The sequence below is a fragment of the Pseudomonas sp. Irchel s3h17 genome (assembly GCF_900187505.1).
In the GTDB taxonomy this organism is placed as follows: domain Bacteria; phylum Pseudomonadota; class Gammaproteobacteria; order Pseudomonadales; family Pseudomonadaceae; genus Aquipseudomonas.
Window position 1 is genome coordinate 273,062 of the sequence record NZ_FYDL01000005.1, and the last position, 56,229, is coordinate 329,290.

The 56,229-nt window shown below is 60.8% G+C and carries 48 protein-coding genes, 4 tRNA genes and 2 pseudogenes (2 of these 54 only partly in view); 28 read left to right on the plus strand and 26 right to left on the minus strand.

The window, feature by feature from the left end; genetic code table 11:
• Positions 1–1,035 carry the 3' portion of an AI-2E family transporter gene (locus CKW25_RS09275; RefSeq protein ID WP_095078875.1) on the plus strand. Its footprint begins 27 nt before the window's first position, so 1,035 of the gene's 1,062 nt are visible here — the last part of the coding sequence; the start codon falls outside the window, past its left edge; the stop codon is at positions 1,033–1,035.
• Here CKW25_RS09275 and CKW25_RS09280 read toward each other — a convergent pair.
• The 3 genes from CKW25_RS09280 to CKW25_RS09290 all read right to left on the minus strand — a co-directional run bounded on the left by CKW25_RS09280 (position 1,032) and on the right by CKW25_RS09290 (position 2,111).
• Positions 1,032–1,214: a hypothetical protein gene (locus tag CKW25_RS09280; RefSeq protein WP_095078876.1), complete on the minus strand. Its 183-nt coding sequence runs from the start codon at positions 1,212–1,214 to the stop codon at positions 1,032–1,034. The genes CKW25_RS09275 and CKW25_RS09280 overlap by 4 nt on opposite strands.
• Positions 1,215–1,321: 107 nt before the next feature.
• Positions 1,322–1,516, minus strand: coding sequence for a hypothetical protein (locus CKW25_RS09285; protein ID WP_095078877.1), 195 nt, complete (start codon positions 1,514–1,516; stop codon positions 1,322–1,324).
• 238 nt (positions 1,517–1,754) lie between these two features.
• A complete protein-coding gene (locus CKW25_RS09290; RefSeq protein WP_095078878.1) occupies positions 1,755–2,111 on the minus strand; it encodes a hypothetical protein in 357 nt (118 codons plus the stop codon).
• A 245-nt stretch (positions 2,112–2,356) separates the two neighbouring features.
• Here CKW25_RS09290 and CKW25_RS09295 point away from each other — a divergent pair, with 245 nt between their 5' ends.
• Complete coding sequence (locus CKW25_RS09295; RefSeq protein ID WP_095078879.1) at positions 2,357–3,175, plus strand: shikimate 5-dehydrogenase; 819 nt, start codon at positions 2,357–2,359, stop codon at positions 3,173–3,175.
• A gap of 64 nt (positions 3,176–3,239) precedes the next feature.
• Here the strand turns inward: CKW25_RS09295 and CKW25_RS09300 are convergent, their stop codons facing one another.
• Entirely contained in the window at positions 3,240–3,884 is a 645-nt protein-coding gene (locus tag CKW25_RS09300) for a YceH family protein (protein ID WP_095078880.1), read from the minus strand.
• Between the two features lie 138 nt (positions 3,885–4,022).
• Between CKW25_RS09300 and CKW25_RS09305 the strand changes: the two genes are divergently transcribed.
• Positions 4,023–4,532, plus strand: coding sequence for a DUF1993 family protein (locus CKW25_RS09305; protein ID WP_095078881.1), 510 nt, complete (start codon positions 4,023–4,025; stop codon positions 4,530–4,532).
• 65 nt (positions 4,533–4,597) lie between these two features.
• Here the strand turns inward: CKW25_RS09305 and sstT are convergent, their stop codons facing one another.
• A complete protein-coding gene (gene sstT / locus CKW25_RS09310; protein ID WP_095078882.1) occupies positions 4,598–5,830 on the minus strand; it encodes a serine/threonine transporter SstT in 1,233 nt (410 codons plus the stop codon).
• A 321-nt stretch (positions 5,831–6,151) separates the two neighbouring features.
• Between sstT and CKW25_RS09315 the strand changes: the two genes are divergently transcribed.
• Positions 6,152–7,318: an MFS transporter gene (locus tag CKW25_RS09315; RefSeq protein WP_095078883.1), complete on the plus strand. Its 1,167-nt coding sequence runs from the start codon at positions 6,152–6,154 to the stop codon at positions 7,316–7,318.
• On the opposite strand, the gene nhaR is transcribed toward CKW25_RS09315, so the two are convergent.
• On the minus strand, positions 7,305–8,204 hold the full coding sequence (gene nhaR / locus CKW25_RS09320) for a transcriptional activator NhaR (protein WP_095078884.1): 900 nt from the start codon (positions 8,202–8,204) through the stop codon (positions 7,305–7,307). The two genes, CKW25_RS09315 and nhaR, sit on opposite strands and share 14 nt — an antisense overlap.
• A gap of 135 nt (positions 8,205–8,339) precedes the next feature.
• Between nhaR and CKW25_RS09325 the strand changes: the two genes are divergently transcribed.
• The 3 genes from CKW25_RS09325 to CKW25_RS09335 all read left to right on the plus strand — a co-directional run bounded on the left by CKW25_RS09325 (position 8,340) and on the right by CKW25_RS09335 (position 10,509).
• A complete protein-coding gene (locus CKW25_RS09325; RefSeq protein WP_095078953.1) occupies positions 8,340–8,588 on the plus strand; it encodes a hypothetical protein in 249 nt (82 codons plus the stop codon).
• 29 nt (positions 8,589–8,617) lie between these two features.
• Positions 8,618–9,367, plus strand: coding sequence for a TerC family protein (locus tag CKW25_RS09330; RefSeq protein WP_095078885.1), 750 nt, complete (start codon positions 8,618–8,620; stop codon positions 9,365–9,367).
• Positions 9,368–9,831: 464 nt separating this feature from the next.
• Positions 9,832–10,509 (plus strand): peptidase C39 family protein, encoded by a 678-nt coding sequence (locus CKW25_RS09335; RefSeq protein WP_371854896.1) that lies wholly within the window; start codon positions 9,832–9,834, stop codon positions 10,507–10,509.
• A gap of 67 nt (positions 10,510–10,576) precedes the next feature.
• Here CKW25_RS09335 and pbpG read toward each other — a convergent pair whose 3' ends face one another.
• Together pbpG and folD are read right to left on the minus strand one after the other, a co-directional pair.
• Positions 10,577–11,515, minus strand: coding sequence for a D-alanyl-D-alanine endopeptidase (gene pbpG / locus CKW25_RS09340; protein ID WP_095078886.1), 939 nt, complete (start codon positions 11,513–11,515; stop codon positions 10,577–10,579).
• A 235-nt stretch (positions 11,516–11,750) separates the two neighbouring features.
• On the minus strand, positions 11,751–12,605 hold the full coding sequence (gene folD, locus CKW25_RS09345; protein ID WP_095078887.1) for a bifunctional methylenetetrahydrofolate dehydrogenase/methenyltetrahydrofolate cyclohydrolase FolD: 855 nt from the start codon (positions 12,603–12,605) through the stop codon (positions 11,751–11,753).
• 283 nt (positions 12,606–12,888) lie between these two features.
• Here folD and CKW25_RS09350 point away from each other — a divergent pair.
• The 4 genes and pseudogenes from CKW25_RS09350 to CKW25_RS26985 form a co-directional block, all read left to right on the plus strand.
• Positions 12,889–12,965 (plus strand) — tRNA-Arg (locus CKW25_RS09350).
• Between the two features lie 41 nt (positions 12,966–13,006).
• Positions 13,007–13,082 (plus strand) — tRNA-His (locus CKW25_RS09355).
• A gap of 56 nt (positions 13,083–13,138) precedes the next feature.
• A tRNA-Leu gene (locus CKW25_RS09360) sits at positions 13,139–13,223 on the plus strand.
• Between the two features lie 208 nt (positions 13,224–13,431).
• Positions 13,432–13,801: pseudogene (locus tag CKW25_RS26985) on the plus strand (DNA adenine methylase); the annotation flags it as partial.
• A gap of 114 nt (positions 13,802–13,915) precedes the next feature.
• Here the strand turns inward: CKW25_RS26985 and CKW25_RS09365 are convergent.
• From CKW25_RS09365 to CKW25_RS09375, 3 genes are read right to left on the minus strand one after another with little or no spacing between them, the layout of a single operon-like run.
• Positions 13,916–15,952, minus strand: coding sequence for an LTA synthase family protein (locus CKW25_RS09365; RefSeq protein WP_095078888.1), 2,037 nt, complete (start codon positions 15,950–15,952; stop codon positions 13,916–13,918).
• 32 nt (positions 15,953–15,984) lie between these two features.
• Positions 15,985–16,596 (minus strand): hypothetical protein, encoded by a 612-nt coding sequence (locus tag CKW25_RS09370; protein ID WP_095078889.1) that lies wholly within the window; start codon positions 16,594–16,596, stop codon positions 15,985–15,987.
• Entirely contained in the window at positions 16,593–17,885 is a 1,293-nt protein-coding gene (locus tag CKW25_RS09375; RefSeq protein WP_095078890.1) for an exo-alpha-sialidase, read from the minus strand. The genes CKW25_RS09370 and CKW25_RS09375 overlap by 4 nt, the downstream gene beginning before the upstream one ends.
• Before the next feature lie 952 nt (positions 17,886–18,837).
• Between CKW25_RS09375 and tig the strand changes: the two genes are divergently transcribed.
• The 8 genes from tig to CKW25_RS09415 all read left to right on the plus strand — a co-directional run bounded on the left by tig (position 18,838) and on the right by CKW25_RS09415 (position 28,463).
• Entirely contained in the window at positions 18,838–20,148 is a 1,311-nt protein-coding gene (gene tig / locus CKW25_RS09380; protein ID WP_095078891.1) for a trigger factor, read from the plus strand.
• Positions 20,149–20,240: 92 nt separating this feature from the next.
• On the plus strand, positions 20,241–20,876 hold the full coding sequence (gene clpP, locus CKW25_RS09385; protein WP_095078892.1) for an ATP-dependent Clp endopeptidase proteolytic subunit ClpP: 636 nt from the start codon (positions 20,241–20,243) through the stop codon (positions 20,874–20,876).
• A 111-nt stretch (positions 20,877–20,987) separates the two neighbouring features.
• Positions 20,988–22,271, plus strand: coding sequence for an ATP-dependent Clp protease ATP-binding subunit ClpX (gene clpX / locus CKW25_RS09390; RefSeq protein ID WP_095078893.1), 1,284 nt, complete (start codon positions 20,988–20,990; stop codon positions 22,269–22,271).
• 160 nt (positions 22,272–22,431) lie between these two features.
• Entirely contained in the window at positions 22,432–24,828 is a 2,397-nt protein-coding gene (gene lon, locus CKW25_RS09395; protein WP_095078894.1) for an endopeptidase La, read from the plus strand.
• Between the two features lie 148 nt (positions 24,829–24,976).
• Positions 24,977–25,249: an HU family DNA-binding protein gene (locus tag CKW25_RS09400; RefSeq protein WP_002552737.1), complete on the plus strand. Its 273-nt coding sequence runs from the start codon at positions 24,977–24,979 to the stop codon at positions 25,247–25,249.
• 53 nt (positions 25,250–25,302) lie between these two features.
• Positions 25,303–25,381 (plus strand) — tRNA-Asp (locus CKW25_RS09405).
• A 103-nt stretch (positions 25,382–25,484) separates the two neighbouring features.
• Positions 25,485–27,344 carry a SurA N-terminal domain-containing protein gene (locus tag CKW25_RS09410; protein ID WP_095078895.1) on the plus strand — a complete coding sequence of 620 codons (1,860 nt, stop codon included), beginning with the start codon at positions 25,485–25,487 and terminating at the stop codon, positions 27,342–27,344.
• Between the two features lie 240 nt (positions 27,345–27,584).
• The gene (locus CKW25_RS09415; protein WP_095078896.1) at positions 27,585–28,463 is read left to right on the plus strand and encodes a DUF2242 domain-containing protein; all 879 of its coding nucleotides are present in this window, start codon (positions 27,585–27,587) and stop codon (positions 28,461–28,463) included.
• Positions 28,464–28,837: 374 nt separating this feature from the next.
• On the opposite strand, the gene CKW25_RS09420 is transcribed toward CKW25_RS09415, so the two are convergent.
• Together CKW25_RS09420 and CKW25_RS09425 are read right to left on the minus strand one after the other, a co-directional pair.
• Positions 28,838–29,878 carry an AraC family transcriptional regulator gene (locus tag CKW25_RS09420; RefSeq protein ID WP_095078897.1) on the minus strand — a complete coding sequence of 347 codons (1,041 nt, stop codon included), beginning with the start codon at positions 29,876–29,878 and terminating at the stop codon, positions 28,838–28,840.
• Between the two features lie 3 nt (positions 29,879–29,881).
• Positions 29,882–31,012, minus strand: coding sequence for a nitrilase-related carbon-nitrogen hydrolase (locus CKW25_RS09425; RefSeq protein WP_095078898.1), 1,131 nt, complete (start codon positions 31,010–31,012; stop codon positions 29,882–29,884).
• Between the two features lie 203 nt (positions 31,013–31,215).
• On the opposite strand from CKW25_RS09425, the gene CKW25_RS09430 reads away from it, so the two are divergent.
• Together CKW25_RS09430 and CKW25_RS09435 are read left to right on the plus strand one after the other, a co-directional pair.
• The gene (locus tag CKW25_RS09430; RefSeq protein WP_095078899.1) at positions 31,216–33,255 is read left to right on the plus strand and encodes an NADPH-dependent 2,4-dienoyl-CoA reductase; all 2,040 of its coding nucleotides are present in this window, start codon (positions 31,216–31,218) and stop codon (positions 33,253–33,255) included.
• Between the two features lie 95 nt (positions 33,256–33,350).
• Positions 33,351–34,268, plus strand: a complete 918-nt coding sequence (locus tag CKW25_RS09435; protein ID WP_095078900.1) for a 1-aminocyclopropane-1-carboxylate deaminase/D-cysteine desulfhydrase — start codon at positions 33,351–33,353, stop codon at positions 34,266–34,268.
• A gap of 66 nt (positions 34,269–34,334) precedes the next feature.
• Here CKW25_RS09435 and CKW25_RS09440 read toward each other — a convergent pair whose 3' ends face one another.
• The 3 genes from CKW25_RS09440 to CKW25_RS09450 form a co-directional block, all read right to left on the minus strand.
• Positions 34,335–34,883 carry a cytochrome b gene (locus tag CKW25_RS09440; RefSeq protein ID WP_095078901.1) on the minus strand — a complete coding sequence of 183 codons (549 nt, stop codon included), beginning with the start codon at positions 34,881–34,883 and terminating at the stop codon, positions 34,335–34,337.
• A 199-nt stretch (positions 34,884–35,082) separates the two neighbouring features.
• Positions 35,083–35,910: a phosphonoacetaldehyde hydrolase gene (phnX, locus tag CKW25_RS09445; RefSeq protein ID WP_095078902.1), complete on the minus strand. Its 828-nt coding sequence runs from the start codon at positions 35,908–35,910 to the stop codon at positions 35,083–35,085.
• A 134-nt stretch (positions 35,911–36,044) separates the two neighbouring features.
• On the minus strand, positions 36,045–37,154 hold the full coding sequence (locus CKW25_RS09450; RefSeq protein WP_095078903.1) for a 2-aminoethylphosphonate--pyruvate transaminase: 1,110 nt from the start codon (positions 37,152–37,154) through the stop codon (positions 36,045–36,047).
• A gap of 109 nt (positions 37,155–37,263) precedes the next feature.
• On the opposite strand from CKW25_RS09450, the gene CKW25_RS09455 reads away from it, so the two are divergent.
• Together CKW25_RS09455 and CKW25_RS26990 are read left to right on the plus strand one after the other, a co-directional pair.
• Positions 37,264–38,127 (plus strand): LysR substrate-binding domain-containing protein, encoded by an 864-nt coding sequence (locus CKW25_RS09455; protein ID WP_095078904.1) that lies wholly within the window; start codon positions 37,264–37,266, stop codon positions 38,125–38,127.
• A gap of 104 nt (positions 38,128–38,231) precedes the next feature.
• A pseudogene (locus tag CKW25_RS26990) lies at positions 38,232–38,326 on the plus strand (hypothetical protein); the annotation flags it as partial.
• On the opposite strand, the gene CKW25_RS09460 reads toward CKW25_RS26990, so the two are convergent.
• Positions 38,326–40,251 (minus strand): type VI secretion system Vgr family protein, encoded by a 1,926-nt coding sequence (locus CKW25_RS09460; RefSeq protein ID WP_172736468.1) that lies wholly within the window; start codon positions 40,249–40,251, stop codon positions 38,326–38,328. The pseudogene CKW25_RS26990 and the gene CKW25_RS09460 sit on opposite strands and share 1 nt — an antisense overlap.
• A gap of 219 nt (positions 40,252–40,470) precedes the next feature.
• Here CKW25_RS09460 and CKW25_RS09465 point away from each other — a divergent pair, with 219 nt between their 5' ends.
• On the plus strand, positions 40,471–41,175 hold the full coding sequence (locus tag CKW25_RS09465) for a YebC/PmpR family DNA-binding transcriptional regulator (RefSeq protein WP_095078906.1): 705 nt from the start codon (positions 40,471–40,473) through the stop codon (positions 41,173–41,175).
• Positions 41,176–41,232: 57 nt separating this feature from the next.
• On the opposite strand, the gene CKW25_RS09470 is transcribed toward CKW25_RS09465, so the two are convergent.
• The 3 genes from CKW25_RS09470 to CKW25_RS09480 form a co-directional block, all read right to left on the minus strand.
• On the minus strand, positions 41,233–42,558 hold the full coding sequence (locus CKW25_RS09470; protein ID WP_095078907.1) for a leucine-rich repeat-containing protein kinase family protein: 1,326 nt from the start codon (positions 42,556–42,558) through the stop codon (positions 41,233–41,235).
• Positions 42,559–42,923: 365 nt separating this feature from the next.
• On the minus strand, positions 42,924–43,676 hold the full coding sequence (locus CKW25_RS09475) for an anti-sigma factor (RefSeq protein WP_095078908.1): 753 nt from the start codon (positions 43,674–43,676) through the stop codon (positions 42,924–42,926).
• Positions 43,673–44,179, minus strand: a complete 507-nt coding sequence (locus tag CKW25_RS09480; RefSeq protein WP_095078909.1) for an RNA polymerase sigma factor — start codon at positions 44,177–44,179, stop codon at positions 43,673–43,675. Before CKW25_RS09480 ends, CKW25_RS09475 begins: the two co-directional genes overlap by 4 nt.
• 159 nt (positions 44,180–44,338) lie before the next feature.
• Here CKW25_RS09480 and CKW25_RS09485 point away from each other — a divergent pair, with 159 nt between their 5' ends.
• The gene (locus tag CKW25_RS09485) at positions 44,339–45,424 is read left to right on the plus strand and encodes a catalase family peroxidase (protein WP_095078910.1); all 1,086 of its coding nucleotides are present in this window, start codon (positions 44,339–44,341) and stop codon (positions 45,422–45,424) included.
• Positions 45,421–45,963 carry a cytochrome b gene (locus tag CKW25_RS09490; protein ID WP_095078911.1) on the plus strand — a complete coding sequence of 181 codons (543 nt, stop codon included), beginning with the start codon at positions 45,421–45,423 and terminating at the stop codon, positions 45,961–45,963. The genes CKW25_RS09485 and CKW25_RS09490 overlap by 4 nt, the downstream gene beginning before the upstream one ends.
• Before the next feature lie 163 nt (positions 45,964–46,126).
• Here the strand turns inward: CKW25_RS09490 and CKW25_RS09495 are convergent, their stop codons facing one another.
• Both CKW25_RS09495 and CKW25_RS09500 read right to left on the minus strand, forming a co-directional pair.
• Positions 46,127–47,278 carry a M14-type cytosolic carboxypeptidase gene (locus tag CKW25_RS09495; RefSeq protein WP_095078912.1) on the minus strand — a complete coding sequence of 384 codons (1,152 nt, stop codon included), beginning with the start codon at positions 47,276–47,278 and terminating at the stop codon, positions 46,127–46,129.
• A gap of 523 nt (positions 47,279–47,801) precedes the next feature.
• Positions 47,802–48,143, minus strand: coding sequence for a DUF6124 family protein (locus tag CKW25_RS09500; RefSeq protein ID WP_095078913.1), 342 nt, complete (start codon positions 48,141–48,143; stop codon positions 47,802–47,804).
• Between the two features lie 130 nt (positions 48,144–48,273).
• On the opposite strand from CKW25_RS09500, the gene CKW25_RS09505 reads away from it, so the two are divergent.
• A complete protein-coding gene (locus tag CKW25_RS09505; protein WP_095078914.1) occupies positions 48,274–48,939 on the plus strand; it encodes a S24 family peptidase in 666 nt (221 codons plus the stop codon).
• A gap of 46 nt (positions 48,940–48,985) precedes the next feature.
• On the opposite strand, the gene CKW25_RS09510 is transcribed toward CKW25_RS09505, so the two are convergent.
• The 4 genes from CKW25_RS09510 to CKW25_RS09525 all read right to left on the minus strand — a co-directional run bounded on the left by CKW25_RS09510 (position 48,986) and on the right by CKW25_RS09525 (position 54,630).
• Positions 48,986–50,935, minus strand: coding sequence for an acetyl/propionyl/methylcrotonyl-CoA carboxylase subunit alpha (locus CKW25_RS09510; protein WP_095078915.1), 1,950 nt, complete (start codon positions 50,933–50,935; stop codon positions 48,986–48,988).
• Positions 50,935–51,750: a gamma-carboxygeranoyl-CoA hydratase gene (locus CKW25_RS09515; protein ID WP_095078916.1), complete on the minus strand. Its 816-nt coding sequence runs from the start codon at positions 51,748–51,750 to the stop codon at positions 50,935–50,937. The genes CKW25_RS09510 and CKW25_RS09515 overlap by 1 nt, the downstream gene beginning before the upstream one ends.
• Before the next feature lie 13 nt (positions 51,751–51,763).
• Positions 51,764–53,368 (minus strand): carboxyl transferase domain-containing protein, encoded by a 1,605-nt coding sequence (locus CKW25_RS09520; RefSeq protein ID WP_095078917.1) that lies wholly within the window; start codon positions 53,366–53,368, stop codon positions 51,764–51,766.
• A gap of 98 nt (positions 53,369–53,466) precedes the next feature.
• Complete coding sequence (locus tag CKW25_RS09525) at positions 53,467–54,630, minus strand: isovaleryl-CoA dehydrogenase (RefSeq protein WP_095078918.1); 1,164 nt, start codon at positions 54,628–54,630, stop codon at positions 53,467–53,469.
• A gap of 242 nt (positions 54,631–54,872) precedes the next feature.
• Here CKW25_RS09525 and CKW25_RS09530 point away from each other — a divergent pair, with 242 nt between their 5' ends.
• Positions 54,873–56,229: the 5' portion of an AMP-binding protein gene (locus CKW25_RS09530; RefSeq protein WP_095078919.1), read on the plus strand. Its footprint extends 341 nt past the window's final position; 1,357 of the gene's 1,698 nt are visible here — the first part of the coding sequence; its start codon is at positions 54,873–54,875; the stop codon falls past the right edge of the window.

The window sequence follows — 56,229 nt, forward strand, 5'->3', positions numbered from 1 at the left end:
TCGTTGCTGGTGCTATTGGTGCTGGTGACCCTCGCGTTCATCTGGATTCTGCTGCCGTTCTACGGCGCGGTGTTCTGGGCGGTGATACTGGGCATCGTCTTTACGCCCCTGCAGCGCCGGTTGCAACTGAAGTTTGGCTGGCAACGCAACCTGACCGCCCTGTGTACCCTGAGCATCTGCCTGGTGATTGCCATTTTACCGGTGATTATCATCAGCGCGTTGCTGGTCCAGGAGGGTGCAGTGTTCTACAAGAGCGTCGAGAGTGGCGAGCTGGACATTGCCGGTTACCTGGCGCAGTTCAAGCACGGCCTGCCATTGTATGTTCAGCAGTGGCTGGACAGCGTGGGCATGGGTGAGTTGAGCGGCCTACGTGAGAAAATCGTCAAGAGTGCGATGCAGGGCAGCCAGTTTTTCGCCAGTCAGGCATTCAGTTTCGGTCAGGGCACCTTCGAATTTGTGGTGAGTTTTTTCATCATGCTTTACCTGCTGTTCTTCTTTTTGCGCGATGGCGCCGAACTGGCGCGCAAGATCCGGGCGGCGGTGCCGTTGGCTGAGCATCAAAAGCGCCGTCTGCAGCTCAAGTTCAACCGCGTGGTACGGGCCACGGTCAAGGGCAACCTGCTGGTGGCTGTCACGCAGGGGGCGTTGGGCGGTTTGATTTTCTGGTTTCTGGACATTCCCAGTGCGTTGCTCTGGGCGGTGTTGATGGCGTTTTTGTCGCTGTTGCCCGCAGTGGGGGCCGGGCTTGTCTGGGTGCCGGTGGCGGCCTGGTTCCTGCTCAGCGGCGCGGTCTGGCAGGGCGTGGTGCTGGGCCTGTATGGGGTGTTCGTGATCGGGTTGGTGGACAACGTCCTGCGCCCCATACTGGTGGGTAAGGACACGAAGATGCCGGACTATCTGATCCTGATCTCGACCCTGGGTGGTCTGGCAGCTTTCGGCCTCAATGGTTTTGTCATCGGGCCGTTGATTGCCGCGCTGTTCATCTCGAGCTGGGCGTTGTACGTGGAAACCAAGCCCCGGGTGCAGTTGCCTTAGGCATTCAGTGCGTAATTGCCGATGCGTTGCGACAGGGCCTGGGCGGCGGGCAACGACGTGAGCGGGCCGCTGATCGGCTCGCCGTCGCGCACCAGGTACCAGCAGGCGAGCAACCCCAGTTTCCTGAGCGAGGGGGGAACGGCGCTTCCCACAACCGACATGATCTGAACCCTGGACATAATAAGCACCTCCATCAATCGATGGCGCTACCTTACGGATCCGCGGGTCCGACGGAAAATCAACACGCTCGATAATGGACATCGACGCCCTTGACGTGGGCATCTCGTCAGTCGACGACCTGATCGAGCATGTGCATCACTTCATGGTCGTTGAGCAGGCCTTTGCGTACCAGGTTTTCGGCCAGCAGCGAAAGAAACTTGGCACTGCGGTGACCCTCAAGGTGCTTGAGTTCGGTCAGCGCGCTATAGACCTTGCTGGAGGTGCAGAGGCCAACAATGCGGTGCGGGTTTTGCGTGGGCATGGGCGTCGTCCTTGTTTTTATGAACCGTTTGTGCCGGACAGATCAGAGCTTGCGGTGCGCTCATGACATAAATATGACAATTGTGTGCGCGCCAGGGCTTGGGTCGGATCAATCATGTCAAATTTACACGCAGTCACTGTCCCGGCAGCGACCTTGGCGAGATTTATTCAGACATGGGGCACGCCAGCGCGGGGCCCCGGTGCGAGTCAGGGGCCCGTTTTCGGTAAAGCGCGGGCGCTTACCAGTGTCGGCCGTAGTACCCGCGGTGTGGGCCGTAGTAACCACGAGGCGGACCGTAATACACGGGCGCCGGGCGGTAGTAGACGGGTTGTTGCAGGTAGATAGGTTGAGGCTGGTAGTAGACCGGCGGCGGGCTGTAATAGACAGGTGGCGGGCCGTAATAGACCGGTTGCTGGATGTACACCGGGCGCTGCGAGTTGGCGATGACCGAGCCTGCTACCACGGCGCCAACCACGGCACCGACGGCGATCGGGGCACCCCAGCCGTAGCCACCACCCCCACCATGAGCCTGCGCCTGTCCAGCGACAGCGAATACACCGATCAACAAGGCAACTGCGGGTAGTTTACGGATCATGATCAATCCTCGGTATTTCGCCCCGGCGCTTGTGTCTGCGAGAGACCCAAGAAGTGTCGCGGGGATAACTCTAAGACAGCATTTTTTGCCGAATCTGCGAGGCGTCCGAGTAAATTTTGTGTAAGGTCTGCACCACCGTATTTACCCCGCAACGCCAGCAGGAATGGGCACCTTGTCATGATTGATCAAACCTGTCGGGCTGGCTATTCCCGTCTATCAGAACGTGTAACCGCAAGGAGAACCCCATGCAGATGAACCCGAACAAAGACACCCAATTGTGCATGTCCTTGTCTGGGCGCCCCGGGAATTTCGGCCTGCGATTCCATAACCACCTGTATGAGCAGTTGGGCCTGAATTTTTACTACAAGGCCTTCAGCAGCCAGGATTTACCGGGCGCCGTGGGCGGAATTCGTGCCCTCGGTATTCGCGGTTGCGGCGTCTCGATGCCGTTCAAGGAGGCCTGCATTGCCCTGGTCGACGAGCTGGATGCCTCGGCGGCGGCCATTGCCTCGATCAACACCATCGTCAACACCCACGGCCACTTAAAGGCCTACAACACCGACTACATGGCCATTGAGCAATTGCTCAAGACCCATGCCGTGCCTAAGGAAACAACGTTCGCCCTGCGTGGCAGTGGGGGGATGGCCAAGGCGGTGGCCAGCGCCTTGCGGGATGGCGGCTACCGCAACGGCCTGATCGCCGCCCGCAACGAAAGCGCCGGGCGCGCCCTGGCGGACGCCCTGGGTTATCGCTGGCAGGCAGAACCGGGCAATGAGCGCCCGCAGATGCTGGTCAATGTCACGCCAATCGGCATGGCCGGGGGCCGCGAGGCCGATCAGTTGGCGTTCGAGGCCGCTGCCATCGATGCTGCGCAGATTGTCTTTGATGTGGTGGCGATTCCCTCGGAAACGCCGCTGATCGTGCGCGCTCGCGAGGCTGGAAAACACGTGATCACCGGACTGGAGGTGATCGCCCTCCAGGCCCTTGAGCAGTTTGTGCTGTACACCGGCGTGCGTCCCAGTGACGAGCAGTTTCGCAAGGCGGTCGCGTTCGCTCGCAGTTGATCGACCGAGAGGGGCGGGGAGTGGGAGAGGTGTCAGGTTAGCCCCCCGCCATCCCATCGGCGCGTTACTCGAGGCGTGCGAGGCGTTCTTCAAGCGCGGCGATTCTGGCCTCCAGCTCTTCAATGCGCTCCACCGACACACCGCTGCCGCCACGCTCCACCGGGTTCTGGCGCGCGGCGAGGATGGCCTCGATGTCCTCAGGGTCGCCCAGGGTGTGCATATAGCGGTCTTCACGCTGGCCTGACTGACGTGGCAGCAGCATGGCAAGGCCGCGGGCAATCAGGCGCTCCAGTTGATGGACCACCTGCTCGGCGTCTTCAAAGTCGTGCATGCGGCCGCTGCGGGTCAGCAGTTCATTGACCGTCTGCGGGCCACGCAGGAACAGCAGGCTGCTCAGGATGACCTGGGCGGGCACCAGTTCCAGCGCCTTGTCGAGCCGATGCTCCCAGCGGTCGGCACGGCTGCCCATGACCAGCCGGGTGAAACCACGCCCTTCCAGTGCGCGCAAGCTTTGCCCGACCTGGCCCTGGCTCAGGTTCATCACCGGTTCACGGCTGGTTTTCTGATTGCAGGCGATGACCAACGCATTGAGGGTCAGCGGATAGGTTTCCGGGCTGGTGGCCTGTTTCTCGATCAAGGAGCCGAGAATGCGCAACTCGGTACTGCTCAGGCGCAGTGCTTCGGTGGACGTCTCTTGTTCAGTGCTCATCGCGCTTTCCCTATGCAGTCGAAGCCGCCTAGCCTAATCCTTGCACGATAAAAGACAAGCCGCGCAGCACCTCAAGCATGGCTATAATCGCGCCACGTTCCACTCCCTTCACAGCACCCTCCACCCAGCGAGACTGCCATGACTATTTCTCTGTACGCTGCATCCGTTCCGGTCTTCAAGCAAATGCTCAACGCGTTGAGCGATGTGCTGAACAAGGCCGAGGCCCACGCGACGGCCAAAAATATCGACCCGAACGCTCTGTTGCAGGCCCGTCTGTTCCCGGACATGTTCCCGCTGGTGCGCCAGGTGCAGATTGCCGTTGATTTCGCCAAGGGTGTTTCTGCCCGTTTGGCACAAGTCGAGCTGCCGACTTACGACGACAGCGAAGTGACCTTTGCCGAACTGCAGGCACTGATCGCCAAAGTGCTGTCCTTCATCGACGGCATTGCCCCCGCGCAAATCGACGGCAAGGAAGGCATCGAGATCGTGACCCGTCCCGGCACGCCGAAAGAAAAACGCTTCACGGGCCAGTCCTATCTGCTGACCTACGGCCTGCCGCAATTCTTCTTCCACGTCACCACCACCTACGCCATCCTGCGCCACAACGGTGTGGAAGTCGGCAAACGCGACTACATGGGCGCGTTCTAAACCCGCAGGCAAAAAGAAGCCCGCCAAGGTGTGAACCTTGGCGGGCTTTTTAACGGGTGTGAGTGTTACGCGGTTTGTTCGACTTTCTCTTCCTGGGCCAGGCAGGCCGCAGCGGTGAAGAGCACGTCGGTGGAGGAGTTCAGCGCGGTTTCCGCCGAGTCCTGCAGCACGCCGATGATGAAGCCCACGGCGACCACTTGCATGGCGATCTCGCTAGGAATGCCGAACAGGCTGCATGCCAGCGGAATCAGCAACAGCGAGCCACCGGCTACGCCCGAGGCGCCACAGGCACAAATCGCCGCGACCACACTCAGCAGCACGGCGGTCGGCAGGTCCACGGCAATACCCAAGGTGTGAACCGCAGCCAGGGTCAGCACGGTGATGGTGATGGCCGCGCCGGCCATGTTGATGGTCGCGCCCAGGGGAATCGAGACCGAGTAGGTGTCTTCATGCAGGCCCAGGCGCTTGCTCAACTCCAGGTTGACCGGAATGTTCGCCGCCGAGCTGCGGGTGAAGAACGCGGTGATCCCGCTTTCGCGCAGGCAGGTCAGTACCAGCGGGTAAGGGTTGCGGCGCAGTTTCCAGAACACGATGAGCGGGTTCATCACCAGGGCCACGAACAGCATGCAGCCCAGCAGCACGGCCAGCAGGTGCATGTAGCCCAGCAGCGCGTCGAAGCCCGAGGTGGCCAGGGTCGAAGCCACCAGGCCGAAAATGCCCAGCGGTGCAAAGCGAATCACCACGTGCACGATCAGGGTCACGCCGTTGGACAGGTCGCCGAGCACTTCGCGGGTGGTTGCGCCGGCATGGCGGATGGCCACGCCCATGCCGATCGCCCATGCCAGGATACCGATGAAGTTAGCGTTCATCAGGGCGCTGACCGGGTTATCGACCACGCTCAGCAGCAGGCTTTGCAGGACTTCACCAATCCCGCCGGGCGCGCTGACGGCCACTTCGTGGGTGGCGAGCACGAGGCTGGACGGGAACAGGGTGCTGGCGACCACCGCAACGGCAGCGGCACTGAAGGTGCCGAGCAGGTACAGGAACAGAATCGGTCGGATATGGGTTTCCTGGCCGTGCTTGTGGTTGGCGATCGAGGCCATTACCAGCACGAACACCAGAATCGGCGCGACGGCTTTGAGTGCGCTGACAAACACTTTGCCAATGAACGCGGTGGACTTCGCCATTTCAGGCGCGAGCAGCGCCAGGACGATACCGGCGATCAGGCCAATCACGATCTGGGTGACCAGGCTGGTGCGTTTGAGTCGTTGCAGGAGAGAAAGCGGTGCTGCAGTCATAGCGGTATCTCTGATTTTTTTAAGGTGCTGTGAATCCAGGGAGGCTGTCCGTCGAGATCGAGAAGGCGGGCAAAACGGATAAGCGCGCGAATTCAGCCTTGGCTGAGGAGCATCCAGTCTTTCGCGGGGGGCGGACTTTATCACAGCGTGGGCGTTATCCTTCAGTCCTGTGACGATCTGCCACCTGGGGTTCACCCTCCGGGATCAGGTTCCCGCCAGCATGATCGGGCGCACTCTGCTAAGATTCGCCATCCTCTTTTTTCATCTCCCCTCAGTGAGCCTTCGGGCAGTCGCTGGCGTTGTCGTTTTCTGGAGTTACCCATGTTGTTTCCCATCCTGCTGTTGTCAGCCGCCGGTTTCACGGTGCTGACCACGGAGTTCATCATTGTCGGCCTGCTGCCCTCGATTGCTCGCGACCTCGATGTCAGCGTTTCCCAGGCGGGGCTGCTGGTGACCTTGTTCGCGTTTACCGTGGCGGCATTCGGGCCATTCCTGACGGCGTACTTCGCGCGCTTCGAGCGCCGCCGGCTGTTTATCAGCGTGTTGATCCTGTTCGGGCTGGCCAACACCCTGGCCGCCCTGGCGCCCAACATTGGCGTGATGGCAGTGGCCCGGTTGATACCGGCGCTGGGGTTGCCGGTGTTCTGGGCGCTGGCCAGTGAGACGGCGGTGGACATCGTGGGGCCGGACTACGCCGGGCGGGCGATTGCCAAGATCGGCTTCGGGATCGTCTGTGCCACCGTCTTCGGGATTCCCGTCGGCACGCTGATCTCCGATGCATTCGGTTGGCGCAGTGCCTTCGGCATTCTGGCGCTGATTGCCTTCGCCAAGGCCTTGCTGCTGTTTATCTACTTGCCGAAAACCGACCTGCACAACCAGCAGGTGAGTTTCGCTTCGCAGTTCAGGATTCTGCGCAGTCCGTTGATGCAAGGGCATGTGCTGTTGTCGATTCTGGTGTTCAGCGGCATGTTCACCGCCTACACCTACCTGGCCGATATCCTGGAGCGGCTGGCCGGTTTCAACGGCGCGGTGGTGGGGTGGTGCCTGATGGGGTTTGGTGCGGTCGGCCTGATCGGCAATTCGCTGGGCGGGCGCATGGTCGACCGCCACCCGCTGATTGCATCGATGGTGTTCTGCGGGTTCATGGTCGGCGGCCTGCTCGCGCTGGTGCCGAATATCCATTCGACCCTGGGGCTGGCGGCGGCGATGGGCATCTGGGGGGTGACCCAGGCGGCATTGTTTCTGGTCTGCCATGTGCGCCTGATGAAGGCCGCCCCGCAAGCGCCGGCGTTCGCCGCTTCGCTGAACATTGCCGGGGGCAACCTGGGGATTGGCCTGGGAGCGCTGGTGGGCGGGCGGGTGATCGACACCCTGGGCCTGGGGAGCCTGGGCGTTGCCGCGGCCGGTTTTATCCTGGTGTCGATCCTGCTGGCGCTGCTGCTGATGAAGCTCAAGACGCCGCTCGTCTGCGCCTCTACAGTGCGGTAAACAGTGCCCGGCGGGCACCTTCGGTAATGGCGACAATGCCCGGGTGCTTGACCTTGCGTTCCACCGAGATGGCGTAGAACGACTCACTGACCGCATCGGTCTGGCCAATCACCTCGACGCCGTACTGGCGTCGTACCTCGTCGGCAATCACGCTGGGGCCGATGAAGATTCCGCTGCCGGATTGGCCAAATGCCTGCATCAAGGCGCTGTCATCGAACTCGCCGACGATCCGCGGCTGGATCCGCTGTTCGGCAAACCAGCGTTGCAGTCTGCTGCGCACCACGGTTTCCTGGCCGGGAATCAGCAGGGGCGCGCCATGCAGGCAGCGCGGGAAGTCGCTGCCGTAGCGTTCGGCCAATTCCCGAGTGGCGAAGAAGCTGATCCCGCACTCACCGAGTTTCTGGCTGTAGCCCTTGATGTCCAGGTGCGAGGGCATCGGGCTGTCGGAAATCACCAGGTCCAGCCGTTGAATCGCCAGGTCGGCCAGCAGGCGCTCCAGCTTGTCCTCGCGACAGGTAATGCGCAGCGGCTCGTGCAGCTCCATGGTTGGCGCAATCAGGCGATAGACAATGGATTTGGGCACTACGTCCGCGACGCCGACCCGAAACAGGATCTGTTGCTCGTTGGGCTGGGCTCGCAGCAGGGCTTCCAGTTCGCCTCCCAGCTGAAACATTTGCTCGGCGTAGGTCAGGGTCTGGCGACCGGCCTCGGTCAGTTCCAGTTGCCGTCCGACTCGCCGGAACAGTTCGATCCCGTAGGTTTGCTCCAGCAGGCTGATCTGCCCGCTGATGGTCTGGGGCGTCAGGTTCAGTTGTTCGCAGGCACGCACAATGCTGCCGGTTTTGGCCACGACCCAGAAGTAATGCAGTTGCCGATAATTGAGCATGGCACTCGCCGATTCGTAAAAACCGAAGTATAGCCGCTAAAAATACGAATTTTCCTGAAGTATTCCCTTCCTTAGAATGCCTCGCTATCGACGGGCCACTATTTCGGCCGAGTCTGTTCTAACGAGGAAAGCATGATGACACTCAAATCCTTGACTGCGGCTTCGTTGCTGGCTGTTTCTGCGCTGTTGCTCACTGGCTGTGACCAGGCCGAAAAAAGCGCCCAGCAATTGATGGGCAAGGCCGCCGAATCGGCCAAGCAGGCGATCGACGATACCCACAAGGCGGCGGAGCAGGCCCTGAGCGACGCCACCGGGAACATCATCAGTAAAAAGGACCCTTCCGCCGACGACGACAAGCAAGAGAGTTCGTCGCAGGAAATCTAATCTGTTCAACACCGAGTCAGGACTGACCCATGGACTACCTTTTACAACTTGCTGCAAGCCCCACTGCCTGGGTCGCCCTGGCCACCTTGATCGTGATGGAGATCGTGCTCGGCATCGATAACCTGATCTTCATCTCGATCCTGACCAACAAGCTGCCGGAGCAGCACCGGGCCAAGGCGCGCCGGATCGGTATCAGCATGGCGCTGGTCCTGCGCCTGGGCCTGTTGAGCACCATTGCCTTCATCGTGCAACTGACGGAGCCGGTGATCGAGGTGTTCGGTCACGCGTTCTCGTGGAAAGACATGATCCTGATTGCCGGTGGCCTGTTCCTGTTGTGGAAGGCAACCACGGAAATCCACCACAGCATGGATCCGTCGCCGGATGATCCGACGTCGAAAACGTCGACGGTGACCTTGGGTTTTGCGGCGGCCATCGGTCAGATCCTGATGCTCGACCTGGTGTTCTCCATCGACAGCATCATTACCGCGGTCGGCATGACCGAGCATTTGCCGATCATGATCATTGCGGTCCTGGTGTCGGTGCTGGTGATGTTGTTGGCGGCCGAGCCTCTGGCCAAATTCATCAACGACAACCCGACGGTGGTGATGCTGGCGCTGGGCTTCCTGATCATGATCGGCATGACCCTGATCGCCGAAGGCTTCGGCGCTCACGTACCGAAAGGCTACGTCTATGCGGCCATGGCGTTCTCGGCGGCGATCGAAACGCTGAACATGTTGTCGCGCCGGGCCAGGCAAAAGCAGCTTGCTGAGCAGGCTTAAGCCTTAGCGGCAGTACTCGACGGTCGTCTGCGCTCGAAAGCGTGCAGGCGGCCGTTTTGCTTGATGGGGATACCGGTGAAGTCGCTCAATGAGCGGAAGCGTGACGCCGTGCAGGTTTCTCGTGTTTGGCGGGGGCTTGCGGTGCTCTGTAGGCAGGATGGTGTCTGCGGGTGATGCGCAATACACCCCACAGCATGGCGGCCGCAACGGCCAGCCAGCCACCTATCAGCATCAGGATTATTGCCATCAGGCTCATCGGTGCCTCCTCTTTGCCCGGCTTCGGGCACTTACGCTTTGCAGGTGTCAGTCTAGCCGCAGATGTGTTGCAGGCTATTGACCAATAGTCGTGAGCCTCCAACCTGTTCGTTCTATCGGCTGCGGGTGACTGCCGTTTACCGCTATAGCGCTGCTATGATCAGTGCTCAAGCCGGAAGATTGCTGACCGGCACCTGAACAAGTGAGTGATGATGTTGCCGGTACTTCCTCGTTTTCGCTTCGCCTTGCTGGCTGCGGCCTGCGTCTTGAGCCTGGCCGGTTGTGCCGGGAGCGTGCAACCTGAAATCAAGCGCCTGCCCGAGCGTGTCGAGCTCAACGGCAGGTTCTACCGCGGCGAGGCTTATCAGAGTGGGCCGCAAACCCTGGCCAGCCTGCTGTCCCAGCAGGGTGTCGTGATCACGCCAGGGTTGCTCGACAAACCTTTGCATTTGCCGGGCGCCGAGGCGCAGTTGCAGCAAAGCATGCCTAAGCTGGCGCGTGAGTACGGCATGGTCGTGTACCCGCTGGACAGCAACTTGCCAGCGCTGCTGACCCAGGTCGCGGCGGGTTATCCGGTGCTCTTGCGCTACACCGAGGGTTCGGCCTTCTGGAAAGAGCCCAGGTACGCCATTCTTGCCGGGTACAATCGTCAGAAGCAGACTGTGCTGCTGCGCTCGGGCATGAACCGTCGCCTGTTGCTGGACTTCAACGCCTTTGAGTCGGCCTTCAAGGACGCGGGCGGTTGGGCTGTGCTGATTCAGGCGCCGACCCAGGTTCCCGCCAGTGTCGACCGGCAGCGCTGGCTGAGTGCGGCCAATGACCTGGCCCATGCGGGGCAGGAGCAGGCGGCTGCCCGGGCGACCGGGGCGTTGAACGCCCAGCCATGAGAAACGGCGCCCTGAGGCGCCGTTTTCGATGAAGGCCCTGACTGGCGTCGGGGCCTTGATGAGCGAGCTACTCGGCGGTTTGTGCCACGCCGGTCTGGCGGCTTTTCAGGTTCTTGTTCGCTTTGTAGTTCAGGGCCGATGCCGGCACCGGGCTGCTCTTGCCGGTTTCAACCCACTGGCGGATGCGGGTGGCGTCGGCAAAGTGGGTGTATTTGCCGAAGGCGTCGAGAATCACCAGTGACACTGGGCGATCCCCCATGCGGGTAACCAGTACCAGGCAGTGTCCCGCCTGGTTGGTGAAGCCGGTCTTGGTCAGCTGGATATCCCAATTGTCCTTGCGGACCAGGTGATCGGTGTTGCGAAAGCCCAGGGTATAACTGGGTTTGCGGAACGCTACGGTCTTTTCCTTGGTGCTGCTCAACTCGCTCAGCATCGGGTACTTGCGCGCCGCTTGCAGCAGTTTGCTCAGGTCGCGTGCCGTGGATACGTTGCTGGTGGACAGGCCCGTAGGCTCGACGTAGTGGGTGCTGGTCATGCCCAGCGCCTTGGCCTTGGCGTTCATCGCGGCAATAAAGGCGGCGTAGCCACCCGGGTAGTGGTGGGCCAGGGTCGCAGCCGCGCGGTTTTCCGAGGACATCAGGGTGATCAGCAGCATTTCCTTGCGCGACAGTTCGCTATTGAGCTTGACCCGCGAGAACACGCCTTTCATTTCCGGGGTGTTGCTGATCGTCACGGAAATGTACTCATCCATATTCTGCTTGGCTTCCAGCACCACCAGGCCGGTCATCAACTTGGTCACCGAGGCGATGGGTACCACGACATCCGGGTTGCTGGCATAGACGATCTTGTTGGTCTGCAAGTCGATCAGCATGGCGCTGCCCGAGGCGATATGCAGTTTCGAGGGGTCGCGAGGTGCCGCAGTGGTTTCACCAGCATCGACGTTCGACGTGATGACAGTGCCTGAAAATGCAAAAAAGAGACTCAGGATAGAAAGACGGATTTTCACGCGAGTGGACTCGATAAATGTGGGTATGCCGTTGTGCAACGGGCTTTTTCCAGAAAAACGTTACATTTTATGAGCGTAGTTGAGGAACTGTCGAATGTTCTTCGGGGCGCAGATGAAAGTCCTGGTTTTCGGCTAAAAAACAGCGGTTTTCGACGAACAGCCTTAAGGCCGTCCACAAACGAGAAACCCCGCCGGATGGCGGGGTTTCTGGTAGGGCACCGGTGAAGCGCTGCACTCAGCCGTGCAGGGTTTCCGCCGCGTAGAGCGTGTTTTCCAGCAGGCAGGCACGGGTCATCGGGCCAACGCCGCCAGGTACCGGAGTAATCCAGCCGGCGCGGGGCAGGGCGGTGTCGTAGATCACGTCGCCGACCAGCTTGCCATCTTCCTGGCGGTTGATGCCGACGTCGATGACGATGGCGCCTTCCTTGATCCACTCGCCCTTGACCAGGCCCGGCTTGCCGGCGGCCACGACCACCAGGTCGGCACGGCCGACATGGCCGGCCAGGTCCTTGGTGAAGCGGTGGGTAACGGTGACGGTGCAGCCGGCCAGCAACAGTTCCATCGCCATCGGGCGACCGACAATGTTGGAGGCGCCGACCACCACTGCGTTCATGCCGTACAGGTCGGCACCGGTGCTTTCCAGCAAGGTCATGATGCCTTTGGGCGTGCATGGGCGCAGCAGGGGGATGCGTTGTGCCAGGCGGCCGACGTTATAAGGATGGAAACCATCGACGTCTTTGTCCGGGCGAATGCGTTCCAGCAGTTTGGAGGCGTCCAGGTGCTCAGGCAGTGGCAGCTGCAGTAGCACGCCGTCGATGTTCGGGTCGTCGTTAAGACGGTCGATCAGGTCGGTCAGGGCTTGCTGGGTGGTGTCAGCGGGCAGGTCATAGGCTTGGGAGAGGAAGCCGACCTCTTCACAGTCTTTACGCTTGTGCGAGACATAAACCTGAGAGGCGGGATCGCTGCCGACCAGGATCACCGCGAGGCCGGGCGTGCGCAGGCCTTGCTCGCGACGCTCGGCGACACGTTTGGCGATCTGCTGGCGCAGGCTGGCGGCGATCGATTTGCCGTCGATTAGTTGTGCTGTCATTGCGCGTGATTAACCATCGAGAGGGGGAAGAAAAGAGAGCGCATTCTCGCATGTCAGGACGTGAGGGCAAAGGCGCTTGGTCTGCAAATTCCCCTAACCCCTTAAATAAAATGAATTTTTTTTAAAAAAGAGTTGACGACCTTCGGACTCACCTATAACATTCGTCGCACTTGTCGGGCACAGCCTAGCACTGGTTAAGAAGGTCGAACGGAAGAGTTGATGTTTAGCTCGGTGAGACTGAAAGCACTTAGTTTGTAATCGTCCAAGAATACAGATTAACAAGGCGCCCGTAGCTCAGCTGGATAGAGCATCCGCCTTCTAAGCGGATGGTCGCAGGTTCGAGTCCTGCCGGGTGCGCCAATTAGGCAGCTTTGGCACAAGTAAAGCAACATGGCAATATGGTGGGCGTAGCTCAGTTGGTAGAGCACGGGATTGTGACTCCCGTTGTCGAGGGTTCGATCCCCTTCGTCCACCCCATATTTAGAAAGGCGCCAGATTAATAGTCTGGCGCCTTTGCTTTAAAAGCTTGATACGCGGATGTGGTGGAATTGGTAGACACACTGGATTTAGGTTCCAGCGCCGCAAGGTGTGAGAGTTCGAGTCTCTCCGTCCGCACCAAACAAGTATTCGCAGTGATTCACCATAGTCAGCGAAACCCAACAGAAAGTCGCCTAGTGCGGCTTTTTTGTTGTCTGGACGTTCGTGGTCGTTCGCCACGATCCGCAAAACGTTAGTACATTCGCCAGAGTGGTCTTCTGGTGGTGTACCAATGTCCCCCGCTGACAGCGTCGCCCGGCGAGCAACGTCCAAAACAGGACTTATCTGCCTGCGGCACCATGCCTTCGCTGGCAGGGTGTCCGGACAGGTCTTCGGCGCGCCACCCTCCCATCGACCAGCTTGCAGCGCATTGAAGGAAGCTTCTCAGTCGCATGGCAACGCCTGTCCGGCACTTGTGTCGAGAATCTGCCCTGGCTTGAGCGCATTGCGCGCTATGAGCGTGTTCATGCCTTCCGTTGCGCGGATCGCAGGGTGTGGAGTGGGTTTTCCATTCGAGAGCTACGCGCGCACGGCCGATGTCATACGCCGCTGCAAGGGTGGGGGTAGTCAGCATCAACGACCACCCGGCCATCCGCCGGGTGTTTTTGGGAAGGGGCGTTAAGATGTGGGCTATCCGCTATGCCAAGGCCAGCCAGCGGTAGGCAAAGATCGAAGCTGCTGATCATGAGCAGGGAGTCAGCAGCCTTGGCCGGGTCCTTTTAACGTCAGTGCTTTCGAGCTGAAGCGGCCATTGGCCGTTCAGCTCGTACATGTCACTTACGTACGTTCTGGAACAGCATCAGCCGTGAGGTTTCATGCATGCCACGGGTCAGCAGTGTCAGGCGTTTGAACTCTTCAGGGTGTTTCTCGGCCACGTTGTCCCGTGGAGTCGTTGAGGCGAGGTCGTGGAGGGTTGGCGAGCTGCCGTCGTGCTCCATCTGCACCATGTAGTGTTGAGTCACGCCCGCAATCAGCGGGAACGTTCCCTCGCGTAATACCAGTGGTACCACGCGTTCGCCTTCGGGGGCGGGCTGCTGAATGTCACGCCCCATGCCGCTGTTGCGAAACTCAAGACCGACCATGCCCGCCACGGTTGGCAGCAAGTCCGCCAGGCCAACCGCTTCCTTGACCGTGCGCGTCCCAAGCAAGCCCGGTGCGTGAATGATCATGGGCACTGCGTTGCTTTCCAGGCCGAGTTGCTCATAAGCCGGCGCCAGGAACGGAATCTGGGCGATTCGGGTGTTGTGGTCGCCAAACAGCACGAAAATGGTGTTGTCGTAGTAGCCGCCTGCCTTGGCTATTTCCATCAGGCGCCCGATGTTGAAGTCCAGCAGGCGCACCGCGTTGTACTGTTCGACGCTGCGCGATCCGGCGGCCTGGACTTCGGCCAGGGTCGGGTGCTTGACCTCGAATCCATCGTTGGTCTTGGGGATCGTGAAGGGGCGATGGTTACCGGCCGTCTGTACATAGGCAAAGAAGGGTTTGTCCTTGGGCAGTGCTTGCAGGACTTTGTCGGTTTCCTTGAACAAATCCAGGTCCGAGATCCCCCAGACATCCACTGGCGGAGATTTCCAATCCCGCTCTTCGAGCAAGCGAACGCCGTCGATGCTTTGCCGAATCAAGGCATTCATATTGGCCCAGCCGGAGTTACCGCCAATGGTGTAGATCTTCTCGTAGTCGGCGAAGGCATTGATCAGGGTGTGCTGATTGGTGATCAGCGGATTGCGCGTCGCGGTTTCCTGGCGCGTGACGTCAGGCACCCCGCTAATACTGGCCCAGACGGTTTTTGCGGTCCCCGTCACCGGCACATAGAAGTGCTCGAAAAACCAGCTCTGGGTGGCCAGGCGATCGAGATTGGGCGTCGGATTGATCGGGTTGCCGTAGGCTCCAACGGCGCTGGTGCCCAGCGATTCGAGCATGACAAACATCACGTTCGGTGGTCGCGAGCCCGGTACTTTGTAGGGTTGTGGTGCCTGGTGGCGTACGAAGTTCATGGTGTGTGGGTCGGGCTGGTCAACGCCCAGGTAGTTGGCCATGACCGCATAGTGCTCGCGCACCTGTGCTTCGTCATAGCGCGACTGACCGACCTTGACCGTGTCGTAGAGGAAGATCACGGGGTTCAGGCCCAGCGCAGCGATCTGGTGGTTGCCCGAGAAGAAGGCATCGCTCCAGCGCAGTGGAACAGGGTTTTCCAGGTTGATGTTTTCGACGCGGCCCAAAATACCCAATAACACCAGCACGACCATCAATGCGCTACCCCATGTAGCGGAGAGCGGGTGAATGGTTTTGCGGGGGCGGTCAAGCGTCACGCGTTCCAGGCGCACCAGGGCCAGTGTCACCACTGCGACTGTTGTCAGCCAGCCCAGTGAAATCCAGATGACCGGGTAGGATTGCCAGACCATGCCGCGGGATATTTGCGCATCATCGATGAAGCGCAGCACGGTAGCGTTGATCCTTACGCCCAGGTACGCGTAGTGGCCAAAATCGATGATGTAGACCAGCAGCAGCGCACTGAGGGTGGCGGCCAGATAGACCCGTGCGATCCGGCGCACCAGGCGGCTGCTGACAAGGTTCCGGCGGGGGAGCCACGCCAGTAATGCCGCCGGCAGCATGACCAGGATCGCCAGGCGCAGGTCGAAACGAAAGCCGATGCCCAGGGTGTCCAGGACGGCCTGTTCGTCGATCAGGGCCCTGGCGTCGAAACCGGAAAAACCGAAAAAAAACACCACCCGCAGCAGCGCAAACAACGCAAACACAATTGCCGTCGCGCCAAGCCAGTAATGCAAGCGTCTCGAATGTAGCCAGCCCATCCATGCCCCCTATTGAATAATGTCGTTGAGTTTCAAGCGGACCTGTTTGGCGCGCAGCCGCGTAGCGTGTTTAGCCGACCGTAGGTCCAGCGCGTGGCGCGTATCAACAGCACCGTGCAGCAATAGAGGCCGAGCAGTGGATCAATCAGGTAATCCCAGTAATTCTGCGAAGGCTTGATTTCGATGATGAAGGCGAGTGTCGCGCAGGCCAGCATCACGACGGCCAGGTAGTTACGCAGATAAAACAGGCCCAGTGTGAGCAGTGCGACGAACAGCAACATTGGGCGCGGGCTGAAGCCGAACCGATAAGGGTCCAGGTCGCTCAATCCCAGAGTTGCCGGATACAGCACCAGGGTCGCCGCGGCGAAGAGCATCAAGACGCCGGCTTGACCTTGCGGGGCGGGCGGCAAGGCATCCAGTCGACGCAAACACCCCCAAGCCAGGAACGCCAGGGTCGTGATCGCCAGGTCATCGATATGGCTGCGCAAGTACGCGGCCAGTGACAGGCCGTCAAGCGGGATGAAGCTGACAGCCAGCAAGGCGAGTAACAGCACAAGACCGCCGACCCTCTTCATGCCGAAAGAAGGTAGCAGGAGGAAGATGATCATTGCGAAGCTGATATGGGCCTGCCAGAGATTGGTCAACGGGCACGCTCCGACAGCCACGCATCATTGAACGTGACATGTTTGATAAAAGTGTTGTTCCAGGAGTAAACCAGGTGATACAGCCCGTCCGGACTGCGGATGAAGTAAGGGTATTCATATTCAAAATCACACCCTTCTCGTTTACAAACGCGGGAGTTGAGGTTGTTCAGGAACTGTGCTTCCAGTGGTTGGCGACGTGCGCCACTGGAGCCGCGAAACTCTTTGCCGATGATTTCCTTATAGGCCTCGGGTGAAAACGCATCACCCTCTGGATCGGGTGATTTGTCCAGGTCTCGCAATGAGCGCCAATCGGTCATTTCTGCGTCGGTACTGTAAAGGCTCAGCTTGAAGCGCCCCTCCTGCAGGTCGTTGAGTGCGACCAGCAACCCGTGCTCGGGCGTCGCGACGGCCGCCAGCGAGGAGTTCGGATTCGATGGGTCGAGTGGGTAGGGTTCGCTCCAGGTTTGCCCTGCATCTTCAGTGCGAGTCGCCAGCACGCGGTGGTGGGTGTTGCCGGCGTAACGCAGCATGGCGATACCGCGCTGCCCATCCAATGGAACCACCGTGGGTTGCAATGAATTATTGCCGTGGCTGATGCGGTACTTATCGATCACTTCTCCGTCTGCGCTCAAGTACAGGTACTCGGCAAACTTGCCCAGGAACTCGTGATAGACAGGCAAGCCGATCGATCCATCGGCATGAAACACCGGCGCGGAGCGGACCAGGGTGCTGATATTCAGAAAAGGTGAAGTGATCAATTGGCGTGGCGCGGACCATTGGCGACCAAAGTCACTCGAGACCATCACGTTGACCGCACTACCGGCCCAGCCACCCATGGATACCGATACGTAGAACAACCAAAGACGATTGTCCGGCGCGAGGGCGACGACCGGGTTACCCAGTTTGCGAATGTATTTTTGGGTGCCCTGTTGAGTCGAATCCCGAGTGACCAGTACCTGTTCGGCGTCCCACTCGCCGGTTTTTGCGTCAAAGCGGGCAGAGCGGACCTGCACATCGGCTGCGCCTTCGCGAGAGCCAGCGAACCAGACCGCCATCAGGCTGCCGTCAGGCAAGGCGGTTACTGCCGAAGAATGCACGAAGTCCACCAGCCCGGAAGAGGCGAATCGGCTGGTGTAAATGGGCTTGGCAGTATCGGCCACGGCCGGCACCGGTTTCATCAAGGCAAACGTGGAATGCACCGGGGCGGGATGGGTGAGCCATGCAGCGAAAAACAAGCAACAAAGGGCAAAATAGCCACCGAAAACGGGGCTGGGGCGTTTGATGCGCATACTTAAGGCATCTCCTGGCCCGATCAAGCGCCGCAAAGTATCACGGCGGGACGCCAGTCTGATTGCATTGGGCTGTTACATTGTAAGTGAATACTGCTGCGTCTTGACCTTTTTGCCGGGGCCGTGCGTCGGACGATACTGTCGGTGCGGGTTCAGACTGTTCAATTCCAGCCACTCTCCGACGTCGAGCGGGTAATCAATCTTCATATGTGGCGTGAGGCATGGAGGTGCCTGTGAAGCCGGGGCGGTTCGCATGTCGAAAATCCTCCAGGGGATTTTCAGCGTAGCCACATGGGCCGGGCGCAGCAGGGCGGGGCTGTTCGGTCGGCAGAGTGTCGGGTCAGTGGCGCCAATAAAAACCGAGCATTCTCAATGCCTTGGCGGTAGAATCGCAGCCCGTTTCGGTTAAGTCGATCTGGTCCGGCGGCAACGGATCAGTACAACTGTAAGTACGCTTGAGGGGGGGCTTGCGTTGTCAGGTCCAGCAATGGCGGGAGTTTTCGGGTTTATTTCGAGTCTCTCCGCCCCCTGCAAGTAGCTATTTGATAGCAGAAAACGGCGCAGTTCCTGAAAAGGCCTGCGCCGTTTTTGTTTCGGTCGTTCGAACTTTTTCGATATGACGGTGGATTTTGTGCTGGTAGGGTGTGCGGCTCGTCGAAAACATGTTTCACGATGATGCCCGATTTGCCCGTCGGTCTCCTGGCGAGACCGCAACCAGGGCGCAGCCGACCTGTTCCTTCTATATATAGAAGGGGTGGTGCAGAGCCCTGGCGTGATTCACTGTATTTGCTCTCATGGCGAGGCTCAACCGTTTGTCCTCGCCGCTAAATGGCCTGCTGCGTTTTTACCCGTTTTCAGTAGGGTGACTTCTTGAGTTTGACCCACTAGAATGCATGCCCTTGATTCTGGGGTCGGAAACGGCCGGCTAACGTCTGTGCAACGAGGAATATCCATGCAAGTTTCTGTTGAAAATACTTCTGCTCTTGAGCGCCGCATGAGCATCACCGTGCCAGCTGAGCGCATTGAGACTCAAGTCAACAAGCGTCTGCAGCAGACTGCCCAAAAGGCCAAGATTGCAGGCTTCCGTCCTGGCAAGGTGCCGATGAGCGTGATCCGTCAGCGTTATGAAGCTGATGCGCGTCAGGAAGCTGTAGGCGACGTGATCCAGGCTTCTTTCTACGAAGCGATTGTCGAGCAAAAGCTGAACCCGGCTGGTGCTCCTTCGGTAGAGCCAAAAGTCCTGGAAAAGGGCAAGGACCTGGAATTCGTAGCAACGTTCGAAGTGTTCCCTGAGTTCACCGTTGCCGGTTTCGACTCCATCGCGGTCGAGCGCCAGAGCGCTGAAGTGACTGACGCCGACCTGGACAAGATGCTGGACATCCTGCGCAAGCAGAACGTTCGCTTCGAAGCCGTTGAGCGTGCCGCTCAGAACGAAGACCAACTGAACATCGATTTCGTTGGCAAGGTTGACGGTGAAGTCTTCGCCGGTGGTTCTGCCAAGGGCACCCAGCTGGTCCTGGGTTCCGGCCGCATGATCCCGGGCTTCGAAGAAGGCCTGGTGGGTGCGAAGGCGGGCGAAGAGCGCGTTCTGAACCTGACTTTCCCGGAAAACTACCAGAACCTGGACCTGGCTAACAAAGCAGCCGAGTTCACCGTGACCGTCAACTCGGTTTCCGAGCCTCAGCTGCCTGAGCTGACCGAAGAATTCTTCGCCCAGTTCGGTATCAAGGAGTCGGGCATCGACGGCTTCCGCGCCGAAGTTCGCAAGAACATGGAGCGCGAGCTGCGTCAGGCGATCAAAACCAAGGTCAAGAATCAGGTAATGGACGGTCTGCTGGCCGCCAACCCGATCGAAGTGCCAAAGGCGCTGCTGGAGAACGAAGTGAACCGTCTGCGCGTGCAGGCTGTTCAGCAGTTCGGTGGCAACATCAAGCCTGATCAACTGCCGGCCGAGCTGTTCGAAGAACAAGCCAAGCGTCGCGTTGTGCTGGGTCTGGTCGTGGCTGAAGTGGTCAAGCAATACGACCTCAAGCCTGACGAAACCCGCGTTCGCGAACTGATCCAGGAAATGGCTTCGGCCTACCAGGAGCCAGAGCAAGTTGTGTCCTGGTACTACAAAAACGACCTGCAACTGAACGAAGTTCGTTCGGTTGTGCTGGAAGAGCAAGTTGTGGATACTGTTCTGCAGAAAGCTAGCGTGACCGACAAATCGGTCTCTTACGAAGAAGCGGTCAAGCCGGTAGAAGCTCCACAAGCCGACTGATTGGTTTTGCGTTAGAAGCACACGCCATAAGCCAGCTCTCGAGCTGGCTTATGCGTATTCAAGACATAACTATTTGGGAGTGACTGCAGAGCATGTTCCGTAATTCGTATATTCAGCAGAACTCTGATATCCAGGCCGCAGGCGGTCTGGTCCCGATGGTTGTCGAGCAGTCCGCTCGTGGCGAGCGCGCCTACGACATTTACTCGCGCCTGCTCAAGGAGCGTGTGATCTTTCTGGTTGGCCCGGTAGAGGACTACATGGCCAACCTGATCTGTGCGCAACTGCTGTTCCTTGAAGCGGAAAATCCGGACAAGGACATCCATCTCTATATCAACTCCCCGGGCGGTTCGGTGACTGCGGGCATGTCGATCTACGACACCATGCAGTTCATCAAACCCAACGTGTCGACCACCTGTATCGGCCAGGCGTGCAGCATGGGCGCGTTCCTGCTGACGGCCGGTGCTCCTGGCAAGCGTTACTGCCTGCCGAACTCGCGCGTGATGATTCACCAGCCACTGGGCGGTTTCCAGGGCCAGGCGTCGGATATCGAAATCCATGCCAAGGAAATCCTCTTCATTCGTGAGCGCCTCAACACGTTGATGGCCAAGCACAGCGGGCGCACCCTTGAAGAAATCGAGCGCGATACCAACCGCGACAACTTCATGAGTTCAGAAGCCGCGCGTGAGTACGGCTTGATCGATGAAGTGATCACCCAGCGCCCCGCTTAAAATAAGCAGCTCAAAACAGGCTGGTCGGCTGGTCTGATCACCGGCGGGCTTGAAAAAGCCCGCAATAGCCTTCATCTTGTGTTGCAAGCCTATCGGATTTGGATCGAACGAATGACTGACACCCGCAACGGCGAGGACAACGGCAAGCTGCTCTATTGCTCCTTCTGTGGCAAAAGCCAGCATGAAGTGCGCAAATTGATTGCCGGCCCCTCGGTCTTTATCTGCGACGAGTGCGTCGACCTGTGCAACGACATCATCCGCGAGGAGGTGCAGGAAGCACAGGCCGAGAGCAGCGCGCATAAATTGCCTTCGCCTAAAGAAATCAGCGGCATCCTTGACCAGTATGTGATTGGTCAGGAGCGTGCGAAAAAGGTTCTGGCCGTAGCGGTGTACAACCACTACAAGCGCCTGAACCAGCGTGACAAGAAGAATGACGACGTCGAACTCGGCAAGAGCAACATCTTGCTGATCGGCCCGACAGGCTCGGGTAAGACCCTGCTTGCTGAAACACTGGCTCGCTTGCTGAATGTGCCTTTCACCATCGCCGACGCAACCACCCTCACCGAGGCGGGTTACGTGGGTGAAGATGTCGAGAACATCATTCAGAAGCTGTTGCAGAAGTGCGATTACGACGTGGAAAAGGCCCAGATGGGCATTGTCTATATCGATGAAATCGACAAGATTTCGCGCAAGTCCGACAACCCGTCGATCACTCGGGACGTTTCCGGTGAAGGCGTGCAGCAGGCCCTGCTCAAGTTGATCGAAGGCACGGTCGCTTCCGTTCCGCCACAAGGCGGTCGCAAGCATCCGCAGCAGGAATTCCTGCAGGTCGACACCCGTAATATCCTGTTCATCTGCGGTGGTGCGTTCTCCGGTCTGGAAAAGGTTATTCAAAACCGTTCCACCAAGGGCGGTATCGGTTTCAACGCGGAAGTGCGCAGCAAGGAAGAAGGCAAGAAAGTCGGTGAATCCCTGCGTGAAGTCGAGCCTGACGATCTGGTCAAGTTCGGTCTGATCCCGGAATTCGTCGGTCGTCTGCCGGTCCTGGCGACGCTGGACGAGCTTGACGAGGCTGCGCTGATGCAGATCCTCACCGAGCCGAAAAATGCTCTGACCAAACAGTATGCCAAGCTGTTCGAGATGGAAGGCGTAGACCTGGAGTTCCGCTCCGACGCCCTGAAATCGGTCGCCAAGCGCGCGCTGGAACGCAAGACCGGTGCTCGTGGATTGCGTTCGATCCTCGAAGGCGTACTGCTCGACACTATGTATGAAATCCCCTCGCAGTCCGAGGTGAGTAAAGTAGTGATCGATGAAAGTGTTATAGAAGGCAAGTCCAAGCCACTGTTTATCTACGAAAACAGTGAGCCGGCTGCCAAGGCAGCGCCAGACGCGTAAGCGTCACACTGCTGGTTTAAGTAAGGGGCCTACGGGCCCCTTTGCTTTTAGCGGGTTCAGTGCCTTCTTTGAGCTTGTTTTTTTTCAAGGCAGCCCCCATCTTGGTTTCAAGCTTACTTCCATCTGTTTACGGCCTTATGGCCGCCGTAGAGGCGAAATCATGAAGACAACCATCGAATTGCCTCTCCTGCCATTGCGTGATGTCGTGGTTTATCCGCACATGGTTATCCCGCTGTTCGTGGGGCGCGAGAAATCCATCGAAGCCCTCGAGGCCGCGATGACGGGCGAGAAGCAGATCCTTCTGCTGGCCCAGAGAAACCCTGCTGACGACGATCCCGGTGAAGAAGCCCTTTATCGTGTAGGTACCATTGCGACCGTTCTGCAGTTGCTCAAGCTGCCTGACGGCACCGTCAAGGTGCTGGTCGAAGGCGAGCAGCGCGGTGCTGTCGAACGTTTCATGGAAGTGGACGGCCACTGCCGTGCCGAAGTTTCGCTGATTGACGAAGTCGACGCGCCCGAGCGCGAGTCGGAAGTGTTTGTCCGCAGTTTGCTGTCGCAGTTCGAACAATACGTTCAACTGGGCAAGAAAGTTCCCGCCGAAGTCCTGTCGTCGCTCAACAGCATCGATGAGCCTGGCCGCCTGGTCGATACCATGGCTGCCCATATGGCGCTGAAAATCGAGCAGAAGCAGGAAATCCTCGAGATTCTCGACTTGTCGGCCCGGGTTGAGCACGTCCTGGCCTTGCTGGATGCCGAAATCGACCTGCTGCAAGTCGAAAAACGGATTCGTGGCCGCGTCAAAAAGCAAATGGAGCGCAGTCAGCGCGAGTACTACCTGAACGAGCAGATGAAGGCCATTCAGAAAGAGCTCGGCGACAGCGAGGAAGGCCACAACGAAGTCGAAGAGCTGAAAAAGCGCATCGACGCCGCGGGCCTGCCAAAGGATGCCCTGGCCAAAGCCCAGGCTGAGCTGAACAAGCTCAAGCAAATGTCGCCGATGTCGGCTGAAGCGACCGTGGTGCGCTCCTACCTCGACTGGCTGGTGCAGGTGCCGTGGAAGGCACAGAGCAAGGTGCGCCTGGATCTTGCCCGTGCAGAAGACATTCTCGACGCCGACCACTACGGTCTGGAAGAAGTCAAAGAGCGGATTCTCGAATACCTCGCCGTGCAAAAGCGCGTGAAGAAAATTCGCGGTCCGGTGTTGTGCCTGGTCGGTCCTCCGGGTGTCGGCAAGACCTCCCTGGCGGAGTCGATTGCCCATGCGACCAACCGAAAATTTGTCCGCATGGCCTTGGGTGGCGTACGTGACGAAGCGGAAATTCGTGGTCACCGTCGTACTTACATCGGTTCGATGCCAGGAAGATTGATTCAAAAGATGACAAAGGTGGGTGTGCGCAACCCGCTGTTCCTGCTCGACGAAATCGACAAGATGGGCAGCGACATGCGTGGCGATCCGGCGTCGGCGTTGCTGGAAGTGCTCGATCCCGAGCAGAACCACAATTTCAACGATCACTATCTGGAAGTCGACTACGACTTGTCCGATGTGATGTTCCTGTGCACCTCGAACTCGATGAACATCCCGCCGGCACTGCTGGACCGGATGGAAGTGATCCGTCTGCCGGGCTACACCGAAGACGAGAAGATCAACATTGCCGTCAAATACCTTTCGCCGAAACAGATTCAGGCCAACGGCCTGAAAAAAGTCGAGTTGGAGTTCGACGCCGAAGCGATCCGCGACATCATTCGCTACTACACTCGCGAAGCCGGTGTGCGTGGCCTTGAGCGCCAGATTGCCAAGGTCTGCCGCAAAACGGTCAAAGAACATGCGCTGGAAAAACGCTTCTCGGTGAAAGTGACCGCCGACATGCTCGAGCACTTCCTCGGCGTGCGCAAGTTCCGCTATGGCCTGGCCGAGCAGCAGGATCAGGTGGGCCAGGTCACCGGCCTGGCCTGGACCCAGGTGGGCGGCGAATTGCTGACCATCGAAGCGGCCGTGGTGCCGGGCAAGGGGCAGTTGATCAAGACCGGTTCGCTGGGCGATGTCATGGTCGAATCGATCACCGCGGCGCTGACGGTAGTACGCAGCCGTGCGAAGAGCCTGGGGATCCCGCTGGACTTCCATGAGAAGCGCGACACCCACATCCATATGCCGGAAGGGGCGACGCCCAAGGATGGCCCTAGCGCGGGTGTAGGCATGTGCACGGCCCTGGTATCGGCCCTGACCGGGATTCCGGTGCGCGCCGATGTTGCCATGACCGGGGAAATCACCTTGCGTGGCCAGGTGCTGGCGATCGGTGGCCTGAAGGAAAAACTGTTGGCGGCACACCGTGGCGGGATCAAGACGGTGATCATTCCTGAAGAGAACGTACGCGATCTGAAGGAAATTCCGGACAATATCAAGCAGGATCTACAGATTAAACCGGTTAAATGGATTGACGAGGTCCTGCAAATTGCGCTGCAATACGCGCCGGAGCCCTTGCCGGATGTGGCTCCCGAGATAGTCGCGAAGGATGAAAAACGCGAGTCTGACTCTAAGGAAAGAATTAGCACGCATTAGTACGTATTAGCCTGGGGGGCTTCCTTGACAGCTTTTTAGAGCCCTTGTTATAAAGCGGCTCTTAAGTGTCTGTAGGCCATTCAGCACTCGTTTTTGCTTTCACCAAAAAACTTAGAATCATCTCAAAATAGATATAAGGGGACTTAGAGTGAACAAGTCGGAACTGATTGATGCTATCGCTGCATCCGCTGATATCCCGAAAGCCGCTGCTGGCCGTGCGCTGGACGCTGTAATCGAATCCGTCACTGGCGCTCTGAAGGCCGGTGACTCTGTTGTTCTGGTGGGTTTCGGTACTTTCTCCGTCACTGATCGTCCAGCTCGCATCGGTCGTAACCCTCAGACCGGTAAGACTCTGGAAATCGCAGCCGCCAAAAAGCCAGGTTTCAAAGCCGGTAAAGCACTGAAAGAAGCTGTTAACTAAGCCTCACTCGGTTTTTTGCCTATCCGGGTCGGGTCTATGCCTGACTTGGCAGCGGAGCGGTAGTTCGGTCGGCCAGAATACTGGCCTGTCACGCCGGGGGTCGCAGGTTCGAGTCCCGTGTCCGCTCCGCCAGTTACGAGAAGGCGCATCCTCGGATGCGCCTTTCTTCTATCCGGATTCTACCCACGCTCCACGGTTGCCTAATTTTTGAAGTTCAACCGTTTCTGGGGGACGCATGCTGCAGAATATCAGGGACAATTCACAAGGCTGGATTGCCAAGACCATTATCGGGATCATCGTTGTACTGATGGCATTCACCGGTATCGAGGCCATTTTCCAGGCGACGACCAACAGCCAGGACGCGGCCAAGGTCAATGGTGAAGTCATCAGTCAAAGCGAGCTGAGCCAGGCGGTCGACATGCAACGCCGCCAGCTTATGCAACAACTGGGCAAGGACTTCGATGCTTCCTTGCTCGATGAAAAAATGCTGCGTGAATCGGCGCTCAAGGGCCTGATCGATCGCAAGCTGCTGCTGCAAGGCGCGCAGGATTCGAAATTCGCTTTCTCCGAAGCGGCTTTGGACCAGGTGATCCTGCAAACGCCTGAGTTCCAGGTGGACGGCAAGTTCAACAGCGATCGCTTCGACCAGGTGATCCGTCAGCTGGGTTACAGCCGTATGCAATTCCGCCAGATGCTGGCTCAGGAAATGCTGATCGGCCAGTTGCGCGCGGGCTTGGCAGGCAGCGGTTTTGTCACCGATGCACAGGTGCAGGCTTTCGCCCGTCTGGAAAAACAGACCCGCGACTTCGCGACCCTGAACGTCAAGGCAGACCCTGCGGCCGTGAAACTGACCGACGAAGAGGTCAAGGCTTACTACGACGAGCACGCCAAGGAGTTCATGACACCCGATCAGGTGGTCATCGATTACCTTGAATTGAAGAAGGCCTCCTTCTTTGACCAGGTGACCGTCAACGACGAAGAGCTTCAGGCGGCGTATCAGAAAGAGATCGCCAACCTGGCCGAGCAACGCCGGGCTGCGCACATCCTGATCGAAGTCAACGACAAGGTGAACGAGGCGCAAGCCAAGGCCAAAATCGAGGACGTTCAGGCACGCCTGGCCAAAGGTGAAAGCTTCGAGGCGCTGGCCAAGGAGTTCTCCCAGGACCCGGGTTCGGCTGCCAATGGCGGTGACCTGGGTTACGCAGGTCAGGGCGTCTACGATCCGGCCTTTGAAACAGCGCTGTACGCGCTGAACAAAGACCAGGTGTCGGCGCCGGTTCGTACGGACTACGGTTTCCACCTGATCAAGCTGCTGGGCGTTGAAGCGCCTGAAGTACCCAGCTTTGACAGCCTGAAAGGCAAATTGACCCGCGAGGCGAAAACCCAGCAGGTCGAGCAGCGTTTCGTGGAAGCGACCAAGCAACTGGAAGACGCGTCCTTTGAAGCGTCCGATCTGGCCCAGCCTGCCGCGGACCTGAAACTGATCGTCCACACGTCTGCGCCATTCGGCCGTGAAGGTGGTGAAGGTGTGACGGCCAACCGTGCCGTGATCGCTGCGGCGTTCAGCCCGGAAGTGCTGAATGAAGGTGCCAACAGCACCGCCATCGAACTGGACCCGGAAACGGTCATCGTGCTGCGTGCCAAAGAACATCGCAAGCCTGAGCAACTGCCTCTGGCCAGCGTCGATGCCGCTATCCGCGGGCAATTGGTCAAGGAGCACGCCAGTGCAGCCGCCAAGACCAAGGCCGATGAGCTGGTTGCCAGCCTGCGTGACGGCAAGACGGCGCTCGGCAGCCTGAGCTGGAAAGTCACCGAAGCGGCCACCCGTGGCCAGGAAGGTGTCGACCCGGCCGTGCTGCAAGCCTTGTTCCGCATGCCAAAGCCTGCGGCCAAGGACAAACCGTCCTTCAGCAGCGTGACCCTGCCTGATGGCAGCCTGGTGATCGTGCGCCTCAATGGCGTGAACGAAGCCGCCGCACCGACTGAAGAAGAGAAGGCTCAGTACCGTCGCTTCCTCGCATCGCGTGTGGGTCAGCAAGACTTTGCTGCCTACCGCAAGCAGCTGGAAAGCGAGGCAGACGTCAAGCGCTTCTGATGCCTGACGTACTGGCTGAGTAACCCGCGAAGACCCCGGCAGTGATGCCGGGGTCTTTTGCTTTGTGCGCCTCAAGGCCGGGCGGCGAAGCGACGGGTGTTCGCCGATCATCGGTGTGTGCGACTTTTCGGGAAAATCGTGGTCAGTAGTGGTGTAGCGGGTGCAAGCCACTAATCCATGCGCCGTAACGGGCCGAACTGTTGCACAATACGCCCCGGGTCGTTTTTTTCAGGATGTTCAATGTTCAAATCATTTCATGTGCGTGCCGCCGGGCTGGCGTTGATGCTGGTAGCGGTCGCCGGTTGTTCGAAGGATCAGGCCATCTATGAGCATGAAAACTTCGATGATTCCGGGACGTTTTCGCGCAAGTACCCGGTGACCGATATCGCGACGTGTGAGGCGGCCCGTCGGGCGTTGCTGAGCCAGGGCTATATCATCACCAGTTCCGATCCGAAGCTGATCAGCGGTCACAAGAGCTTTCAGCAGACGGGCGAAACCCACATGGAAATCAGCTTCAATGTGGTCTGTGCCGAGGACAGTAGCCACCACGCGACGATGTTTGCCAACGCCTTGCAGGATCGTTATGCGCTGAAGAAAACCAACAACTCCGCCAGCCTGGGTGTGGGTGTGCTGGGTTCGGTGTCGATGCCGATCGGCTCCTCCGACGACTCGATGGTCAAGGTCGCCAGTGAAACCGTGACCTCCGGGAAGTTTTACGAGCGTTTTTTTGCCCTGGTCGAACTGTTCCTGCCACCTGATGTGAAAAAAGCAGCGCACATTCCCGAGAAGCCAAAGACTGAGCTGGGCGTACCGGAACCCAAGGCTGCCCCCGCCGCGCTGGCCCCGGAACCGACGCCAGCCCCGGAGCCGACCCCCGCGCCGATCATCGAGCCGACTCCGCCACCGGCAACGCCTTCGGTCGTCGAGCCGGCACCCGCAATGCCCGTGGCCATCGAGCAGATACAGCCGGCTTCCGAACCGGTTGCGGCGCCAACCGAAGCCGCCGTGATCGTGCCTGTGACCCATGTCGAGCCCGCGCCAGAACCGCAAGTCGTTAACTCAAGCGCGTTACCCGCCCCAAGCGAACCGATCCCTGCCTTGCCGTCCTCCAGCCAGTAATCCGAATCCGGCGTTGCGCAATCGAAGGCCGGTTACGCAGCGTTTCTCCAGCGATGCGCGCGCCGGGTCGCGCGGGTTGATGTGCGTCAACCTCTGTACGAGTTGTCCCGTGATAAATTCTTTGGTGCCTGCTACGTTTTATCAGCAGGTGCTGGCGTTCGCCCCCCGTCATTTTTTGTTCATGCGAGCACTTTATGCTGATGGCGAAGGTCAAGGGTTAAGCGGTTTTCAACACGACTCAGGAAGGACATCTCAATGGACGATTATCAAGAAGAGCTGCTGGAATATCGGGCGTTCGAACTGGACCCGCTGGAACCGGCCGAAGACGCAACGGAGTTGTAAGAGGTACAGCTACAGGCTGCAAGTTTTCAGCTTCAGGCCGATTGCCGGTGACTGCGGCGAAACTCGCCGGGTGTCTGGTTGTTCCAGCGCTTGAACGCGCGTTGAAAGGCTTCGGCCGAGGCGAACCCCAGCAGGTAGGCGATCTCGCCAAAGGCCAGTTCGGTGTCGCGGATATAGGTCATGGCCAGATCGCGACGGGTGTCGTTGAGAATCGCGCGAAACTGCGTGCCTTCTTCGGCGAGCTTGCGCCGCAAGGTCCAGGTCGGCAGTTTCAAGCGCGCCGCCACTTCTTCCAGGTCGGGTTCACGACCACCGTTGAGCAACGGTCCCAGCAGCGCGGTGATGCGTTCACGCAGGCTGCGGGTGCGGGTCAATTGCTCCAGTTCCCGTTCACACAGTTGCAGCAGGTGCCGCCAGGTACTCGGGCAATGCTCCGGGTTGCGCTGGGCGAGGCTGGCCTGGCTGAGGCGCAACTGGTTCTGCTCGGCAGCGAACTGCAGCGGGCAATCGCCCAGCAGCGTGTACTGTTCGCGGTAATCCGGTTCGCTGAACTCGATGTCGATCCGCTCGGCACGCAAGGGTTCACGGCTGACGCTGGACAGTTGCTGCAACCAGCCAGCGATGATCGAATCCACCACAAAGCGGTTGTAGGCGTTGTACGGGCTGATGGAGTAGAACCGTAGCCAGGCTCCCTGTGCGTCCTCATGGAAGCTCGACTGACCGCGATAGTTGGAACCGTACAAGGCCTCGAAGCGAATCAGGCAACGGGCCGCCTCGCGGACGGTCGGTGCCTGGGCGGCGGTGACACCTGCCAGTCCGGCCTGGCTCAGGCGGCTGAGTCGACCCATGCGCAGGCCCAGTGCCGGGTCGTTCGTCAGCTGGATCGCCGCGTGGCCCAGGCGCATGTAGCGCGGAATCGACAAGCGGGCGCCGGCTTCAGCCAGGCGCGCGGCATCCAGGCCGTATTGTTCCAGCAGGGGCTGCGGATCCAGGCCGTGGCTGCGCACGGCGTCCGCCAAGCTATGGACGAAGCCGACCGACAGGTCACCGAGGCGCATTGGCAGCGGTTTCATGGGTTACAACCAGAGATTGAGCAAGCGTGCACCGCGGGCTTCGCTGTCGCCAACGTGCTGGCCATGGCTGCTCAGGAAGCTTTGCCCCGCGCTGCCCCGGTCCCAGAATTGCCCGCGCAGGAACACGCTGACGCCGGCACTGGCCTGGCTCAACGGTGGCTGGCTGGTCAGTGTCAGGCGATGCCAGGCCTGGCCTTCACTGAGTTCGCCGGGTTTGAGGCTGGCATCCCCCGGCGTCGATGACCCCTGATAACCCCGCCAGGGTTTGTCCCATCCAGCGCGGCCCGTGACAAATGCCGGCACGGCGATCAGCTGTGCGCCCTGGTCGTCGAGTGTGCGGTAGTTGCCGGGGTACCAGCTGTCGTTGCCGATCAGCACACCCAGGCGCCCGGCCGGTGTGTCGACGACTTGCAGTGCGTGCTCGGTGCCTGGCTGGATGTAGCCTTGTCTCTCCGGGTCCGGGTACAACTGGCGCTGTGGCTGGCCCAGGGGGACCCCGTCACGGCCAAATACCAGGCTGGTGTTGTACAGCGGGCCGCGCCCGACACGTAATGTGCCGTCGTTGACGCTCGGTTCGGGCAGCACGATGCTGCCGGCCACCAGGGTCACGCCGAACGCCTTGGCCAGCCCGCCGAACAGGGCCTGGTACTGGCTGGCCATGTCCTTGGCCTTCATGCGCAGGTGCGCGTCATCCAGGCGGTTGTCGCCCTTGGCGCTGATCACGGCACTGACGAAGGACAGGGGGTTGCTCACCGCGAGCCAGTTCATGGCTTCCTCGAGCGTGGCGGCCTGGTACAGCTCGTCTTTTTCGCCGCTGAGCATCAGCCAGGTGCCGATGTGTTCGGGCAGCACCACGATGGTCTTTTCGTTGAGCAGGCCTTGTTCGCGCGCGTGCTGCAAATAGGCCGCGAGCTTGCGATGCAGGCGTTCGGGGCTTTGATAATCGGTGGGGAACAGCTCGGGCTGGATGCCCAGCAGATTGCCGCGGTCGCTCGGTACACCCTGGTCGACGGCGAGGGTGATCCGCAGGTCGGACAGGTAATGGCCCATCGGGCGTTGCGCTGTCCACATGGCATAGCTGGTGATGACGGCGAGCAGCGCCATGGAGAAGGTCAGGTACAGAAGTTTGCGCATGGGAAAACAGTCGATGGCTGTGTGCAGGGCCTAGGGTAGGCCCCAGGCTGGAGAATGCCAAGGGGTGCTGCACATTTGGATCAATAACTTGTCACTTACGGTCATTGAGTGGCGGCGGGCCTGCTCTTAGTCTGTGCCACATAACCGATGGACGCCCAAGAGCGTCCGCACTTTTTCCGTGATTGCTCGTTGTGGAGTTACCGATGGCCGCCACTCACTACCCGCACCTGTTGGCCCCGCTGGACCTGGGTTTTACCACGTTGCGCAACCGTACCCTGATGGGCTCGATGCACACCGGCCTTGAAGAGAAGCCGGGTGGCTTCGAGCGCATGGCGGCGTACTTCGCCGAACGTGCGCGCGGTGGTGTTGGCCTGATGGTCACCGGCGGTATCGGCCCGAACGACGAGGGCGGTGTTTATTCCGGTGCCGCCAAGCTGACCACCGAGGAAGAAGCGCTCAAGCATCAGATCGTCACCCGGGCCGTGCACGAGGCGGGCGGCAAGATCTGCATGCAGATCCTCCACGCCGGACGTTATGCCTACAGCCCGAAACAAGTGGCGCCGAGTGCGATCCAGGCCCCGATCAACCCGTTCAAGCCCAAGGAGCTGGACGAGGAGGGGATCGAGAAACAGATCAGCGACTTCGTCACCTGTTCCGTGCTGGCGCAAAAGGCCGAGTACGACGGTGTCGAGATCATGGGCTCGGAAGGTTATTTCATTAACCAGTTCCTCGCCGCGCACACCAACCACCGCACCGACCGTTGGGGCGGCAGCTACGAAAATCGTATGCGCCTGCCCGTGGAAATCGTCCGTCGCGTACGCGAAGCGGTTGGCCCGAACTTCATCATCATCTTCCGCCTGTCGATGCTCGACCTGGTGGAAGGCGGCAGTACCTGGGAAGAGATCGTGCAACTGGCCAAGGCCATCGAGCAGGCCGGCGCGACCCTCATCAACACCGGTATCGGTTGGCACGAAGCGCGTATTCCGACCATCGCCACCAAGGTGCCGCGTGCGGCGTTCAGCAAGGTCACGGCCAAGCTGCGTGGGACGGTTGGCATTCCGCTGATCACCACCAACCGCATCAACACCCCGGAAGTGGCCGAACAGATCCTCGCCGAAGGCGACGCTGACATGGTGTCGATGGCGCGGCCGTTCCTCGCCGACCCGGAATTCGTCAACAAGGCGGCCGAAGGCCGTAGCGATGAAATCAACACCTGCATCGGCTGCAACCAGGCCTGCCTGGACCACACCTTTGGCGGCAAGTTGACCTCATGCCTGGTCAACCCGCGGGCCTGCCACGAAACCGAACTCAACTACTTGCCGGTGCAGCAGCTCAAGAAGATCGCCGTGGTCGGCGCCGGCCCGGCCGGGCTGTCCGCCGCGACCGTGGCTGCCGAGCGCGGCCACCAGGTGACTCTGTTCGATTCCGCCAGCGAGATCGGCGGCCAGTTCAACATCGCCAAGCGCGTGCCGGGCAAGGAAGAGTTCTTTGAGACCCTGCGTTACTTCAAGCGCAAGTTGCAGACCACCCATGTCGAGGTGTGCCTGAACACCCGGGTCGATGTTGCGCAACTGGTGGCTGGCGGATACGACGAGGTGATCCTGGCCACCGGTATCGCACCTCGCGTACCGGCTATTCCAGGCGTCGAGCATGCCAAGGTCCTGAGCTACCTGGACGTGATCCTGGAGCGCAAGCCGGTCGGCAAGAAAGTCGCAGTGATTGGCGCCGGCGGCATCGGTTTTGACGTCTCGGAGTTCCTCGTGCATCAAGGTGTCGCCACCAGCCAGGACCGGGAAGCGTTCTGGAAGGAGTGGGGCATCGACACCCACCTTGAAGCCCGTGGCGGTGTTGCCGGGATCAAGGCAGTACCCCATGCCCCGGCCCGTGAAGTGTTCCTGCTGCAACGCAAGAAATCCAAGGTCGGCGACGGCCTGGGCAAGACCACCGGCTGGATTCACCGCACAGGCCTGAAGAACAAGCAGGTGCAGATGCTCAACAGTGTCGAGTACCTGAAGATCGATGATGAGGGGTTGCACATCCGCATCGGCGAAGCTGGCGAGCCGCAGGTGTTGCCCGTGGACAACATCGTGATCTGCGCTGGCCAGGATCCGCTGCGTGAACTGCACGATGGCCTGGTGGCCGCCGGGCAGAATGTGCACCTGATCGGCGGGGCGGATGTCGCCGCCGAGCTGGATGCCAAGCGTGCGATCAATCAGGGTTCGCGCCTGGCGGCCGAGCTGTAATTCTATCCCCCGTGGCGAGGGGGCTAGCTCCCTCGCCACACAAGCCGTAGCAGGCTGTTAAAATCCCGGTTCTATTCTCCCAGAACCGATCCCTCATGCTTTTCCCTCCCCACTGGTGCCCCCAGACCCCGCTTCAACCCCTGCACCTGGACTGGCTCGCCCGCGCGGGTGTCGAGGTGGCGGTGCTGCGGCTGGATCTCATCGATCCGCTGATCTCGGGCAACAAGTGGTTCAAGTTGATCGAGCACCTGAGGTTCGCCAGCGAAAGCGAAGCCAAGGGTGTCATCAGCCTCGGTGGCGCCTGGTCCAATCACCTGCATGCCCTGGCGGCCGCGGGCAAGCGCTTTGGTTTTCCAACCGTGGGCCTGTTGCGCGGCCATCCCCAGGACACTTCGACGGTGCAGGACTTGCAGGCTTTCGGCATGCAATTGCACTGGTTGGGGTACGGCGGTTATCGGGCTCGGCACCAACCCGGTTTCTGGCAACCGTGGCGGGAGCGCTACCCGGATTTGCATCCGATACCCGAAGGGGGTGGCACGGTGTTGGGCGCTCGAGGGTGCGGACAGTTACTGGCACTGGTGGCCGGGCAATTGGAGGCGCTGGGTTGGCCTGACCATGATGGCTGGTGGCTGGCCTGCGGAACCGGCACCACCTTGGCCGGCCTGGTGTTGGCGGAGGCCGGCAGGCACCCCGTACTGGGTGTGCTGGCCGTGCCGGATGATCATGGCGTGGCGCAGCAGGTCGACGGGATTTTGAGTGAGTGCGGGATGCCCGATGGAGGCTATGAGCTATTCGATGGCAGTCGTGGTGGTTTTGCCAAGGTCGATCCGACGTTGCTGGCGTTCATTGACGCCACCGAACGGGCCAGCGGTATCCCGCTGGAGCCCTTGTACACCGGCAAGGCGCTGTTGACGCTCAAGCAACAGGTCCAGGCTGGACGCTTTGCCAGCGGGACGCGCTTGATCTTCATCCACACGGGTGGCCTGCAGGGCCGTCGGGGCTTGAGTTCGTAGGGCACAAGCGGGCACGGCGCATGTGGCGAGGGCGCGGGCTCCCTCGCCAGAGCGCGGTGTTGGCGGTCAACCGCGTTTAGGCAGCATCCGCAGCAGGGTGTTGTCGCGGTACACGTAGTGGTGAGCCAGGCCAGCCACCGCGTGCAGGCCGATCAGCCAATAGCCGATGGTGCCGCCCAGGACGTGCCAACCCTCGATCTGTTTGGCCAGGTCCTTGTTTTCATCGATCAGCATCGGCAACTCGACGCCGTAGAACATCACCTGATGACCTGCGGCACTGGTGATCAGCCAGCCCAGGATCGGCATGCTGATCATGAATACATACAGTGCAACGTGCATCAGGGTGGCGAGAGCGCTCTGCCATTGCGGCGGCGTCGGCTTGATTTTCGGGGCAGTCCCCAGGCTGCGGGCAAGCAGGCGTAGCCAGACCAGCACGAACACGGTCAGGCCGAGCATGAAGTGGGCTTCCTTGATCAGGGTTCGCCCTTCACTGCCCTTGGGAAAAATCCCGCGCAGTTCGATACAGGCGTAAACCACTGCCAGCAGGACCAGCATCAACCAGTGCAATGTGACTGATACCGTGCTGTAGCGTGATTCCGAATTCTTCCATGGCATAGGTATTTCCTCGCTAGTCAGGTCTGAAATTCCCCGCTCTTGTGTGACGGAGTGCGGTCACTGTAATCCTGTTTGCGCGGGTTTGCCTGAGTCAGGTCAGGCTTTTGTCATGCTACGAGCGCTCTGCGACGGGTGTTCTGGTCAAAAAAAAACGCCAGCCCGGTTCAGGGGCTGGCGCTGTTTGGGCGTCCCGGGACCGTTAGCTGACTTGCGGCATTTCGCCCTTGGCCAGGCGTTTGTTGATGTCGGTAATCACTTCTGGCAGGTCCGTGATGGTGTCGATCATGTAGTGCGGGCGCGAGCCTTCGAACAGGGCGTGAATGCGTTTGCGTTCACTGGCCAGGGTGTCGCTGGCCAGCGCACGATAGCCTTCGTACGTCAGGCCCAGGGCGTTGCCCGAGCAGACCAGCGCGACGGTCCACATGCCGGCACGTCGACCTTCGAGGATACCGGGCACCGTGTCGTCGATCTTCACGCAGGCGGCGACGTCGTCGACCCCCAGGGCAATCACGTTGGCCAGCGCCTGGGCCGGCCATGGGCGGCCGTTGGGTACTTCGTCGGTGGCCACTACGTGATCGGCCACGTAGCCATTGGTGGCGGCCAGCTCCACGACCTTGTCCATCACCTGCTTGGGGTAGCCGGAGCACGAGCCGATCTTGATCCCTTGCTGGCGCAATTGGGCGATGGTGTCCAGGGCGCCCGGGATCAGTGCCGAGTGTTCGGCGATTTTCTCGATTTGCAGGGGCATGAAGCGTTGGTAGATGGCGGTCACGTCAGCGTCGGTCGGTGTGCGGCCGAAGACCTGGCGATAACGCTCGGCCACCTGCGGATGATCGCACAGGGTGCGGATGTGGTCCCACTTGCCCATGCCCATTGGCCCGCGGGCTTCTTCGATGGAGACCTGGACATCGAACTCGGCGAAGGCCTCGACGAAGATCTGGGTCGGGGCGAATGAGCCGAAATCGACCACGGTGCCGGCCCAGTCGAGGATGGCGGCTTGCAGTTGGGTTGGGTTGTTGTAGTTCATGGCGCGGGTGTCCTGTAGGGGCTGGCTTGCCAGCGAAGGTCGTTAACGATGACTCGTGGTTGCTGGATAAACGCGGTGCTGTCGAGTCCGTCGCTGGCAAGCCAGCGTCTGCAACAGTCGGTGCGTCATCGGGGTCAGATGTCGAGCACTTCCATCTCCCGCAGTACCTCTGCCACAGCGGCAACGGCGGCTTGCATCTCGATACCGTTGACGTGACCGATGCAGCCGACGCGGAAGGTTTCGACCTGGGTCAACTTGCCCGGGTAGAGGATGTAACCCTTGGCCTTGACCCGTTCGTAGAACTCCTTGAACTGGTAGCGCGGGTCCTTCGGTGCGTGGAAGGTGACGATGATCGGCGCCTGGATGCTGGCTGGCAGGAAGCTGCGCAGGCCCAGCTTGCTCATTTCTTCGAGCAGCACCTGGCAGTTGCTCGCGTAACGCCGATGCCGCGCCGGCAGGCCGCCTTCTTCGTTGTACTGCAGCAGTGCTTCGTGAAGGGCCGCGACTACATGGGTCGGCGGGGTGAAGCGCCACTGGCCGGTCCTGGCCATGTAGGTGTGCTGGTCGAACAGGTCCATCGCCAGGGAGTGGGAGTTACCGGCGGCATTGGCCAATGCGCTCTTGCTGGCGAAGACGAAGCCCATGCCCGGCACGCCTTCCAGGCATTTGCCGCTGGCCGCGATCAAGGCATCGAAGGGGACCTGGCGAGCGTCGATGGGCAGCGCGCCAAACGAGCTCATGGCGTCGATGATCAGGCGTTTACCGTGCCGGGCGATGACCTGGGCGATGTCCGGCAGCGGGTTGAGAATCCCGGTACTGGTCTCACAGTGAATCAGCGCCACGTGGGTGATGCTGTTGTCGGCGCGCAGCAGGCGGTCGACGTCGGCGGCCGTGGTCGGTTCGTCTTCGGCGCTTTCGAAGGTGCTGAACGAACGGCCCAGCACTTCGCAGATTTTCGCCAGGCGTTTGCCATAGGCACCATTGATCAGCACCAGGACCTTGCCGTCCCGTGGCACCAGGGTGCCGATGGCCGCTTCGACGGCGAAGGTGCCGCTGCCTTGCAAGGGGACGCAGTGGTGGCTGTCGGTGCCGTTGACGATCGCCAGCAGTTGTTCGCACAGGCTGGCGGTCAATTGGTTGAAGCGATCATCCCATGAACCCCAGTCGACCATCATCGCCTGGCGGGTGCGAGCCGATGTGGTCAGTGGGCCGGGGGTGAGCAGGATGGGTTCGGCAGTACTCATTCACGTGTCCTCGCATTCAATGGGATGAAGCTACGGGACATAAATTGCAATTTGGCGTGCTATCAATCAAATTGTTTGTTGTTATGCCAATCATCAGTAAGGGTTATTCATGAACCTGTTCCAGCTTCGTGCATTTGATGCCGTGGCCCGTGAGGGCAGCTTCACCCGGGCCGCTGCCCGCTTGTTTATCAGCCAGCCGGCGGTCACCGGGCACATCAAGGCACTGGAGGAGCACTACCAGATCACACTCTTGCGGCGTACCGCGCGGCGGGTCGAGCTGACGGAGGAGGGCACCAAGCTGGCGGCGATCACCCGGGCCATGTTTGGCCTGGCCGAGGAAGCGCAGGTGATGCTCGAAGCCAATCGGCAGTTGCTGACCGGTCGCCTGGAAGTGGCGGCGGACGGCCCGCACATGGTGATGCCGATGCTTGCCAGCCTGCGGGCGCGGTATCCGGGAATCACGGTCAACCTGCGCCTGGGCAATGCCCAGGAAACCCTGGCGGCGCTGTTGTCCGAGCATGCCGATGTGGCGGTGCTGACAGAGGTCGAGCCGCGCAAAGGGTTGCACCTGCAAGCCTTGAGCGAATCGCGGATCTGCGCCCTGGTGCCGGATAACCACCCTTGGGCCGCGCTGGAGCGGGGGGTTGCGCTCAGGCAGCTGGATCAGGTGATCATGGTGTTGCGTGAGCCGAGCTCGATTACCCGTCGCACCTTCGACGACGCCTGTGTTCAGGCGAAGGTCAATCCACGGGTGTTGCTGGAGCTCGACAGTCGCGAGGCGGTCACCGAAGCCGTCGCCGCCCAACTGGGGGTGGGGGTGGTGTCGTCGGTGGAAGTCAGTCACGACCCACGGGTGCGGGCGGTGCCGATCCTGGGCGACGGGCTGGTGAACCGGCACATGATCGGCTGCATGGAGCGGCGCCGGGATTTGCGCTTGATCCAGGCGTTCTTTGGCCTGGCGCCAGGGGGATAGTGGGTGGTGTCGCCTTCGCGGGTTTGCCCGCAAGGAGGTCGGACCTGTCTACTCCAGGCTTTCGCGCACCCTCTGCAGGAACGTCGCCACCACCCGTCGCGTACAAGGAGCGCGCGGAGGACCATGGCCGGCGGCCACGCCACCTGGACGTGCGGCTGGCCAGGTTTTTGCCGCCGCAGCCGGCAAGGCGGACAAGGGTCAGTGTCCGGGGCGGTTCACCAGCCAGTCGAACAGCAGCTGGTTGTCGGCCCCTCGCTGGTGTGTCCTGGCTGTGTTGGCGCTGTCGATGAAGTCCAGGCGCTGCTCACGTGTCCAGTGTTGCTGGAAGTAGTCGGCCAGAGCCTCGCATTGCCCTGGATACAGCAGGCAGAGTTGCTCCGGTGTGCGGGCAAACTCGCGGGCCAGTTGTTTTTTTTGCTCGATCGTCAGTGACAGCTTGCCTGACGCCTGACTCCGGCCTTCCATGATCACGGCATCACGGTTGAGACCGTCCAGCTCCTTGAGGCCGGGGCGGCGCATGCGCACGATGTACCAGGCGGTGTCGGCCAGTCGTTGCACCGTGGAGGGCGGTTGTTCGAACAGGTAGATCTCGCCGTTCCAGCCGATGGCATGTTCCGCCAGCCTATCGGCGTCGTCGACATGTTCGCAGGCCGGCGCCGGGGTGCTCGTAGATGGCGTGGGGCTGATCATGGGGCCAGACAACGTGATGGTGTTCGGCGCCAGGTGCAGGACATTGCCATTGGCGCTCAGGCTGATGGGCTGCTCCTCAATCCCTTGTGCGCACTCGCCTGGCGCAGCGCCGGTGAAGTCTCCCAATAGCACGGGCCGGTCGGGGTCGGCATCGAGAAAGGCAATTTGCACTTCGCTGCCACCCAGGGGCCGCTGGGGCTGACCGCTGCCGGTGTGCACAAGGGACAACCAAATGCCGCCCGCGTCGTGCCCGCCGGATTGCTGTGGCCACAGGCAGACCTCGATCCGCCCTTGAGCATCGAGCGCGGCGGGTTTGCCGGCCGGCCCCACGACACAACCGACCTGATAGCCGCTGATGCATGGCTTGGGATGGGCCGGGGCTGGCCGGAATTCGGTGGACCAGGGAATGGCGGTGAACTGATTGCCATAGCCGGTTGGCAGATCCGGCCATGGGTTGTCCACACCGGGTTGTTGTCCCTGGTGTCGCACATCACAGAGTAGCCATTGATCGTTGAGTGCCGTCACCGGATGGCCGTAGACCAGCAGCGTCCGACCGCTGTGCAGTGCAGGTTGGGTGCTGTGGCCCTGCACCCGATGCTGCCGGCAACGCGTCCGTTCAAGTGCCCGGCGTCCCAACTGGTTGCGGCGTGTGAGCAAAGGGTCGATTCGGCCCGGCTCGGACGGCGTGTCGAGGGGGGGCTGATTGGCGGCGTCGGCGGGCGCTGGGGGCATTGCGAGACTGTCGGCGCGCTGCTGGAAACCGGCTTGCGGTTCGCCGAAGGGCCGGTCATGACACTCGGACAGCCGGGTGATCTGCGACGGCTCGGCACTGTGCACGGCGAGGTGAAAGGCGGTCTCGACCGGCGGCAGGGCAAAGCTTGCGCTGTCCTCGGCAAACACCAGGATGTGTCGGTCAGGGTGGTGTTCAAAGTGAAAATGCAGGCCTTCCTCTTCACACAACCGGTGCAGCAGGTGCAGATCGGTTTCATCGTACTGGATGCAGAACTCGCGCGGCGGATACTCCCCGTTTGGCAGTTCGAACCGATAACTGTCGCCGGGCAGTCGATGTTCGTTGAGCAACTGGCGCAACAGCCCTGGCACGCTCAGTTGCCGGAACACCCGGCGTCGGGGCTGCTGTTCCAGCGTCTGCAGCCGGGGTGTCAGCTTCAGGCTGTAGCCGATCTGCTGCGCGCCCTCGTAGTGCAAGCCGGCGCTGTGGACGATACCGTGCAGGCCGGTGTCGCGGCTCATCCCGAGCCAGGCCGGTTGATGCAGCAAGTGTTCGAGCGCCATGGCCGGCACGGGGCCGACCATTTCAACCTCGAACCGATAGACCTGGTTGAGGGCTTCGTGACCGCTGAACTGGCGGACCGGGAAACTCAAGCCGAGCTCGGTGAGCGTCAGGGTGAAGGGGCTTTCCTTGTCGTTGTGCATCAAAGACTCTTCTGCCATGAAGTGCGGGGGCATAGAGGTTACGAAACACTGGCGATCAATAGTCGGCCAAGGCGGTTTTTCAGAAATGCCCTACAACGGCTAGTAAGGATGTCGATCACTGACAACACTTTTTGGTCGATTGCCAACTTTTTGCCGTATAAACTTGCGCAAAGCGTCGGCCAATAGTTGTCTCGGCGCCACAGATCAAGAGAGTGAGTAATGGGCGCACAGTGGAAGGTTAAACACAAAGAAGCGGCAGCCAACGCCAAGGGCAAGATCTTCGGCAAGCTGGTGAAAGAAATCACCATTGCTGCGCGTAACGGCGCCGATATCGCGACCAACGCGCACCTGCGTCTGGTAGTCGAGCAAGCGAAAAAGGCCTCGATGCCCCGTGAGACCCTGGAACGCGCCATCAAGAAAGGCTCCGGCCAACTGGGCGAAACCGTTCAGTACCATCGTGTGACCTACGAAGGTTTCGCACCGCACCAGGTGCCGCTGATCGTCGAGTGCGTGACCGATAACATCAACCGCACCGTGGCTGAAATCCGCGTGGCGTTCCGCAAGGGCCAACTGGGGGCTTCCGGTTCCGTGGCCTGGGACTTCGACCACGTCGGCATGATCGAGGCGTCCCCGGACACCCCTGACGCCGATCCGGAAATGGCCGCCATCGAAGCCGGTGCGCAGGATTTCGAGCCGGCCGAGGATGGCGCGACCTTGTTCATCACCGAAGCCACCGACCTGGATGCCGTGCAGAAGGCGTTGCCTGAGCAAGGCTTCACCGTGTTGTCGGCGAAACTGGGCTACAAGCCAAAGAACCCGGTCAGCGGCTTGACCGACGCGCAAATGGAAGAAGTCGAAGCCTTCCTCGAAGGCCTGGATAACCACGACGACGTGCAGGACATGTTTGTCGGCCTGGCGGGCTGAGTCCGACCTGACCCGTGGCGAGGGAGCACGCTCCCTCGCCACGTGGCGTGTGCGCCGCTAGCGACTTGAGTCGCAGGCGGCCAACGCTTCCACGATCTCGCTGAAACCCGGTCGGGCCAGGACCTCTGGCTGACAGCAGCGCGCGTGCAATTGCTCCAGTCCCACCCGACCTGCCTGGCTCAACCCCGAGTCGATCCGCTCCAGCAACTCACCCAGCAGAATCCCGAAGGCCCGCACTTCGATGCGTTGCAGCGCCCGGGTCTCCAGGGTATCGGCGGTGGCGTGGAAAGACGCGGCGCCAAAGTCCCCGAGCAGGCACTCACCGCGCTCATTGCACAACGTATTGTGGCCATAGAGGTCGCCATGGGTGATGCCTTGCCGATGCAGGTGCGCGGCAGCCGAGGCGACGCCAGCGGCAATGTTCAACGCCACGGCAGCACTCAGGCGCAGCCCGTCGGCGTACACGTCACGGCTGCAGGAGGCCAGGCTGGGCAGGTCGGCCAGGTTGCGGTAGCTCGGGTCGACCAAGTGCATCACCAGCCCGGCCTGGGCTTGGGGATGGTCGACGAGGCGCCCGTGGACACGGATCAGGTTCGGATGAATGCCGGCGGTGATGCAAGCGTTCATTTCATGCAGCGGTGAGCCGTCGCTGGTCATGTGCCCTTTGTAGAGTTTTACCGCGACCGGTTGCGCCGGTTGTGCCGGGGGCTGCCATTGCGCCCGATGGATGACTCCGCTGGCGCCTTCACCCAGCGGCTGCTGCAGGTGCACGTGGGACCAGGGAATGTTCGCCGTGGTCTCAAGGGCGCTGGCACAGGCCTCGGTTTCCAGCGGGTTGCCGGCGTAGGCCAGCCAGGCCAGTGCCGGCAAGGTCAGCAGCCACTGTGGCAGTTCGGTCAACTGGTTGGCGGAGATACGGATCAGTTCCAGCTGATGGCACTGGCTCAAGCTGGCGGGCAGATGTCGCAGGCGATTACCCGCGAGCATCAGTTTTTGCAGGAGGGGGCGTTCGCCCAGCTCGCTCGGCAACTCACCGATGCGGTTGTCGGTCAGGATCAACCAACGCAGCAGTGGCGGCAGGGCGGCGGCAGGGACTCGCTCCAGCTGATTGGACTTGAACCCGATCATGCTCAGTTGCGCGCACTGACCCAGGCACTCCGGCAGTTCAGTGAAGCGGTTGTTCGAGCAGAACAGCACGCGCAAACGGGTCAGGCGGTGCAGGTCATCGGGCAAGCGCTCCAGGGCATTGCCGCTGAGGTTGAGCACTTCCAGCGAGTCCGCCAGGTCGAAGATTTCCTCGGGAAACTCCGTCAGGCCACACGACAGGTCCAGACGTTTGAGGCCTGCGAGCGCTCCGGCCCGCAGTTGTGCAAGGGTATGCATGGACAGTTCCAGCCTGTGAAAAGAGAACGGGGGGGCGCCCGCAAAAGTGCGGCCATGATAATGCCAAATACCGGTTCAGCGATGTAATGCCAGCGTGGGACATTGAACACTTATCCCGTGGCGAGCGAGCTTGCTCGCGCTGGTCTGCGCAGCAGACCCATAACGGCTCGCCGAGTTTTGTCTGAAAGACTGCAACAAGCTTGTTGGGGCCGTTTCACGGCCCAGCGGGAGCAAGCTCCTTCGCCACGGAAATCGCGTACACCCAGCAGGATCAAGCGCTTGTCCTGGTCGTACAGCACATCGATCAGATTGATGAAACGCTGTTGAACGGCAATTTAGTGCAACGGCATTCCAGATGTCGGGTTCTAGAACCTCAGCGTCTGCTTGATCACCTGGGTGGCCGGGCTCCGGGCTTCGCTGACCATTGCATAGTTGTACCCGGCCCCCGACCAGTACTGCGCCTGCAATTCACCGTCGCTGCGACTGCCACGGGGCAGCAGATTGTTCCGGGGGCCGGGTGGCCGAATGTAGAAACTGATCTTGCTGCCCTGCGGGTTCTCGTACATCACCATGGCCGCCGGGCCTTGGTCGGTGCTCAGCAAACGCCCGCTGACCGGTTTGAACCCTGAGGGGGACAGGTCCGGCAGGCGATTGGCCCGGGTGAAGTAATGGTCAAGCCAGCCCTGTACGTCGCCGTCGTCCGCGACCTTGTAATCGGCCGGCAGAATGCCTTGCTGGGCGAACATCCGATACGCCTGCATCGCGTCGGTCATCGGCGGTGTGCTCCCGGCCAGGCTCAGCTCGCGTGCTTGCCAGCCACTCAGGCCACCGACACTGACCGCGATCAGCAGCACCGCGGCGCTGGCCAGATGGCGCCGGGACTGGCGTTTCAGGCGTTGGCGAATCATCCCGGGATCCAGGTCCGGGTTGGCCGGTTGCTGCAACGCCGCGCCCAACGCCGCGCGCAGTTGCTGAGCGTCCTGCTGCCAGGCGCGGACCTGGGCGGTCATCTGCGGATTGGCCGCCAGCCAGGTTTCCACCAGGCGCCGGTCGGCTTCGTTGAGTTGGTGGTCGACGTAGGCGTGCAGGTCATTGACCTCGGGGGGCATGCTGATCATTTGAGTATCCGCAGAGTAGGGCTGCTGATTTCGCCATCGCTGAGCTGGCGCAAGGCTTGGCGCGCGCGGGACAGGCGAGACATCACGGTGCCGGTGGGGATGTCGAGGATCTCGGCGACCTCTTTGTAACTCAAGCCTTCCACCGAAACCCAGAGCAACAGCGCGCGTTGTTCGGTGGGCAGTCGGTCGAAGGCTTCCAGGGTCGATTGCGCGATGACAGTGCGCTCCAGCGAAGGCTGTGGGTCATCGCGACCGGTGAAAAATTCCAGCATCCGGGCATAGCGCCTCGAGCGACGGTGGGCATCGAGAAATTGCCGATACAGGATCGCGAACAGCCACGCGCGCACGTCGCCTTCCGGGCGCTTGCTCCCCCAACTCGACAGCGCGCGCTCCAGCGACGATTGCACCAGATCGTCCGCATTGCCGGGATGGCGAGTCAGGGACACGGCAAAGCGCCGCAGCCTGGGGATGAGTTCACGCAACTGTTCGTCGAGCGGGTTCATGGTGGGCTGGCCAGTCACTGTGTTGGGGACCCGGGAGACGCTTGGCAAAAGAGGTTATTCCAGCCGCGGAAAAATAAACACCATGCCAATGGAATAAACCGCCGGCGCTTTCGTCTGATTGATCCTTCCCACAGGCCCGCTTCGGCCCTGGAGTCTTTTATGGTTGATCATGCACCGCCACCCGACAAAATCCCCCTGAGCCCTGCGAGCCTGATCCTGCGCCTGGCGGGGATCGGCGTGGTGATTGCGGCCTTGGCCGGGGCCTTTGCCTACGTCAATGGCACACTGGACCCACAGCGTCTGACCCCCAAGGCGCTGGTCAATGTGCTGGAGACCAACAACGGTGTTCACCCAGGCTTTCGACGCAATCACGCCAAAGGGGTGTGCGTGATCGGTTACTTCGAAAACTCCGGAGAGGCGCGTCAGTATTCCACGGCGCAGGTCTTCAGCGCGGCATGGACGCCGGTGGTTGGGCGTTTTGCGTTGCCCAGCGGTAACCCCTACGCCCCTGACAGCAGTGTGCCGATCCGCAGCCTGGCGTTGCGTTTCACCCAGGCAAACGGCCAGCAATGGCGCACGGGCATGAACAGCATGCCGGTGTTCCCGGTGGGGACACCTGAAGCCTTCTATCAATTGCAACAGGTGCAGACGCCCGATCCCGCGACCGGCAAACCCGATCCGGCCGCCGCACCGGCATTTTTCGCCGCGCACCCGGAAACCGCGCCCTTCCTGAAATGGGTGAAGTCGACCAGGCCATCGGCCAGTTACGCGACCGAGACCTACAACGGCATCAACGCGTTCTACCTGGTCAACGCGACAGGACAGCGCCAGGCGGTACGCTGGGGCGTGGTACCCGTCGCCCGGGACGCTGCGGGCGCCAGTGCGCCGCAAGGCGCGGACTTCCTGGAGCAGGATCTGCTCCAGCGCTTGAGCAGCGGCCCCGTGCGTTGGCAGTTGAACATCACCCTGGCGGCGCCCTCGGACCCGACCCATGACGCGAGCAAGGCGTGGCCTGCCGACCGCACCGTCCTGAATGCCGGGACCCTGGTCCTGGAGCGTGCCCAGGCGCAGGACAGCGGTGAATGCCGCGACATCAACTACGACCCGCTGATCTTGCCTACGGGCATCGAAGGTTCGGATGACCCGCTGTTGGCGGCGCGTTCAGCGGTCTACGCCAACTCCTACCTGCGGCGTACCCAGGAAGTCAGCCAGTTGCCCACCACCAGACAGGAGCCGGCACAATGAGTGCGCACCCGAACCACTTTGCGCCGCTGGCGCGGCTGCTGCACTGGCTGATGGCACTGATGATCATCGCCATGTTGTTTATCGGCGCCGGTATGGTCGCCTCGGTGTCCGAGCGCCATGCCTGGCTGATCCACCTGCACAAACCCTTGGGCATCGCGATCCTGCTGTTGGTGATCGTGCGACTGGTGGTGCGCTTTTCGACTCGCCAGCCTCTGTTGTCCGCTGACTTGCCGACCTGGCAGGTGCTGGCGGCCAGGGCCTCCCATGTGTTGCTGTACGCCTTGATGCTGACCTTGCCGTTGCTGGGCTGGGCGATGATTTCGGCGGCAGGCGACCCGGTGATGCTCGCCAGTGCCTGGCAGCTGCCGTCGATTGTGCCGGCCAATACCGCGCTGTTTACCTTCCTGCGCAAGGCTCATGGCTATCTGGCGTACCTGCTGTTCCTGACCGTGCTGGTGCATCTGGCCGCAGCACTGTTCCATGGCTGGGTGCGCCGTGACGGCGTGTTGCAGAGCATGTTGGCTGGCAAGGATCACTGATCGGGCAGGGCGGTGCAGCGTTGCGTTGCACCGCTGTTATCAGGCCTTTGGAACTGCGCTCCCAGGACGGGCGCTTGCTGGGGCCGGAGGATTGCCGGCGGATCGCGGCGTCTGAGTGAGGTCATGGCGGCATGCCGTGGAGGCATGCCGTCATGCCAGGGGATCAGCGCAAGGTGCCGACCATATCGGCCACCGTCGACAAGACATCCTTGCCCAACTGCATCGAACGCTTGCCGGACCAGCCGGTGTGGGCGTTGGGGGCGTCGTTGTTGTCCTTGAACGGCATTTCCAGGGTCAGCGACAGGCAGTCGAACTGTTCGCCGACGCTGTTGCAGGCCAGGGTCATGTTGGCCTTGCCCGGCTCGTCACGGGTATAGCCGTGGGCGGTCTGAAAATCGCGGGTCTTGTGTTTGAGGTGACTGCGGAAATGCTCCTCAAGCTTTGCAATCCGTGGCGTGTAGCCCGGGTTGCCTTCACATCCGGCGGTGAACACGTAGGGGATTTCTTCATCGCCGTGGATATCGAGGAACAGGTCGACGCCGTACTTTTCCATCTGCTGCTGTACGAAGAACACTTCCGGGCTGATCTCCGGACTGGCGCTCTGCCAGGCGCGGTTGAGGTCCTGGCCCATGGCATTGGTGCGCAGGTGACCGTGAAAGGCACCGTCCGGGTTCATGTTCGGCACCAGGTACAGGTCGGCGCTGGCCAGCAATTTGTTCAGCTCAGGGTCGTTGTGCTGTTGCAGGCGCTCGATGACCCCTTCCATGAACCACTCGGCCATGTGTTCGCCGGGATGCTGCTGGGCGATGATCCAGACCTTGCGCTGGCCTTCGGCGCCACTGCCTTTGCGCAGCAGTTGAATGTCGCGACCTTCGACGCTTTTGCCGGTGGCCAGCAACTCGGTGCTGGCCTTGGTCAGTGCCTGTTCGATCAGCCAGTCATGGCGACCGCGGCTGTAGGGTTCAAAGTAGGCAAACCAGGCGTGCGTCTGGGTGGCTTCCAGGCTGAAGCGCAGGCAATCGCCTTCAAAGATCGTCGGGACACGGAACCAGTTCACGTGGTCGTAGGAGGCCACGGCCTGATAACCATCCCAGGCTTTGTTGTAGGAGGATTTACTGGCGTTGTTCAGGCGAAACCAGTGCTCCTGCCCCACATGCAGGCCGCTGGCCTTGAAATGAAACCACTGGAAATGCTGACTGCGGGTATCGGGCTTGATGGCCAGCAAGGCCTGTAACGGATTGCTGAGGTCCAGCACCTCTATGTTGCCGCTGTCGAAATTGGCAGTGATATCAAAGGAGCGTTGAGCCACGGTCATGATCTCATCCTGGATATGATGGTTATGGCGCTTACTTTACACACAAGGGAGGGGAAAGCTGAGGGCAATTTACGAGGTCTTGAGGGGAGGGGGGCGTCGTCCTTGACGCAGCCGCAGCTTAGTGACTATGCGATTGATTCTCAAGTGCTATTTTCCATTGCCTGCAGGGCGTCTCGTCACTGTCGTGTTGCAAAAAGATGCTCTTTTGATATCATCCGCGCCATCGAATTCAGCAGTACCCGACTTCATTAGCCTGAAGCCAAAGCCAGAATAACTGGCAAAAAAAGACCCGGCAAAAAGCCGGGTCAAAAACCGTGATTAGCCTGATGAGGAGATATTCGAAGAGTCCGACCTAAGGTCTCTTGGGATATCGACTGATCTCGCGACCAGCTGATGCAATAATAATCATTATCATTTGCAAGTCAAATGTTTTCACCTGCCTCATAGGAAATATTTTTCCTGTCGCCTTGCCAGACGCCCGCGGCTTGACCGTCAACCCGGCGTTGACGCTGATATTTCCCGCTCAATCCACTCGATTGCCGTCCAGGGATCGTTCCACCATGGCCTTGGCCATGTCGATCATGTGAACCACCGTCAAGGCCAGGTCGCGGCTGGCGCCCTGCAGGCTGTTCGCCGACTCGTTGGCGCTCGCCGCTGCACAACGCAGCAGGCAAGAGGCATGGACCAGGGCTTCCTCGCTGCTGACGTGACGGTTGACGTCGAACAAGCGTTCCGTGACGTCCCATTCCGAAACAGTTGGTTTCAAGTAATAGTCGAGGGCGCGCTGGGTTGCGGCACAGTCCTTGAGTGACGTGAAGCGGGTGTCGATTTCCTGCTCTTGCGGGTCTTTGTCGATGTTTTCCATGGTGAGGTCTTACTCCATGATAGGGGCGTAGGGTCAGGTCAAATATTAGTACCTATCGTATTTATGACGAAAAATTAAATACTACAATGTGTGTGTTGAGGGTCTGGTCACGGGAAGTATCGTTCCGCCCATGGATAAATGGATTGAATTGGTCAAGGCCAAGATGAGTGAGCTACGGATCACTCAGGAAAAACTCGCTGAACGCCTCGCCATGTCGCAGGGCGGCGTCGGTCATTGGTTGAACAAGCGTCGGCAGCCGAGCCTCGAAGACATGAACCGGGTGCTCCGGGAACTGGGGATGGGGTTTCTTGAGGTGGCCCTGGTGATCAGGGAAACCGAGGCGACGAAGGCCGATGACGAAGCGGATGCGGACGAAATGCCGCTGGCGCAAAAGTACAACCCGTACTTTCGTTACCCGGTGAGCGACTGGCGGGGGCTTTGCGAAGTGCGCGAAGCGACAGCCGCCACCTATGGCAAGGGTCGCTCCGAGTTATCGGATTACCATGCCCGCGGGCCGGCGTTCTGGCTGGTCGTGGTGGGCGATGCGATGACGGCGCCCAGCGGCCCGAGCATTGCGCAGGACATGCTGATCCTGGTCGACCCGGCCGTCGAGGCGGTACCTGGCAAGCTGGTGATCGCCCAATGGTCGGGCAACGCCGAGGCGACCTTCCGCAAGTTGATAGAAGAGGGCGGCCAGCGTTACCTGGTGCCGCTGAACCCGACCTATCCCAAGGCCCTGATGACCGACGACTGCCAGATCATCGGCGTGGTGGTGCAGGCCACCGCGAAGTTCTGATCAGCGAGGTCCTGCACGGCAGGACCTCGCTGTCATCGGGCAGCGACTAGTCGAACTCCACCAGTGCGCTGCCTTCGTTGACCATCTCGCCTTCCTGGCAATACAAGGCCTTGATCACGCCAGCATGGGGCGCACGGATGCTGTGCTCCATTTTCATGGCTTCGAGTACCACCAATTGTGCCCCGGCTTCGACGGTCTGTCCCGGCTCCACCAGGACGCGCACGATGCTGCCGTTCATCGGCGCGGTCAACCCGCCGTGATGGCTATGGCTGGCTTCGACAGCGGCAATCGGGTCGTACTGCTTGACGCTGTGCAGTTCGCCTTCCCATTGCAGGTACAGGCTGTCGCCGTGGCGGATCGCGCGATGCTGGCGGCGCAGGCCGTGATGCTCCACCCGCAACTGTTCACCGACCAGTTCGGCATGACGCCTGTCAGCCGGGGCCAGGGTGACAGCCTGGTCCTGGCCCTCACAACTCAGGTGCAGCGTGGTTTCGGCGGGTAATCCGGCGCGGAACCCGTTGCCGATGGCCCAGGGTGAACCCGGGTCATCGCTGCGTACGCTGTGTGCCTGGCTTTGCGCAAACGCTTGAGCGGCGGCCTGCCAGAACTCATCGCTGAGTTCGCGGGGAGCGGGCAGCAATTGCTCCTGGTAGCGCGGGATAAATCCGGTGTCCAGTTCGGCGGCGGCGAATGCCGGGTGAGCGACGATTCGGCGCAGAAAGCTGATGTTGGTCTTCAGGCCGCCAATGGCGAACTCGTCGAGCATGCTCAGCAGGCGCAAGCGTGCCTGTTCGCGATCCTCGCCCCAGGCAATGAGCTTGCCGAGCATCGGGTCGTAGAACGGCGAAACGGTGTCGCCTTCCTCGACGCCGCTGTCCACGCGACGGCCAGGACCGGCGGCGGACTCACGGTACAGCGCCAGATGGCCGGTGGCCGGGAGGAAGTCATTGCCCGGGTCTTCAGCGTACAGCCGCACTTCAATCGCATGGCCGATCAACGGCACCTGCGCCTGGGTCATCGGCAGCGGCTCGCCTTGGGCGACGCGGATCTGCCAGGCGACCAGGTCGAGGCCGGTGATGGCCTCCGTGACCGGGTGTTCGACTTGCAGGCGGGTGTTCATCTCCATGAAGAAGAACTCACCCCGCGAATCGAGCAGGAACTCCACGGTACCGGCGCCGACATAGCCGATGGCTTGCGCGGCACGGACCGCCGCCTCGCCCATGGCCTTGCGCAGTTCCGCGCTCAGGCCGGGGGCAGGGGCCTCTTCGACGACTTTCTGGTGACGACGCTGGATCGAGCAGTCACGCTCATTGAGGTACAGGCAGTTGCCGTGTTGATCGGCGAACACCTGGATTTCCACGTGGCGCGGCTTGAGCAGGTACTTCTCCACCAGCATCCGCGAGTCGCCGAACGACGACAGGGCTTCACGCTGGGCCGAGGCCAAGGCTTCGGCCAGCTGGCTGACGTCCTCGACCACTTTCATGCCTTTGCCACCACCGCCGGCCGTTGCCTTGAGCAGGACCGGGTAGCCGATGCGCTGCGCGGCATCGCGGAAGGTGTCCAGGTCCTGGGCTTCGCCGTGGTAACCCGGTACCAGCGGCACGCCGGCGGTTTCCATCAAGGCCTTAGCCGCGGATTTGCTGCCCATGGCGTCGATGGCCGACGCGGGCGGGCCGAGGAAAATCAGGCCGGCCGCTTCAATGGCACGGGCAAAGCCGGCGTTTTCCGAGAGGAAACCGTAGCCCGGGTGGATCGCCTGGGCGCCGCTGGCTTTGGCGGCGGCCAGCAGTTTGTCGATTTGCAGGTAGCTGTCAGCCGCCTTGCTACCCCCCAGGTCCACGCGGATATCCGCTTCGCGGCTGTGCCGTGCGTCCCGGTCGGTGGCGCTGTGCACGGCCACGGTGGTCAGGCCCAGGGCTTTGGCGGTGCGCATCACACGGCAGGCGATTTCGCCACGGTTGGCCACCAGCAGGGTGGTGAGTACAGGTGCGCTCATCAACGCGGCTCCTTGGTGGTGGATTCGACCTGCCAGCTCGGCGGCCGTTTTTGCAGAAAGGCCCGCAAGCCTTCCTGCCCCTCGGGGCTGACCCGGATCCGCGCGATAGCGTTTTCGCAATAACGGCGCAGCGCCGGGTTCAGGGCGCCGTTGCCGACTTCGCGCAGCAGTTCCTTGCTTGAGCGCATGGCCTGCGGGCTGTTGAGTAACAGGTTGTTGATCCAGTGCTCGATCTGGGGCTCCAGTTCGCCCACCGGATAGCTTTCGCTGAGCAGGCCGATTTCCCGGGCGCGTACGCCGCTGAAGCGTTCTGCGGTCAGGGCATAACGACGGGCTTCGCGCTCGCCGATGGCTTGTACGACGAAGGGGCTGATCACCGCGGGAGCCAGGCCGATGCGCACTTCCGACAGGCAGAACTGCGCGTCATCGGCACCGATGGCCATGTCGCAGCAACTGATCAGGCCCAGGGCGCCGCCATAGGCCGCACCTTGCACCACCGCCAGGGTCGGGATCTTCAGCTTGGCCAGGTTGTACATCAACTCGGCGAGCTCGCGGGCGTCATCCAGGTTGGTGTGGTAGTCGAGTTCGGCCGACTGCTGCATCCAGGACAGGTCCGCACCGGCGCTGAAATGCTTGCCGCGTCCGCGCACCAGCAGAAAACGCAGGTTCGGGTCGCCCTGAACCTTGTCCAGGGCCAGGATCAGCTCGCGAATCATTTCGGCGTTGAAGGCGTTGTTCTTCGCTTCGCGACTGAGCCACAGCGTGGCGAAACCACGGGGGTCGGTCAGCAGTTCCAGGGTATTGAAGTCGCTCATGGTTTTCTCCAGATCACATCCGGAACACGCCGAAGCGGCTCGGTTCGATAGGGGCGTTCAGCGAGGCGGACAACGCCAGTGCCAGCACGTCGCGGGTTTGCGCCGGGTCGATGACGCCGTCATCCCACAAGCGAGCGCTGGAGTAGTAGGGGTGGCCCTGTTCTTCATACTGGTCAAGGATCGGTTGCTTGATTTCGGCTTCCTGCGCGGCACTGAAAGGGTGTCCGCCGCGCTCGGCCTGTTCGCGCTTGACCTGCACCAGCACGCCGGCGGCCTGTTCGGCGCCCATCACGCCAATACGTGCGTTCGGCCACATCCACAGGAAGCGCGGGTCGTAGGCCCGGCCGCACATCCCGTAGTTACCGGCACCGAAGCTGCCACCGATGATCACGGTGAACTTTGGCACCTTGGCGCACGCCACGGCGGTCACCAGCTTGGCGCCGTGCTTGGCGATGCCGCCGGCCTCGTATTTCTGGCCGACCATGAAGCCGGTGATGTTTTGCAGGAACAGCAGGGGAATCCCGCGCTGACAGGCCAGTTCGATGAAGTGCGCGCCTTTTTGCGCGGCCTCGGCGAAGAGGATGCCGTTGTTGGCGAGTATCGCGATGGGATAGCCGTGCAGATGGGCAAAACCACAGACCAGTGTGGTGCCAAACAGCGCCTTGAACTCGTCGAACACCGAACCGTCCACCAGGCGTGCGATCACTTCGCGCACATCGAAGGGTTGCTTGGCATCGGCCGGGACCACGCCGTACAGCTCGTCGCTGGCAAACAGCGGGGCAATCGGCGTGCGCTGCTGCAGCTCACCGAGTTTGCGCCAGTTGAGGTTGGCAACGCTGCGTCGGGCCAGCGCGAGGGCGTGTTCATCGCTGTCGGCGTAGTGGTCGGCCACCCCGGAAATCTTGCAGTGCACATCGGCACCGCCCAGTTCTTCGGCACTGACTACTTCGCCGGTGGCGGCTTTCACCAGCGGTGGGCCGGCGAGGAAAATAGTGGCCTGCTCGCGCACCATGATCGCTTCGTCGGCCATGGCCGGCACATAGGCGCCGCCCGCAGTGCACGAGCCCATGACCACCGCGATCTGCGGGATGCCCATGGCGCTCATGTTGGCCTGGTTGAAGAAGATCCGCCCGAAGTGTTCGCGGTCCGGAAAGACTTCATCCTGACGGGGCAGGTTGGCGCCACCGGAGTCCACCAGATAGATGCACGGCAAGCGATTCTGCTGGGCTATGGTCTGGGCGCGCAGGTGTTTTTTCACCGTCAGCGGGTAGTACGAGCCGCCTTTGACCGTGGCATCGTTGGCGACGATCATGCACTCGACGCCCTCGACCCGGCCGATGCCGGCGATCACCCCGGCGGCCGGAACCTCTTCGCCATAGACTTCATACGCAGCCAGCTGGCTGATTTCCAGGAAGGGCGAGCCCGGATCGAGCAAGCGGTTGATCCGCTCGCGGGGCAGCAGTTTGCCCCGCGAGGTGTGCCGTTCCTGGGCCTTGGCGCCACCGCCTTGCTGGACCTGGGCGAGCAGGGTGTGCAGCGCATCGACCTGGGCAAGCATTGCCGCGCTGTTGCTGGCGAACTCCGCCGAACGGGGATTGAGCTGGGTGTGCAAAATCATGGGCTACTCCGTAGCAGCTTCAAGTTTCAAGCTACAAGCTACAAGTCAGAAGCAAGAGCGCAGTCCTCTTGCAGCTTGACGCTTGCCACTGACGAAATTTATTTCGTTTCGTTGAACAGTTCGCGGCCGATGAGCATGCGACGGATCTCACTGGTGCCCGCGCCGATTTCATACAGCTTGGCGTCACGCAGCAGACGGCCAGCGGGGAACTCGTTGATGTAACCGTTACCCCCCAGGATCTGGATCGCGTCGAGGGCCATTTGCGTGGCGCGTTCGGCGCTGTAGAGGATCACGCCGGCAGCGTCCTTGCGGGCGGTTTCGCCACGCTCGCAGGCCTGGGCCACGGCATACAGATAGGCGCGGCTGGCGTTGAGCTGGGTGTACATGTCGGCGACCTTGCCCTGGATCAGCTGGAATTCACCGATGCTTTGGCCGAACTGCTTGCGGTCGTGGATGTACGGAACAATCAGGTCCATGCACGCTTGCATGATCCCGGTCGGGCCGCCGGAGAGCACCACGCGCTCGTAGTCGAGGCCGCTCATCAGTACTTTCACGCCACCGTTGAGTACACCCAGGATGTTTTCTTCCGGGACTTCAACGTCGTCGAAGAACAGCTCGCAGGTGTTGGAACCCCGCATGCCGAGCTTGTCGAACTTGTTGCTGCGGCTGAAGCCTTTCCAGTCGCGCTCGACGATAAACGCGGTGATGCCGTGCGGGCCCTTTTCCAGGTCGGTCTTGGCGTAGATCACATAGGTGTTGGCGTCCGGACCGTTGGTGATCCAGGTCTTGCTGCCGTTGAGCACGTAATGGTCGCCACGCTTGTCGGCGCGCAGCTTCATCGAGACCACGTCGGAACCGGCATTGGGTTCGCTCATGGCCAGGGCGCCGATGTGCTCGCCACTGATCAGCTTGGGCAGGTACTTGACCTTCTGCTCGTGGGTGCCGTTGCGGTTGATCTGGTTGACGCAGAGGTTGGAGTGGGCGCCGTAGGACAAGGCGACAGAGGCCGAACCGCGGCTGATTTCTTCCATGGCCACGACGTGGGCCAGGTAGCCCAGGCCGGCACCGCCGTACTCTTCCGGCACGGTGACCCCCAGCAGGCCCATGTCGCCGAACTTGCGCCACAGGTCCGCCGGGAACAGGTTATCGATATCGATCTGTGCGGCTCGCGGCGTGATCTCTTTGGCGACGAATGCGCGGACCTGGTCACGCAGCATGTCGATGGTTTCGCCGAGGGCAAAGTTCAGGGTCGGATAGCTCATGGGGGCACCTTCAAACTTGTTTTTATCAATGGAGAATCGGCCTGCGAACCGTGCCGAGTCGACTGTCACCTTTACGTTAACGTAAACCTGTGACGAATGGCTGTCAATCGCCCTTTACGTTAACGTCAACTTGAGCGAGAGTAGGGGCAGTTCTGAAAGACCAGCGTCGCCTTGGGGGTGAGAAAACACGCTCATTCACCGACAGGCTTCGCTCCTACAAAAAAGACAATATAGGGGTCGTCATGGATCAACACAGTGCTCACCCACAGCACAGCTATAGCCGCGGTTCGCAGGACAAAGCCTTGCTGGCAATGACCATTGGCCAGGCGTTCGACAACACGGTCGCCAAGTACCCACGGGGCGAAGCGCTGGTCGTGCGTCATCAGCAATTGCGCTACACCTGGACACAGTTGGCGCATGCCGTCGAGTTGCACGCCAGGGCGATGCTGGCGCTGGGCCTGCAGGCGGGGGACCGCCTGGGCATTTGGGCGCCGAACTGCGCGCAGTGGTGCATCAGCCAATTTGCCAGCGCGAAAATCGGCGTGATTCTGGTCAACATCAACCCGGCCTACCGCAGCTCGGAACTCGAGTATGTGCTCAAGCAGTCCGGCTGTCAGTGGCTGGTGTGCGCCGGTTCGTTCAAGACCTCCGATTACCACGCGATGCTGCAGGGGCTGGCGCCAGAGTTGGCCGAGCACGCCATCGGTCAGTTGCAGTCTGAGCGCCTGCCGGATCTGCGCGGCGTGATCAGCCTCGACCCGCAGCCACCGTCCGGTTTCTTGCCGTGGTCGCAACTGGCGGATCTGGGCGCCGGCGTCCCGGTGGAACAACTCAAGGCGCGGCAGAACAGCCTGCATTTCGACCAGGCGGTGAACATTCAGTACACCTCCGGCACGACCGGGTTCCCCAAGGGCGCGACCCTCAGTCACTACAATATTCTGAACAACGGTTACATGGTCGGTGAAAGCCTGGGGCTGACCGAGCACGACCGCCTGGTGATTCCGGTGCCGTTGTATCACTGCTTCGGCATGGTCATGGGCAACCTGGGTTGCATCACCCATGGCACCACCATGATTTACCCCAATGACGCATTCGATCCATTGCTGACACTCGAGACCGTGGCCCAGGAAAGCGCCACCGGGTTGTACGGCGTGCCCACCATGTTCATCGCCTTGCTCGATCAGCCACGTCGTGCGGAGTTCGACCTGTCGACGCTGCGCACCGGGATCATGGCCGGGGCAACCTGCCCGATCGAAGTGATGCGGCGGGTCATCAGCGAAATGCACATGAGTGAAGTGCAGATTGCCTACGGCATGACTGAAACCAGTCCAGTGTCATTGCAGACGGGTCCTTCAGACGAACTGGAGCTGCGGGTGACCACCGTCGGCCGCACGCAGCCGCAACTGGAAAGCAAAATCATCGATGAGGCCGGCAACCTGGTGCCGCGCGGCACCATCGGGGAACTCTGCACCCGTGGCTACAGCGTGATGCTCGGTTACTGGAACAACCCGCAAGGCACGGCCGATGCCATCGACCAGGCCGGCTGGATGCACACCGGCGACCTGGCGACCATGAACGAAGAGGGTTACGTGTGCATCG

Excerpts from the sequence above, each read along its gene's own strand:
- CKW25_RS09280 (WP_095078876.1), bottom strand. The coding sequence starts at position 1,214 with ATGTCCAGGGTTCAGATCATGTCGGTTGTGGGAAGCGCCGTTCCCCCC.
- CKW25_RS09285 (WP_095078877.1), bottom strand. The coding sequence starts at position 1,516 with ATGCCCACGCAAAACCCGCACCGCATTGTTGGCCTCTGCACCTCCAGC.
- CKW25_RS09290 (WP_095078878.1), bottom strand. The coding sequence starts at position 2,111 with ATGATCCGTAAACTACCCGCAGTTGCCTTGTTGATCGGTGTATTCGCT.
- CKW25_RS09295 (WP_095078879.1), top strand. The coding sequence starts at position 2,357 with ATGCAGATGAACCCGAACAAAGACACCCAATTGTGCATGTCCTTGTCT.
- CKW25_RS09300 (WP_095078880.1), bottom strand. The coding sequence starts at position 3,884 with ATGAGCACTGAACAAGAGACGTCCACCGAAGCACTGCGCCTGAGCAGT.
- CKW25_RS09305 (WP_095078881.1), top strand. The coding sequence starts at position 4,023 with ATGACTATTTCTCTGTACGCTGCATCCGTTCCGGTCTTCAAGCAAATG.
- sstT (WP_095078882.1), bottom strand. The coding sequence starts at position 5,830 with ATGACTGCAGCACCGCTTTCTCTCCTGCAACGACTCAAACGCACCAGC.
- CKW25_RS09315 (WP_095078883.1), top strand. The coding sequence starts at position 6,152 with ATGTTGTTTCCCATCCTGCTGTTGTCAGCCGCCGGTTTCACGGTGCTG.
- nhaR (WP_095078884.1), bottom strand. The coding sequence starts at position 8,204 with ATGCTCAATTATCGGCAACTGCATTACTTCTGGGTCGTGGCCAAAACC.
- CKW25_RS09325 (WP_095078953.1), top strand. The coding sequence starts at position 8,340 with ATGACACTCAAATCCTTGACTGCGGCTTCGTTGCTGGCTGTTTCTGCG.
- CKW25_RS09330 (WP_095078885.1), top strand. The coding sequence starts at position 8,618 with ATGGACTACCTTTTACAACTTGCTGCAAGCCCCACTGCCTGGGTCGCC.
- CKW25_RS09335 (WP_371854896.1), top strand. The coding sequence starts at position 9,832 with ATGATGTTGCCGGTACTTCCTCGTTTTCGCTTCGCCTTGCTGGCTGCG.
- folD (WP_095078887.1), bottom strand. The coding sequence starts at position 12,605 with ATGACAGCACAACTAATCGACGGCAAATCGATCGCCGCCAGCCTGCGC.
- CKW25_RS09365 (WP_095078888.1), bottom strand. The coding sequence starts at position 15,952 with ATGGGCTGGCTACATTCGAGACGCTTGCATTACTGGCTTGGCGCGACG.
- CKW25_RS09375 (WP_095078890.1), bottom strand. The coding sequence starts at position 17,885 with ATGCGCATCAAACGCCCCAGCCCCGTTTTCGGTGGCTATTTTGCCCTT.
- tig (WP_095078891.1), top strand. The coding sequence starts at position 18,838 with ATGCAAGTTTCTGTTGAAAATACTTCTGCTCTTGAGCGCCGCATGAGC.
- clpP (WP_095078892.1), top strand. The coding sequence starts at position 20,241 with ATGTTCCGTAATTCGTATATTCAGCAGAACTCTGATATCCAGGCCGCA.
- clpX (WP_095078893.1), top strand. The coding sequence starts at position 20,988 with ATGACTGACACCCGCAACGGCGAGGACAACGGCAAGCTGCTCTATTGC.
- lon (WP_095078894.1), top strand. The coding sequence starts at position 22,432 with ATGAAGACAACCATCGAATTGCCTCTCCTGCCATTGCGTGATGTCGTG.
- CKW25_RS09410 (WP_095078895.1), top strand. The coding sequence starts at position 25,485 with ATGCTGCAGAATATCAGGGACAATTCACAAGGCTGGATTGCCAAGACC.
- CKW25_RS09415 (WP_095078896.1), top strand. The coding sequence starts at position 27,585 with ATGTTCAAATCATTTCATGTGCGTGCCGCCGGGCTGGCGTTGATGCTG.
- CKW25_RS09420 (WP_095078897.1), bottom strand. The coding sequence starts at position 29,878 with ATGAAACCGCTGCCAATGCGCCTCGGTGACCTGTCGGTCGGCTTCGTC.
- CKW25_RS09425 (WP_095078898.1), bottom strand. The coding sequence starts at position 31,012 with ATGCGCAAACTTCTGTACCTGACCTTCTCCATGGCGCTGCTCGCCGTC.
- CKW25_RS09430 (WP_095078899.1), top strand. The coding sequence starts at position 31,216 with ATGGCCGCCACTCACTACCCGCACCTGTTGGCCCCGCTGGACCTGGGT.
- CKW25_RS09435 (WP_095078900.1), top strand. The coding sequence starts at position 33,351 with ATGCTTTTCCCTCCCCACTGGTGCCCCCAGACCCCGCTTCAACCCCTG.
- CKW25_RS09440 (WP_095078901.1), bottom strand. The coding sequence starts at position 34,883 with ATGCCATGGAAGAATTCGGAATCACGCTACAGCACGGTATCAGTCACA.
- phnX (WP_095078902.1), bottom strand. The coding sequence starts at position 35,910 with ATGAACTACAACAACCCAACCCAACTGCAAGCCGCCATCCTCGACTGG.
- CKW25_RS09450 (WP_095078903.1), bottom strand. The coding sequence starts at position 37,154 with ATGAGTACTGCCGAACCCATCCTGCTCACCCCCGGCCCACTGACCACA.
- CKW25_RS09455 (WP_095078904.1), top strand. The coding sequence starts at position 37,264 with ATGAACCTGTTCCAGCTTCGTGCATTTGATGCCGTGGCCCGTGAGGGC.
- CKW25_RS09460 (WP_172736468.1), bottom strand. The coding sequence starts at position 40,251 with ATGCACAACGACAAGGAAAGCCCCTTCACCCTGACGCTCACCGAGCTC.
- CKW25_RS09465 (WP_095078906.1), top strand. The coding sequence starts at position 40,471 with ATGGGCGCACAGTGGAAGGTTAAACACAAAGAAGCGGCAGCCAACGCC.
- CKW25_RS09470 (WP_095078907.1), bottom strand. The coding sequence starts at position 42,558 with ATGCATACCCTTGCACAACTGCGGGCCGGAGCGCTCGCAGGCCTCAAA.
- CKW25_RS09475 (WP_095078908.1), bottom strand. The coding sequence starts at position 43,676 with ATGATCAGCATGCCCCCCGAGGTCAATGACCTGCACGCCTACGTCGAC.
- CKW25_RS09480 (WP_095078909.1), bottom strand. The coding sequence starts at position 44,179 with ATGAACCCGCTCGACGAACAGTTGCGTGAACTCATCCCCAGGCTGCGG.
- CKW25_RS09485 (WP_095078910.1), top strand. The coding sequence starts at position 44,339 with ATGGTTGATCATGCACCGCCACCCGACAAAATCCCCCTGAGCCCTGCG.
- CKW25_RS09490 (WP_095078911.1), top strand. The coding sequence starts at position 45,421 with ATGAGTGCGCACCCGAACCACTTTGCGCCGCTGGCGCGGCTGCTGCAC.
- CKW25_RS09495 (WP_095078912.1), bottom strand. The coding sequence starts at position 47,278 with ATGACCGTGGCTCAACGCTCCTTTGATATCACTGCCAATTTCGACAGC.
- CKW25_RS09500 (WP_095078913.1), bottom strand. The coding sequence starts at position 48,143 with ATGGAAAACATCGACAAAGACCCGCAAGAGCAGGAAATCGACACCCGC.
- CKW25_RS09505 (WP_095078914.1), top strand. The coding sequence starts at position 48,274 with ATGGATAAATGGATTGAATTGGTCAAGGCCAAGATGAGTGAGCTACGG.
- CKW25_RS09510 (WP_095078915.1), bottom strand. The coding sequence starts at position 50,935 with ATGAGCGCACCTGTACTCACCACCCTGCTGGTGGCCAACCGTGGCGAA.
- CKW25_RS09515 (WP_095078916.1), bottom strand. The coding sequence starts at position 51,750 with ATGAGCGACTTCAATACCCTGGAACTGCTGACCGACCCCCGTGGTTTC.
- CKW25_RS09520 (WP_095078917.1), bottom strand. The coding sequence starts at position 53,368 with ATGATTTTGCACACCCAGCTCAATCCCCGTTCGGCGGAGTTCGCCAGC.
- CKW25_RS09525 (WP_095078918.1), bottom strand. The coding sequence starts at position 54,630 with ATGAGCTATCCGACCCTGAACTTTGCCCTCGGCGAAACCATCGACATG.